The organism is Mediannikoviicoccus vaginalis, assembly GCF_928097925.1.
GTDB lineage: Bacteria > Bacillota > Clostridia > Tissierellales > Peptoniphilaceae > Mediannikoviicoccus > Mediannikoviicoccus vaginalis.
Map to the genome: position 1 here is coordinate 1153428 of NZ_CAKMRI010000001.1, position 57671 is coordinate 1211098.

49 protein-coding genes, 1 tRNA gene and 2 riboswitches (2 of these 52 cut by a window edge) are annotated in these 57671 nt (G+C 36.6%); of the genes, 23 read left to right on the plus strand and 27 right to left on the minus strand.

Translation table 11 applies throughout. The features are described 5' to 3' along the window. Both L6651_RS05385 and L6651_RS05390 read right to left on the minus strand, forming a co-directional pair. Window positions 1–880, minus strand: the 5' portion of a protein-coding gene (locus L6651_RS05385) for an NAD(P)/FAD-dependent oxidoreductase (RefSeq protein ID WP_237036971.1). The gene continues 686 nt to the left of window position 1, outside the view; 880 of the gene's 1566 nt are visible here — the first part of the coding sequence; the start codon lies at window positions 878–880; its stop codon lies beyond the left edge, outside the window. Beyond that, the gene (locus tag L6651_RS05390; RefSeq protein ID WP_237036972.1) at window positions 877–2094 is read right to left on the minus strand and encodes a CapA family protein; all 1218 of its coding nucleotides are present in this window, start codon (window positions 2092–2094) and stop codon (window positions 877–879) included. Before L6651_RS05390 ends, L6651_RS05385 begins: the two co-directional genes overlap by 4 nt. A gap of 66 nt (window positions 2095–2160) precedes the next feature. Here L6651_RS05390 and L6651_RS05395 point away from each other — a divergent pair, with 66 nt between their 5' ends. Next, on the plus strand, window positions 2161–5622 hold the full coding sequence (locus L6651_RS05395) for a pyruvate carboxylase (RefSeq protein WP_237036973.1): 3462 nt from the start codon (window positions 2161–2163) through the stop codon (window positions 5620–5622). Window positions 5623–5657: 35 nt separating this feature from the next. Here the strand turns inward: L6651_RS05395 and brnQ are convergent, their stop codons facing one another. Continuing rightward, window positions 5658–6944, minus strand: coding sequence for a branched-chain amino acid transport system II carrier protein (gene brnQ / locus L6651_RS05400; RefSeq protein ID WP_237036974.1), 1287 nt, complete (start codon window positions 6942–6944; stop codon window positions 5658–5660). Window positions 6945–7175: 231 nt separating this feature from the next. Between brnQ and L6651_RS05405 the strand changes: the two genes are divergently transcribed. The 3 genes from L6651_RS05405 (at window position 7176) to L6651_RS05415 (ending at window position 9610) form a co-directional block, all read left to right on the plus strand. Continuing rightward, the gene (locus L6651_RS05405) at window positions 7176–8426 is read left to right on the plus strand and encodes a cell wall-binding repeat-containing protein (protein ID WP_237036975.1); all 1251 of its coding nucleotides are present in this window, start codon (window positions 7176–7178) and stop codon (window positions 8424–8426) included. Window positions 8427–8549: 123 nt separating this feature from the next. Continuing rightward, window positions 8550–9227, plus strand: coding sequence for a YdjY domain-containing protein (locus tag L6651_RS05410; RefSeq protein ID WP_237036976.1), 678 nt, complete (start codon window positions 8550–8552; stop codon window positions 9225–9227). Window positions 9228–9322: 95 nt separating this feature from the next. Then, window positions 9323–9610: a hypothetical protein gene (locus L6651_RS05415; protein WP_237036977.1), complete on the plus strand. Its 288-nt coding sequence runs from the start codon at window positions 9323–9325 to the stop codon at window positions 9608–9610. Window positions 9611–9618: 8 nt separating this feature from the next. On the opposite strand, the gene L6651_RS05420 is transcribed toward L6651_RS05415, so the two are convergent. Beyond that, entirely contained in the window at window positions 9619–9906 is a 288-nt protein-coding gene (locus tag L6651_RS05420; protein ID WP_237036978.1) for a hypothetical protein, read from the minus strand. Window positions 9907–9929: 23 nt separating this feature from the next. Next, window positions 9930–10100 (minus strand): hypothetical protein, encoded by a 171-nt coding sequence (locus L6651_RS05425; RefSeq protein ID WP_237036979.1) that lies wholly within the window; start codon window positions 10098–10100, stop codon window positions 9930–9932. A 118-nt stretch (window positions 10101–10218) separates the two neighbouring features. After that, a riboswitch (M-box (ykoK) riboswitch) is annotated at window positions 10219–10374 on the plus strand. Window positions 10375–10429: 55 nt separating this feature from the next. On the opposite strand from L6651_RS05425, the gene mgtE reads away from it, so the two are divergent. After that, the gene (gene mgtE / locus L6651_RS05430; protein WP_237036980.1) at window positions 10430–11785 is read left to right on the plus strand and encodes a magnesium transporter; all 1356 of its coding nucleotides are present in this window, start codon (window positions 10430–10432) and stop codon (window positions 11783–11785) included. Window positions 11786–11797: 12 nt separating this feature from the next. After that, the gene (gene fumC / locus L6651_RS05435) at window positions 11798–13162 is read left to right on the plus strand and encodes a class II fumarate hydratase (protein ID WP_237036981.1); all 1365 of its coding nucleotides are present in this window, start codon (window positions 11798–11800) and stop codon (window positions 13160–13162) included. Between the two features lie 43 nt (window positions 13163–13205). Here the strand turns inward: fumC and L6651_RS05440 are convergent, their stop codons facing one another. From L6651_RS05440 to selA, 5 genes are all read right to left on the minus strand, one after another. Then, entirely contained in the window at window positions 13206–13979 is a 774-nt protein-coding gene (locus L6651_RS05440; RefSeq protein ID WP_255784633.1) for a ZIP family metal transporter, read from the minus strand. 128 nt (window positions 13980–14107) lie between these two features. Then, window positions 14108–15541, minus strand: a complete 1434-nt coding sequence (locus L6651_RS05445) for an alanine/glycine:cation symporter family protein (RefSeq protein ID WP_237036982.1) — start codon at window positions 15539–15541, stop codon at window positions 14108–14110. 96 nt (window positions 15542–15637) lie between these two features. Continuing rightward, window positions 15638–15734, minus strand: a tRNA-Sec gene (locus L6651_RS05450). Window positions 15735–15805: 71 nt separating this feature from the next. Continuing rightward, window positions 15806–17686: a selenocysteine-specific translation elongation factor gene (gene selB / locus L6651_RS05455; protein WP_237036983.1), complete on the minus strand. Its 1881-nt coding sequence runs from the start codon at window positions 17684–17686 to the stop codon at window positions 15806–15808. Window positions 17687–17688: 2 nt separating this feature from the next. Next, on the minus strand, window positions 17689–19098 hold the full coding sequence (gene selA, locus L6651_RS05460; protein ID WP_237036984.1) for an L-seryl-tRNA(Sec) selenium transferase: 1410 nt from the start codon (window positions 19096–19098) through the stop codon (window positions 17689–17691). 226 nt (window positions 19099–19324) lie between these two features. Next, window positions 19325–19419, plus strand: a riboswitch (glycine riboswitch). Between the two features lie 100 nt (window positions 19420–19519). On the opposite strand from selA, the gene L6651_RS05465 reads away from it, so the two are divergent. The 7 genes from L6651_RS05465 (at window position 19520) to grdD (ending at window position 26842) form a co-directional block, all read left to right on the plus strand. Next, complete coding sequence (locus L6651_RS05465) at window positions 19520–19888, plus strand: GrdX family protein (RefSeq protein WP_237036985.1); 369 nt, start codon at window positions 19520–19522, stop codon at window positions 19886–19888. Between the two features lie 11 nt (window positions 19889–19899). Further along, window positions 19900–20838: a thioredoxin-disulfide reductase gene (gene trxB, locus L6651_RS05470; protein ID WP_237036986.1), complete on the plus strand. Its 939-nt coding sequence runs from the start codon at window positions 19900–19902 to the stop codon at window positions 20836–20838. A gap of 57 nt (window positions 20839–20895) precedes the next feature. Beyond that, window positions 20896–22182, plus strand: a complete 1287-nt coding sequence (locus L6651_RS05475) for a glycine/sarcosine/betaine reductase component B subunit (RefSeq protein ID WP_237036987.1) — start codon at window positions 20896–20898, stop codon at window positions 22180–22182. 82 nt (window positions 22183–22264) lie between these two features. Next, a complete protein-coding gene (gene grdA / locus L6651_RS05480; RefSeq protein ID WP_237036988.1) occupies window positions 22265–22723 on the plus strand; it encodes a glycine/sarcosine/betaine reductase complex selenoprotein A in 459 nt (152 codons plus the stop codon). Between the two features lie 36 nt (window positions 22724–22759). Next, on the plus strand, window positions 22760–24070 hold the full coding sequence (gene grdB / locus L6651_RS05485) for a glycine reductase complex selenoprotein B (protein ID WP_237036989.1): 1311 nt from the start codon (window positions 22760–22762) through the stop codon (window positions 24068–24070). 80 nt (window positions 24071–24150) lie between these two features. Then, entirely contained in the window at window positions 24151–25686 is a 1536-nt protein-coding gene (gene grdC / locus L6651_RS05490) for a glycine/sarcosine/betaine reductase complex component C subunit beta (protein ID WP_237036990.1), read from the plus strand. 10 nt (window positions 25687–25696) lie between these two features. Beyond that, complete coding sequence (grdD, locus tag L6651_RS05495; RefSeq protein ID WP_237036991.1) at window positions 25697–26842, plus strand: glycine/sarcosine/betaine reductase complex component C subunit alpha; 1146 nt, start codon at window positions 25697–25699, stop codon at window positions 26840–26842. 42 nt (window positions 26843–26884) lie between these two features. Here the strand turns inward: grdD and trmB are convergent, their stop codons facing one another. From trmB to L6651_RS05535, 8 genes are all read right to left on the minus strand, one after another. Next, window positions 26885–27526 (minus strand): tRNA (guanosine(46)-N7)-methyltransferase TrmB, encoded by a 642-nt coding sequence (trmB, locus tag L6651_RS05500; RefSeq protein ID WP_237036992.1) that lies wholly within the window; start codon window positions 27524–27526, stop codon window positions 26885–26887. A 54-nt stretch (window positions 27527–27580) separates the two neighbouring features. Continuing rightward, window positions 27581–28990, minus strand: a complete 1410-nt coding sequence (locus L6651_RS05505) for a zinc ribbon domain-containing protein (protein WP_237036993.1) — start codon at window positions 28988–28990, stop codon at window positions 27581–27583. 9 nt (window positions 28991–28999) lie between these two features. After that, entirely contained in the window at window positions 29000–29884 is an 885-nt protein-coding gene (locus tag L6651_RS05510) for an ABC transporter permease (protein ID WP_237036994.1), read from the minus strand. Beyond that, entirely contained in the window at window positions 29877–31202 is a 1326-nt protein-coding gene (locus L6651_RS05515) for an ATP-binding cassette domain-containing protein (protein WP_237036995.1), read from the minus strand. Before L6651_RS05515 ends, L6651_RS05510 begins: the two co-directional genes overlap by 8 nt. A gap of 148 nt (window positions 31203–31350) precedes the next feature. Continuing rightward, window positions 31351–32631: a dicarboxylate/amino acid:cation symporter gene (locus L6651_RS05520; protein WP_237036996.1), complete on the minus strand. Its 1281-nt coding sequence runs from the start codon at window positions 32629–32631 to the stop codon at window positions 31351–31353. A 257-nt stretch (window positions 32632–32888) separates the two neighbouring features. After that, complete coding sequence (locus L6651_RS05525) at window positions 32889–33407, minus strand: hypothetical protein (protein WP_237036997.1); 519 nt, start codon at window positions 33405–33407, stop codon at window positions 32889–32891. Window positions 33408–33492: 85 nt separating this feature from the next. Next, window positions 33493–34605: an FAD:protein FMN transferase gene (locus L6651_RS05530; RefSeq protein WP_237036998.1), complete on the minus strand. Its 1113-nt coding sequence runs from the start codon at window positions 34603–34605 to the stop codon at window positions 33493–33495. A gap of 73 nt (window positions 34606–34678) precedes the next feature. Beyond that, on the minus strand, window positions 34679–35962 hold the full coding sequence (locus L6651_RS05535) for a S1C family serine protease (protein ID WP_237036999.1): 1284 nt from the start codon (window positions 35960–35962) through the stop codon (window positions 34679–34681). Window positions 35963–36106: 144 nt separating this feature from the next. Between L6651_RS05535 and pepD the strand changes: the two genes are divergently transcribed. Beyond that, window positions 36107–37537: a beta-Ala-His dipeptidase gene (gene pepD, locus L6651_RS05540; protein WP_237037000.1), complete on the plus strand. Its 1431-nt coding sequence runs from the start codon at window positions 36107–36109 to the stop codon at window positions 37535–37537. Window positions 37538–37567: 30 nt separating this feature from the next. Here pepD and L6651_RS05545 read toward each other — a convergent pair whose 3' ends face one another. From L6651_RS05545 to murA, 3 genes are read right to left on the minus strand one after another with little or no spacing between them, the layout of a single operon-like run. Then, entirely contained in the window at window positions 37568–38224 is a 657-nt protein-coding gene (locus L6651_RS05545; RefSeq protein ID WP_237037001.1) for a ComF family protein, read from the minus strand. 1 nt (window position 38225) lies between these two features. After that, window positions 38226–40448 carry an SF1B family DNA helicase RecD2 gene (recD2, locus tag L6651_RS05550; RefSeq protein WP_237037002.1) on the minus strand — a complete coding sequence of 741 codons (2223 nt, stop codon included), beginning with the start codon at window positions 40446–40448 and terminating at the stop codon, window positions 38226–38228. Between the two features lie 36 nt (window positions 40449–40484). After that, window positions 40485–41750, minus strand: coding sequence for a UDP-N-acetylglucosamine 1-carboxyvinyltransferase (gene murA / locus L6651_RS05555; RefSeq protein ID WP_237037003.1), 1266 nt, complete (start codon window positions 41748–41750; stop codon window positions 40485–40487). Window positions 41751–41945: 195 nt separating this feature from the next. On the opposite strand from murA, the gene L6651_RS05560 reads away from it, so the two are divergent. From L6651_RS05560 to L6651_RS05570, 3 genes are all read left to right on the plus strand, one after another. Further along, a complete protein-coding gene (locus L6651_RS05560; protein WP_237037004.1) occupies window positions 41946–42518 on the plus strand; it encodes an ECF transporter S component in 573 nt (190 codons plus the stop codon). Between the two features lie 103 nt (window positions 42519–42621). Further along, window positions 42622–43812 carry a cation:dicarboxylate symporter family transporter gene (locus L6651_RS05565; RefSeq protein ID WP_237037005.1) on the plus strand — a complete coding sequence of 397 codons (1191 nt, stop codon included), beginning with the start codon at window positions 42622–42624 and terminating at the stop codon, window positions 43810–43812. Then, the gene (locus L6651_RS05570; protein ID WP_237037006.1) at window positions 43799–44707 is read left to right on the plus strand and encodes an acetamidase/formamidase family protein; all 909 of its coding nucleotides are present in this window, start codon (window positions 43799–43801) and stop codon (window positions 44705–44707) included. Before L6651_RS05565 ends, L6651_RS05570 begins: the two co-directional genes overlap by 14 nt. 193 nt (window positions 44708–44900) lie before the next feature. Here L6651_RS05570 and L6651_RS05575 read toward each other — a convergent pair whose 3' ends face one another. The 3 genes from L6651_RS05575 to deoC form a co-directional block, all read right to left on the minus strand. Then, entirely contained in the window at window positions 44901–46025 is a 1125-nt protein-coding gene (locus tag L6651_RS05575) for an aldo/keto reductase (protein WP_237037007.1), read from the minus strand. 130 nt (window positions 46026–46155) lie between these two features. Next, window positions 46156–47082, minus strand: coding sequence for a ribokinase (gene rbsK, locus L6651_RS05580; protein WP_237037008.1), 927 nt, complete (start codon window positions 47080–47082; stop codon window positions 46156–46158). A 7-nt stretch (window positions 47083–47089) separates the two neighbouring features. Continuing rightward, entirely contained in the window at window positions 47090–47728 is a 639-nt protein-coding gene (deoC, locus tag L6651_RS05585) for a deoxyribose-phosphate aldolase (RefSeq protein ID WP_237037009.1), read from the minus strand. A 127-nt stretch (window positions 47729–47855) separates the two neighbouring features. On the opposite strand from deoC, the gene L6651_RS05590 reads away from it, so the two are divergent. Then, on the plus strand, window positions 47856–49016 hold the full coding sequence (locus L6651_RS05590) for an amidohydrolase (RefSeq protein WP_237037010.1): 1161 nt from the start codon (window positions 47856–47858) through the stop codon (window positions 49014–49016). A gap of 55 nt (window positions 49017–49071) precedes the next feature. On the opposite strand, the gene L6651_RS05595 is transcribed toward L6651_RS05590, so the two are convergent. The 3 genes from L6651_RS05595 to glpK form a co-directional block, all read right to left on the minus strand. Next, window positions 49072–49257 carry a hypothetical protein gene (locus L6651_RS05595; protein ID WP_237037011.1) on the minus strand — a complete coding sequence of 62 codons (186 nt, stop codon included), beginning with the start codon at window positions 49255–49257 and terminating at the stop codon, window positions 49072–49074. Between the two features lie 170 nt (window positions 49258–49427). After that, complete coding sequence (locus L6651_RS05600) at window positions 49428–49970, minus strand: TDE2712 family protein (RefSeq protein WP_237037012.1); 543 nt, start codon at window positions 49968–49970, stop codon at window positions 49428–49430. A gap of 59 nt (window positions 49971–50029) precedes the next feature. Next, window positions 50030–51523 (minus strand): glycerol kinase GlpK, encoded by a 1494-nt coding sequence (gene glpK / locus L6651_RS05605; RefSeq protein ID WP_237037013.1) that lies wholly within the window; start codon window positions 51521–51523, stop codon window positions 50030–50032. A 182-nt stretch (window positions 51524–51705) separates the two neighbouring features. On the opposite strand from glpK, the gene L6651_RS05610 reads away from it, so the two are divergent. The 5 genes in view from L6651_RS05610 to fdhF are tightly spaced (at most 9 nt apart) and all read left to right on the plus strand, a layout consistent with a single transcriptional unit that may run on beyond the window. Next, a complete protein-coding gene (locus L6651_RS05610; RefSeq protein WP_237037014.1) occupies window positions 51706–52212 on the plus strand; it encodes an NADH-quinone oxidoreductase subunit NuoE family protein in 507 nt (168 codons plus the stop codon). Next, the gene (gene nuoF / locus L6651_RS05615; RefSeq protein WP_237037015.1) at window positions 52212–54083 is read left to right on the plus strand and encodes an NADH-quinone oxidoreductase subunit NuoF; all 1872 of its coding nucleotides are present in this window, start codon (window positions 52212–52214) and stop codon (window positions 54081–54083) included. The genes L6651_RS05610 and nuoF overlap by 1 nt, the downstream gene beginning before the upstream one ends. 9 nt (window positions 54084–54092) lie before the next feature. Beyond that, complete coding sequence (locus L6651_RS05620) at window positions 54093–55058, plus strand: 2Fe-2S iron-sulfur cluster-binding protein (protein WP_237037016.1); 966 nt, start codon at window positions 54093–54095, stop codon at window positions 55056–55058. Beyond that, complete coding sequence (locus tag L6651_RS05625; protein WP_237037017.1) at window positions 55051–55506, plus strand: ferritin family protein; 456 nt, start codon at window positions 55051–55053, stop codon at window positions 55504–55506. Before L6651_RS05620 ends, L6651_RS05625 begins: the two co-directional genes overlap by 8 nt. Before the next feature lie 9 nt (window positions 55507–55515). After that, a protein-coding gene (gene fdhF / locus L6651_RS05630; protein WP_255784639.1) for a formate dehydrogenase subunit alpha crosses the window boundary here: on the plus strand, window positions 55516–57671 show its 5' portion. Its footprint extends 586 nt past the window's final position; only the first 2156 of its 2742 coding nucleotides appear in the window; its start codon is at window positions 55516–55518; its stop codon lies beyond the right edge, outside the window.

Sequence of the window (57671 nt, forward strand, 5' to 3'; positions counted from 1 at the left end):
GGGCCTTATTTATAAGGGTTTGTGGATGTTCAATTCTAAATCCAACTGCAAATGGTTTCGCCTCCATGGAAACGCCCTTTTCATGTAACATTCTAAAGCTGTCTCTGGAAGAGTGGCCCAGTGCTAAAAATACACTGTCCGTTTCAAACTCTCCCTTATCTGTAGCAACGCCTTTAACTTTTCCATCTTCAATTATTATATCCGTCATCTTCGTGTTAAAGTGAACCTCGCCACCAAGAGAAATTATTTCACCTCTAATGGACTTTATAACTTCTTTTAAAATGTCCGTACCAATGTGTGGCTTTTGTAAAATTTTTATCTCTTCCGGCGCACCATGTTTTACAAACACATCTAACACTTCTCTTATAAGAGGATCCTGTGACCTGCAAGTTAGTTTGCCATCGGAAAAAGTTCCTGCGCCCCCTTCTCCAAATTGAACATTGGATCTTGTATTAAGGGGCTTGCCCTTCCAAAAGCTCTCCACCGACTCTGTTCTTTCGTCAATAGATTCTCCCATTTCAATAACAATTGGATTAAAACCGTATCTTGCCAGTGTTAGGGCTGCAAATATTCCACAGGGACCAAAGCCTACAATCACAGGTCTTTGCCCCTTTGTTCTTTTTACATCTACTTTAAATTCTTCCTTCACATACTCCCTAACCTCTCCATGGTTAAACTTGGAGAGGTTCTTTTTAGAAAGGTCTATGTCAACAATAACGGAGTACACAAATTGTATTTTATTTCTTCTTGCATCAATGGAACGTCTATAGATTTCGTATTCAAATCCATCGTACTTTATTTTTAATTTATTCTTTATCTTATCCCTTAAATTATCTAAGGGTTCATCAATACCAAGCTTTAAATTGTTTACAAAAATCATATTTCTCCTTTAAGTCCTGTGTCGTATCCCATGGACTCTAAAATTTCCACAGATCTCTTTCCAATTCCTAAGACTCTATTTCTCACATCCGCTGACACCGCCGATTCTAGTTTACCACCAGGTAAATAATCTTTGATGAAAGTTACTTTTCCTTGAATGACTCCACTGGATCTATCCATCCACACCCATGTTGGATATAGGTCAATGCCTTCAAGGGTTGTCACCTCTTCGTCTAGGTCTTTCTTTATCTTTAGGTTTGCAATAAGACCTGCTTCCACTTTATTTAGTCCATTGTATTCAAGTCTTTGTCCTGAAATTGAGTTACCCATGGAGTAAAATATATATTTTTTCACTCCATTTACATCCACTTCTTCTATTGGTTGCAGCACATGCGGATGGCTTCCCATTACAATGTCTGCACCCCATTCAAGTAATTTATGTCCATTGGTCTTTTGAAAATCTGTGGGACTGAATACATATTCCTCGCCCCAATGTGGAAACACAATTAAAAAGTCAACTTGCTCTTTTAGTTCCTTAACATCTTTTTCCATGGTTTCTGGATTCATAGGATTAATCATAACCTTTTGTTCTTCTGTAAGGATTGGATCAAGACCATTAAATCTTTGGGTGTATGCTAAAATTCCTATTTTAATATCGTTCTTTTCAACGATTAGATATGGCCTTTCGCCTATTTTAAAGGTTCCTGTGTGATATATTCCATTTGAGTTTAAGGCGTCAATGGTGTCAATAATTCCATCTACCTTAGAGTCTAAGCAGTGATTGTTTGCAGTTGTTAATATGTCAAAGCCTGCCTCTTTTAAATCTGTAATGGCCTTAGGCGGCGTATTGAACATTGGATAGTCCTCTAGCTTTCTCTTTGGTGTGGAAGTTGTTTCGTAATTTCCCGCCATTAAGTCAAAACTATTTATTAAATCCCCCACTTCGCGATAGAAAAATGTAGTATCGTAGTTTCCGTCAGCGTCAATATTTCGATGAAATGTCCATGGATGGTACATTATATCTCCAGTGACTCCAAGGGATAGCTCTGTGGTGCCTTTTTTCGCCTCTGTTTCTTCAATCTTCTCTTCACTGGCTTCAGTAGAGATATTACTTACTTTTATCTCACTGGAAGACTTTTCTCCTTCTTTAGGCATACATGAACTAATGCCAAAAAGGATTAAAAAGCAGAATAAAAATTTGATTGCTCTTTTCATTTTCTTCCTCCATAAAATATGTTCCCCTATATCTTATCAAATTATTGAGTATTATGTGATATAATCATGAAAAAAGAACTATTTAAGGAAGAGATATCAGTGAAAATAAGAAAAATTTTAGTCGCTAATAGAGGCGAAATTGCTGTAAGAATCTTTAGAGCCTGTAGCGAACTTGGAATAAAGTCCGTTGCCATCTATTCAGAGCAAGATAAGACCGCTCTTTTTAGAACCAAGGCCGACGAGTCCTATGAAATAGGAATTGGTAAAAATCCTGTGGAAGCCTATTTGGACATGAACGAAATAATAAGCCTTGCAAAGAGAAAGGGTGTTGACGCAATCCATCCTGGATATGGATTTTTGTCAGAGAATAAAGAGTTTGCAAGAAGATGCGAGGAGAACGGAATAATATTTATAGGGCCTAGCTACGAAGTGCTTGACACCCTTGGAGATAAAATTAAATCAAAAATTGCTGCAAAGAAGGCAAATGTACCAACAATACCGGGAGTGGACAAGCCAATTAGAACTAAGCAAGATGCTTTGGAATTTGCAAAGGAAGCGGGATACCCTGTTATGATAAAGGCTGCTGCCGGTGGTGGTGGTCGTGGTATGCGAATCGTTAATAGCGAAGAGGAACTAATTCCTGCCTTTAAGTCTGCCCAGTCTGAGGCGAAAAAGGCCTTTGGCGTTGACGATATGTTTATTGAAAAATATTTGAGCAAACCTAAACACATCGAAGTGCAAATACTTGGAGACAAAGAGGGAAATATAGTTCATCTATACGAAAGGGATTGTTCAATTCAAAGACGCCATCAAAAGTTAATTGAATACACTCCTGCCTTTGCCCTTGATGAGAGCTTAAGGGAAAAAATATGTGCTGACGCTGTTAAAATTGCAAAGTCAGTAAACTATTACAATGCAGGTACTGTAGAGTTTCTTGTGGACGAAAAGGGAAACCACTATTTTATAGAAGTAAATCCAAGGGTTCAAGTTGAGCATACGGTAACGGAACTGGTTACTGGCGTGGACATTGTACAGGCACAAATATTAATTGCCCAAGGCCACAGTTTAACACATGAACTTATTGACATACATTCACAGGAAGATGTGTCTCTAAGGGGCTACGCAGTTCAGTGTCGTGTAACTACAGAAGATCCGACAAACAACTTCGCCCCAGACACTGGAGTAATTGACGTTTACCGTTCTGGTTCTGGGTTTGGAGTTCGTCTTGACGTTGGCAATGCCTATGTAGGGTCAGTCATTACACCATATTACGACAGTTTGCTAGTTAAGGTTACAACCACATCAAGGACATTTAAAGACACTGTGAACAAGGCCAAGAGGGCACTAGGCGAATTAAAAGTAAGCGGCGTTAAAACCAATATCGCATTTTTATTAAACGTACTAAACTCAGAGAGCTTTGTCTCTGGAAAGACCAACACAGGATTTATAGAACAAAATCCTCAGCTTTTTGATGTGGCTCCAAGAAACGACAAGGAGTTAAAGGTATTAAATTACATCGGCGACATTGTAGTTAATAATAAAAATAGAATAAATAAGAACTTTGACACTGTTAAAGACTATTCATATTTAGAAGGGGAGGATTTAACTCCTGGAACAAAACAGATTTTTGATAGAGAAGGTGCAGATGGTCTTGTAAATTGGATAAAGAATCAAAATGATACATTGCTTACAGACACCACCTTTAGAGACGCCCATCAGTCACTACTTGCAACTAGGGTGAGAACTGTGGACATGGAAAAGATAGCGCCGGCAGTTGCAAAGTATATGAATAACCTATTCTCCCTTGAAATGTGGGGCGGTGCAACATTTGACGTTTCATATAGATTTTTAAAGGAAGATCCTTGGGAAAGACTTAGAATCCTTAGGGAAAAAATTCCAAACATACTATTCCAAATGCTCGTTCGAGGAAACAACACCGTGGGATATAAAAACTATCCGGACAATGTGGTAAAGAAATTTATTTCCAAATCTGCACAGGAAGGAATTGATGTGTTTAGAGTGTTCGACTCACTAAACTGGATTCCTGGCATGAGATATGCCATGGACTGTGTTTTAGAAGAAGGGAAAATCCTCGAAGCCACCATGTGCTATACGGGAGACATTCTCGATGAAAAGAGAGACAAATATAGCCTTTCATACTATGTTAACATGGCCAAGGAGCTTGAGAGATGTGGCGCCCATATAATCGGCATAAAGGATATGTCGGGACTTTTAAAACCATATGCGGGAGAAAAACTTATAAGGGCTTTGAAAGATGAAGTGTCTGTGCCAATTCACCTTCACACCCACGACACCACTGGCAATGGCGTTGCAACAGTTCTTAGTGCAACGGAAGCAGGTGTGGACATTGTGGACACTGCATTTAACTCCATGAGTGGCCTAACAAGTCAACCGGCACTAAACTCAGTTGTGGCGGCGCTGGAAAACACCGAAAGAAAGACCAATATCAACTTGGATTATGCAGAAGATATCTCTAAGTACTGGGAAGTGGTTAGACCGATTTATCAAAACTTTGAATCGGATTTAAAATCTGGATCCACAGAGATATATAAATATGAAATCCCAGGAGGTCAATACTCAAACTTAAAGCCACAGGTAGAATCATTCGGCCTGGGTCATCGCTTCAAAGAAGTTAAAGACATGTATAGAGAAGTAAATCAAATGGTGGGAGATATCGTAAAGGTGACTCCATCATCAAAGATGGTCGGAGACTTTGCCATATTTATGGTTCAAAATGATTTAACCCCTGAAAATATCTACGAAAAGGGAAAGAACTTAGACTTCCCAGACTCTGTTGTTTCATTCTTTAAGGGAATGATGGGTCAACCTCTAGGGGGCTTCCCTGAAAAATTACAAAAATTAGTTTTAAAGGGCGATGAACCTATTACAGTAAGACCGGGAGAACTTCTAGATCCAGAAGACTTTGAAAAGGATAAAAAATATCTTGAAGACAAATTTGGCTTTGAGCCTTCAGAAGAGGATTTAATTGCATATGCCCTATACCCTAAAGTTTTTGAAGAGTATATTGAAAGCAAAAAAGATTTTGGCGAGCTTTCCAAAATGGAATCTAAAGTATTCTTCCATGGAATAAACCTGGGACAAACCAGGGAAGTTAAACTTGCTGAAGGAAAGAATTTAATTATAAAACTTGTGGACATTTCAGAAGCAGACGAAGAGGGCAATGTGTCACTGGCCTTTGAAGTAAATGGAAACAGAAGGGTTATAAAGGTATTCGACAAACATGCTGAAAAGCAATTTAAAGGTAACTTCGTACAAAAGGCAAACCCTGATGATAAAAGAGAAATCGGCGCAAGTATTCCTGGAACCATAGTAAAAGTTCTCGTTGAAGAGGGGCAGGATGTGAAAGAGGGACAACCTCTTATGGTCATTGAAGCAATGAAGATGGAAACAGATATTCTTGCACCAATGAGCGGAAAGATAGAGACGATTACAATAAAAGAAAAAGAAATGGTTGAGTCGGGACAACTGTTAATAAGATTTGAATAAATAGAAAGAGCATCTACGGAATGTAGATGCCTTTTTTATTTCTTGTCTCTAACTCTTGCAATGGCGCCAAATATAATTGCCGTGATTGCTGCTGGTATTATCCATTCAAAGCCAACGGAACCAAATGGTAGTAGCTTTATAGTTTTAACTGGCTTTTCTAAAATATGGAAAGTGTTATAAAGAGTCTCCATTAAACTTATAATAAAGGTTGCAAGAACCGCTCCCTTATATGTCATGTCGTATTTAATATGTTCATCAATCAAACCAAGTAATATAAGTACAATAATAATTGGATATACTATTGATAAAATAGGAACTGCCGCCTTAATAAGCCCTTCAACACCTGCCAGCGAAGATAATCCAGAGGCAATTACAGTAATTATTACTACCAGTTTATATCCAAGCTTTTCATTTGTAATTTCAGAAAAGAAGTTTCCCGCCACTGCGCTTAGTCCAACGGAGGTGGTTAAACATGCCAGGGACACTGCAATACCTATGGCAATCTTGCCCGCAGGTCCAAGAACATTTTGCACAGTACCAAGTAATATATCAACCCTTGTATTATCTGTGGTGTATAGCTTTGAAGCTGTTGATCCAACATAGATAAGCCCACCATATATAATTGCAAGAAGTATGAATGCAACAAAGCCCACCTTCTTAACTTGCTTATATCTTTCAGCTTCATCGTGGTATCCCTTTCTAATAAGATCCGATACCACTATGCCCGTCATAAGGGCTGCACCAAGTGCGTCCATGGTTTGGTATCCTTCTGCAAAACCCTTTAAGAAAACCCCTTCTGTCTCTGGAGGCTTCATATCTCCAATAGGATTTATAATACATTTGATTATGATTGCTAAAAGTATAATCACAAGCCCCGGTGTTAAATACTTTCCAATTTTGTCAATTACTCCCGATTCATTAAATACAAAGATAGCAGTTAATGTGAAAAATATGATTGCAGTTATCCAATGTGGTGCGCCTTGAAAAACTTTAGAAACAAATACCTCGTGGGTTGTTGCAGCAGTTCTTGGAATTGCGAACAATGGCCCAATGGTGAGTATGGTAACGGTACCAAGAATTTTGGAAAAAGTAGATCCAACCCTCTTACCAAGATCATCAGCTCCACCACCAAGCTTTGCAGTTACAATTACACCAAGTATAGGTAGCACAGGGTCAGTTAATAAAAATCCAAACATCGCTTTTTTGTATTCACTTCCCGATAGCACGCCAAGGTATGGAGGGAAGATTAAATTCCCTGCGCCGAAGAAGATTGCAAACAGTGCAAACCCTACGATTATTACATCTTTAAATTTTTTGTTCATAATATCCCTCATTTAATTTTAAATTTCTTTTGAGTATGTAAAATAATACTTAGTCTAATTCTAATTCTTAAATATTATACAGTCAAATTTATTTTTTATCACCATGGAGAATTGGATAATATTTTTTGTTAATTACAGCAAAAATCACAATTATTTTAATAATTTATTAGCTACTCTAAAAAAATATTTGTTTTCATGGTATAATTTAGGAAAATAAAGATGGAGGATAGTATGAAAAAGAAAATTTTTAGTGTATTATTAGGGACTTCTATAGTTCTAAGTAGTTTTAGTATTTCTGAGGCAGCTACTCAACCTGAAGTGAAAAGGTTATCTGGCACCAACAGATATTCTACTTCTGTTGCTGTGTCTAAGGCCTATTATGAAAACAGCAAGGAAGTTGTTGTGGCTTCTGGAGAGGGCTTTGCTGATGCATTAGTTGGTGGTACTCTTTCAGCTCAACTTGATGCTCCTCTACTTTTAACTTCTTCAAAGGCACTTCCTGAAGATGTGAAAAATGAGATAAGTAGACTTGGTGTAGAAAAGATTTATCTTTTAGGTGGAGCTGATACTGTGAAGCCTGAAGTTGAATCCAAACTTTCTGAAATAGCTTCTGTAAAGAGACTTTCTGGTAAAAACAGATTTGAAACTGCAAGGGAAATTGGTCGTGAACGTCTTGCTATTGCAAAAACTGAAGAACATCACATCGCCGCTGTTGATGGATTTGAATTTCCAGATGCACTAGCTTCTGCTCCTTTTGTTGGTAGATTCGGCTCTGAAAATTCAAAATTAACTTTATTACTTCCATTCTCAAGCGACTTAAAACCTGATTATATTGTTGGTGGAGGAAATTCTGTTAAGTATGATGGAGAAATTTTAAAGAGATTCAAAGGCAGCGACAGAGTTGATACATCTCTTGAAATAGCTAAAAATTATGAGGAATTTTTAGGAATCACTCCAAAAACACTAATAGTTGTAAATGGAGACGACTATCCTGACGCTCTTTCTGCAGTGTCTGCTTCTAAGGCTTTAGATGCACCTATAGTTCTTAATAGAGGTAAGGTTGTTTCTAAAAATCTAGCAAGTTATATAGAAAATAACGAGATAGAAAAAGTTATCGTTATCGGTGGAGAAGGCTCTGTCCCTAATTCAGTTTACCAAGAACTTGTTACAGGCAAGCCTTTTGAAGAACCTACTGAGCCTACTAAACCAGTTGAACCTACTGAGCCTACTGAACCTACCGAAAACCCTAATGATGTAGTAACAAATCCTTCTGGAGTTCCAATGGACTTAGATAAGTTATGGGTTGACTCAAATGGAAGAGGTTTAATAAAGGGCAATATAAATAGAAAGGGAGAAAAAATATACCACGTTCCAGGACAAGCTGCATATAACCGTACAGGAATAAACCCTAGAAGGGGAGAAAGATGGTTTAAAACAGAGAGGGAAGCACAAAAAGCTGGATGGAGAAGAGCTGAAAAGTAAATAATTAGATTAAGGAAGCCATTTGGTTTCCTTTTTAATTGTAAAAGATATATGTAGATTTATCGAAAATCTTTACATTAAATCTATAAGTAGTATAATATAATTATAAATGGAGGGATTTGAATGAAAAAATTTAGAAAACTATTACTATTTTTAGTTGTTGGATGTCTTTTAGTAACAGGATGTGCAAAAGACAATGGTAAGGCAACAGATTCTGCTGATAATACAAAGTCTGAAGCTTTACAAGGTGTAAGTGAAGAAAGTCCTTTAAAGGTTGATAAGGAAGGTAAGAGGGTTGTAATCTATGGAACTTTCAACGGAAAGTATTTAACTGAATCAACAAGGCATTTGGTTATTTATAATGAAGGTAAACTATCTGATATGCCAATATTACAAACATTAGTAAGCCCTACAGATTTCCATAAAGCACTTGAAGATATAGGTGCAGAACCTGGAGATAATATGACTCCTGATAACGCATCTACTACTTTATCTGAAGGTACTCCACTAAATGTGACAATTTATTGGGAAGGAAATGAAGACGGCACTGACTTAAACGACTTCTTAAAGGATTCTAATGGAAAGAAAATTGATATGAGATTTTCTGGAAATTTAAAGAATTCTCAAGATTTTAATACTGGTTGTGTATCTTGCCTTGATTCTTGCTTTGTAGGTATTACAAGTAACGCAACTTATCCTCTAGGGGCAATTGAAGAGTCAAAGGAAGTTGAATTTAGTGTAAATTCTGATAATCATCCAGAAGATAAACAAGCTGTTGCAATAGTTTACTCTATAGACTAATGCAAAAACTAATGAATTTCCTAAAGTACATCATCTTTTCAATAAGCTTATTCGCGGTAATTTCAAGCCTTATAAGTACAAGTATTTGGCTTGATATGAGGATTCATGAAAGCTATGTAGTGTATGCATCCTTTTTAATTATGGCTTTAGCTTTTATTGTAAAAAGATTTCAAAAGCTTAAGGAAATTAAATTTTTAATCACTATGGATATTTTATTTCTAATTGTGATTTTATTTGGAAAGTTAAATAGAATTTCTTATGAGCTAAGGGATTCTTTTGCAGTTCCAATTGGTATAAAGCCCTTTAAAGCTTTAATCTTAATAATTTTTTCAATTGGAAACATTTTAATATTCATTAACGAAAAAAATAATGGAGTGGACTAATCCACTCCTTATTTATTTCCTGGTTTTTCAATTGAGCTTGGGATTTGATTTTTATTTGTTACTCCCATGTTTAGCGAGTCTACTTTAGTTACTTCTCTCTTGTCCACATAGACGCCTTTGGACTTTTCTTCTTTTTCTTCTGAGTCTTTCTCTTCAACTAAGTGCTTGTTCTTTATCTTTTCTTCCTTGTCGGAAAACTTTCCTTCCAATGTGCTAGGAATTTGATTTTGACTATTTACTCCTAGGTTCATTGATTCAAAGTTATTTTTATTTTCATCTGGTTTAAATTTACTCATAGCATCCCCCTATCCTATGATGGTTATCTATTAAAATTTTGAGTAATATCTTGTGTGTCTCTTAAAATCTCCATTCTTGCTTTAGCTTTTTCCAGCTCTTCTCTACCTTTTTGTATATTTTCTTCATCTTCTTTTGTCGGAAGTGTCTTTTCTTCAAGTTCATCTTTTTCCTTGTTTAAATCTTTATTATCCATAACATCCTCCTATCTCTTATTAATTATAGTATACCCTTTTTATGAATTTAATCTCACGCCGCCTTATTTCATTTTTTCCTTTGTTGACAATTACAACTCTATAAGATACCATAAAAAATAGATGGTCCGATAGGTAAGGCTAACTTAGGGATATGGATTACTGCCGCAAAATGATGGAGACATCATGCGCTGGTTAACAAACTATATCGTACGGAAGGTATAGTTTATGTAATTTCAGCGCCCTATGAAGCTAAAGCTCACACGGTTTCTAATTACCCACAATGATCATTTCATCTGTGGGATTTTTTCATTTAAAAGGAGGTTGAATTATGGAAAAAACCTTAGAAATTCTAGAATTAAGACTTAAGGAATCTTTAGAGGAAAAAAATCTTAAAGAGGCCAAAACCATTTTGAATTCTCTTAATATCTACGATATTGCAGAATTTTTTAATGATCTTTCTCAAACTGATTTGACTATTTGTTTTAATCTATTATCCAAGGATACTGCGGCGCTAGTGTTTGCCGAAATGGATATTGAACAGCAAAAACTTCTTATTGAAGGTTTTTCTGATGAAGATTTAAAGGAGATTATCAACGGTTTAAGAACTGATGATAAGGTGGATATTATCGAGGAGCTACCTTCAAATCTCGTTAAAAAAGTCTTAAAGTTTACAAGTCCTGACCACAGAAAGGTAATTAACACCATGTTAAATTATCCTAAAGATTCTGCTGGTTCAATAATGACTATAGAGTATGCGGCAACAAAGGCCGGTCACACAGTTGCAGAAGTTATTCAACAACTTAAAAAGACAGGTGCCAACAAGGAAACCATTGATATTATTTACATCATTGATGATACTAGACACCTAATTGGTGAAGTGGCTCTTTCAGACTTAGTGCTTTCTGATTCAGATTCACCAATCTCTTCTGTTATGAACCACGATGTTATCTCTGTTAACACCACTGAAGACAGAGAAGATGTTGCAAGGCTATTTACAAAGTACGACTTTACCAACATGCCAGTAGTTGACAACGAAAACAGACTTGTTGGTATTATTACAGTTGACGACGTTCTTGATATTATAGAAGAAGAAATGACAGAAGATATGGATATCATGTCCGCGATAACTCCAACTGTTAAACCATATAAGCAGCTTTCTGTGATTGAGATTTGGAAAAACAGAATCCCTTGGCTTTTAATTTTACTTATCTCTTCAACTTTCACTTCATTAATTCTTATGAATTATGAAAAGACTTTGGAGAAATATGTAGTTCTTGCGGCATTTTTGCCAATGATTACAGATACTGGTGGTAACGCGGGAAGTCAGTCGGCTTCAACAATAATACGTTCTCTTTCTCTAAAGGAAATTGAACTTAAAGATTTGTTATATGTAGTTTGGAAAGAGGCAAGGGTTGCAGTACTTGCCGGTCTTACACTTGCATTTTTCAACTTTTTAAAGCTTATGTACTTTGATAAGGTAGGCTTACAAGTTTCCATTGTAGTTTCCCTTACCGTTTCAGTTACAGTACTACTAGCTAAAGTTACTGGATCCGTACTTCCAGTTGTTGCAGAAAGTCTTGGCGCTGACCCTGCCGTAATGGCAAGTCCGCTAATAACAACAATAGTCGACGCCCTTGCTATTCTCGTATACTTAAGAATAGCTATGACGCTTTTACCATTTTAAAAGGAGTTTAAATTGAAAACTAGAATTGAGCATGATAGTATTGGTGAATTAGAAGTTCCTGTAGATCACTACTGGGGAGCGCAAACGCAAAGATCTTTTCAAAACTTTAAAATAGGAACAGAGAAGATGCCCGTGGAGATAATACATTCTCTTGCAATTATTAAACGCTCCTGTGCAAAGGTGAACTGTGAACTTGGAATACTTTCTGAAGAAAAGAGAGATTTAATCGTAAAGGTATGCGATGAAATACTTGAAGGTAGTCTTAAGGAAGAGTTTCCCCTTGCCCTATGGCAAACGGGAAGCGGGACTCAAAGCAATATGAATGTAAATGAAGTTGTGGCCCACAGGGGAAACGAAATTTATGGAAGTGATATACTTCATCCAAATGACGACGTGAATAAGTCACAATCTTCCAACGACACCTTCCCTACGGCAATGCATATTGCAGCTTATAGAGAAGTTTATACAAAATTACTTCCTCAAATTAAAGAAACCCTTGATATACTCTATGGCCTTTCAATCGACTATGCAAACATAATAAAGGTTGGAAGAACTCACTTACAAGATGCAACACCACTATCACTAGGTCAAGAGATATCCGCATGGTCAAATATGCTTGAAAAATGCTATGACTATATTGAAGAGTCATCAAAGCATTTACTATCCCTAGCCATAGGTGGAACAGCTGTAGGAACTGGACTAAACGCACCAGAAGGGTATGACGAGAAGGTATGTAGGGAAATAAGTTCTTTTACAGGTTTTGAATTCGTCCCTGCTGAAAATAAATTCCACTCCCTTTCATCAAAGGATGAACTGGTAAATTGCCATGCAGCGCTTAACACCCTTGCAACAAATGTTTTAAAGATTGCAAATGATGTTAGATTTTTAGCATCGGGACCAAGATGTGGAATTGGCGAGCTACTAATACCTGCTAACGAACCAGGGTCTTCAATAATGCCTGGAAAGGTCAATCCAACACAGGCGGAGGCTATTACAATGGTAGCCCTTCAAGTTATGGGTAATAACACTACGGTTTCATTTGCTGGATCCCAAGGAAACTTCCAGCTAAATGTATATATGCCCGTAATTATTTATAATTTCCTACAGTCAGTAAGGCTTTTAACAGATGGACTTAAGTCTTTCACCGACAATTGTCTAAGGGGAATTAAGCCAAATGAAGAAAAGATAAAGGAATATTTAGACAACTCACTAATGCTTGTAACTGCACTTAATCCACATATTGGATATGAAAATGGTGCAAGGATTGCAAAGCATGCCCATGAAAAAAATATATCTTTAAGGGAAGCTGCCCTTGAATTAAAAATTCTTACAGAAGAAGAGTTTGATAAACTTATGAAACCTGAAGAGATGGTTTAAAAGAGAATTTAAAAAGCCTCAAGATTAATCTTGAGGTCTTTTTTTATCCTAGTAAAATATCTAATATCATCATTACAATAAATCCTATTATAATTCCATAGGTTGCCTGTCTTTCGTAGCCACCACTGTGGGTTTCTGGAATTATTTCATCGCTTATAACAAATAGCATAGCTCCTCCTGCAAGGGCCAATATAAATGGAAGTACTTGTGAAAATACATGTACCAGTCCATAGCCCATTAGAGCTCCTATGGGCTCTACCATACCAGTTAGTAATGCAATTAAAAAAGCTTCCTTTGTACTATAGTTCTCTCTTAAAAGTGCTAATGCCACTGCAAGGCCCTCTGGCATATTTTGAAGTCCTATACCTAAAGCTATGGTAATACCATTTGCTATATCATTTGTTCCAAATCCAACTCCTGTGGCAAGACCTTCTGGAAAGTTATGAATTGTTATGGCAATTATAAATAACCATATCCTTTTTAAACTCTCTGAAGATGTTCCCTCTTTTCGCTTGTCCAACAGATGCTCATGTGGTGCATACTTATCTATTAAGTCAAGCATCAAAGCTCCAGCAAATATTCCTAAGCTCGTAACAAGTACGGCCTTTACTCCTCCTCCACCATATTCAATACTTGGAAGTATTAGCGAAAAGCAACTTGCCGCAAGCATGACTCCCGCTGCAAATCCAAGAAGAATATCAAGTGAAGATCTTTTTATTTCTTTTGTGAAAAATATCGGTATGGCTCCTAGTCCCGTCATAAGACCAGGTAAAAACAAACCAAGACCGATAACAAGTCTTTGATCTATGTTACCCATTATTACCCCCTATCTATTGATTTGATACCATATAATGCCGCTTTTATAATAGCAAAATTTAATTTAGCACAAAACAAAGATAGCAAGGACTAAGCCTTGCTACCTAATAATGAAAGGAGATTCTATTATTATTTCTTTTCCCATTCGTAAACATATGAGATTTTACCAAGTTGTTTTAATTGGTCGTAATCTTTTGCAAGTTCTTTTACATGTTTATGAAGGAATAATAAACCTATTAAGTTAGGGAATACCATTAAACCATTGAAGAAGTCTGATAGTAACCATACGAATTCAATTTCAAACATTGAACCTAATACTATACAAATTACAACTATGATTCTGTAAGGCATAAGTCCCTTACTACCAAATAGATATTTAATGTTGGTTTCACCGAAGTAGTACCAACCGATTACTGTAGTGAATGCAAATGCTGTTAGACATATTGCAAGTACTGCTTTTCCAAGTGGACCGAAAGCAATATGGAATGCTTCTTGAGTCATAAGTGGGCCAGCAAGTCCTGAGTCAAAAGCTCCAGTTAAAATAATTACAAGTGCTGTTGCAGTACATACGATACCTGTATCTATAAGTACACCAAGCATAGCTGTTAAACCTTGTTCAACTGGGTGATTAACCTTTGCTGTAGCGTGAGCATGTGGTGTAGAACCCATACCAGCTTCGTTAGAGAACAATCCTCTTGCAACCCCAAATCTTACTGCAAGTTTAACTGTGATACCAGCTCCTGCACCAAGTGCTGCTTGTGGATCAAATGCACCTTTGAAAATAAGTCCAAATGCATGTCCAATACTAGTTCTAAACTTAACTAATACTACAATTGCAAGTACTACATATACTAATGCCATTACAGGAACTACCATTTCTGCGAAGTTTGCAATTCTCTTAATACCACCAATAAATACAAGTGCTGCAACTGCTGCTATAATGATACCAATAATTAATTGATTAACTCCAAATGCTGCGTGAATTGCAGATGCCATTGAGTTTGATTGAACCATATTACCGATAAATCCTAGTGCTAAAATAATGGCAATTGAGAAAAATCCAGCTAGTCCTTTACCTAGTTTCTTGTTCTTTAAACCTTCACTGATGTAGTAAGCAGGTCCCCCTACTGTATCACCTTTTTCATCAAGTGTTCTGTACTTTTGAGCAAGTACTGCTTCCGCAAATATTGTACCCATTCCGAATAAAGCTGCTATCCACATCCAGAATATAGCTCCAGGACCACCTGATAGTATAGCTGTAGCAACTCCTGCTACGTTACCTGTACCAATTTGTGCTGCGATAGCTACTGCTAGCGCTTGGAATGATGAGATTTCTCCAGCTGCTTTTCTTCTTGCGTTTTCTTCTTTGTCAAAAAGACCGCCGAAAGTTTGTTTAAATGCAGCGCCCATTCTTCTGAATTGAGGAAATCCTAAATAAAGTGTAAAAAATAATCCAACAACTGGTAATAAGAATATAAGCACCTTATTCCAAACTACGCTATTACCGGCATTAACAATTTTAGTAGCCGTATCAACAGCAGCACCAAATAACAAAACGTTCATACTATCCTCCTTATTATGCTTAAACGTTTTCCTGGTGTGAGTAGTAATTAGAACCACTCACACCCTTCTTCCCCTTTCATGCCACTTTAATAATAGTGGCGGGAATGCGTGGGAATCGAACCCACCCAAGAAGCTCCTAACCCCTCATACTGGTTTTGAAGACCAGAGAGCACACCAGCACTCATTCACTCCCATGGTACTATTATTTTAACACATTTCCGAGATAAAAGAAAACTTATTTTTTATATTTATATTGTTGCCTTTTTATAACATAACTCTATAGTCGTCCACTCTTTTTGTCAACTTAATACTGTCGAAGTATTCTAGTATTAAAAGCACGTTTTTTCTACTTGATTTTAAAATGTCCCTAGCTTCTGAAACTGTTATCCTCTCATTTTCTTTTAAATGATTTAGAATACCTTCTTTAGCTTTTTCAAAGTCCTCTTTTAATAAGACATTATTTTCAGCTCCAAAGACTAAGATCTCTTTGCCAATCATAAAATCTAAAACATGTCTTCTCTCTTTGTCGTTACGAGATAGAGATTTTATATTTTCGATTTTTTCAAGCCCATTTGATCTAATCTCATTTATTAATTCTTGTTTTATTTTTTCCTGTTTAGGATTTAAAACTATTTTATGGCTTTCTAGACCAAAGTACTCTCCCGACTCAGTAATAATATTTCTGTCTTGCATAATCTTTAATATATGTTCCAACTCTCTAAGATTTGGTTCATAAAGACTTTGTGTTAAGATTTCGTTTTTAGTCATTCCAAGAGAAAGTGGATTTTTATCATGGAACTTTTCAAGAATATCTTTTATATTTTCAATTATCCTTAATAGCACTTCTTCACTAACATATCGGTCCACAATTTTAATTATCTTTTCGTCTTCCAGTAGCGCTTCAACTTCCTCTTTAACGATGTCCTTGTTTTCTCCTGTATAAGAAACTATTTCTTTTAGTGATAACAACTCGTCTTCAGAGTTTGCAAATTGAACGATTATGTCTTTAAGTTCACCTTGTTCTTTTAGTTGAAGCTCTTTAACTAGCTCTTCATCAATATTATGTTTTTTTGCAAGAGGTTCAATAATCACTCCACCACCAATGGTTTCCACCGGTGAGTATGAACGAAGTACAAATCTATCTCTATTTCTACAAACTAGAGGCTCTTCCAGGCGAAGCTGAACAAATCCCTCTTCTCCCTGTGATATCTCTTCGCTGTCAAGGGGAACAGCTCTACAGAATATTTCCCTTGTTCCAATGCCAAGTCTAAGTCTCATCCAGTGGTGAATTGGAAAGTCGGAGGTCTTTGAAACTATAACCTTACAATCAATGATATTTGTTGTTATCATTGAACCTTCCTGCGCTATAATATCTCCCCTTTCAATTTCTCCAGACTTTATTCCCGAAAGATTTATTGCAGTTCTCTGTCCCGCATATGCAGTGTCTTCGTCTTCTCCATGAACTTGGATGGATCTTACCTTGCAAGCTCTTTCTCCAGGGTATATTACTAAATCTTCTCCCTTGGAAATCTTACCTTCCATTAGAGTTCCAGTAACTACAATTCCTATTCCCTTTACAGGAAAGGCTCTGTCAATATTCATTCTAAAAGGTGTGTCGCTCTTCTTTTCTTCTACCTTTTCACTTTCGTTTTCTATTACATTTTTAAGCTCTTCAATTCCCCTTCCAGAGATAGAGTCTACTTCTATAATAGGGGCGTCTTCTAAAAATGTTCCCTTTGAAAAATCTTTTAGCTCCTCTTCAATTAGCATAAGGTAGTCGTCTTCAACCATGTCACATTTTGTAACTACAATAATTCCCCTATGCACATTCATGTATGAAAGGATGTCTAAATGTTCACGGCTTTGAGGCATAACACCTTCATCCGCCGCAATTATGAATAGTACCAAGTCTATTCCTGTTGCCCCTGCCATCATGTTCTTAATAAATTTTTCATGGCCAGGCACATCCACTATTCCAACTCTATTTCCATTTGGTAGGTCTAGGTAGGTAAATCCTAGGTTAATTGATATACCTCTTTTTCTCTCTTCGTCTAATGTGTCAGTCTCCCTACCGGTTAGTGCCTTTACTAAAGTTGTCTTGCCATGGTCAATATGACCCGCTGTACCAATTATAATATTTTTCATCATTATCTCCTTGGAAAACAGTTCTCTATTTCTTCAGCTATTCTATCAAAATCTTTATCATTTAAAGTTCTTAAGTCAAGCATATACTTGTCATCTTTTATTCTTCCAATAATATGTGAAGAAGAAAGTCTTAAAGTCTCTTCGATTTTATCCGCAGTTAATCCATCGCCAGTAAGCACGATTACCTTGGAGTCAAACTCCTCTCCCGGCATTGATCCTCCACCTACTGTGGACTTTCCATCTTCTATATATACATTAATTCTAGTGTCTCTACCATCAATTTTTTCTTTAAGCACCTCTGCTCTTTCAAAAAGTTCTTCTGGAGTAAGTGTTATCATCCTAATGGTTGGAATATGTTTTTTCGCCTTTTCTTCGTCAAAGTACATCCTGATTGTACATTCCAGTGCCGCCAGTGTGAACTTGTCCACCCTTAAGGCCCTAAGAATTTGATTTTTTTTCATCTTGTCGATATACTCTTTCTTTCCAACTATGATTCCCGCTTGAGGTCCTCCAAGTAATTTGTCACCACTGAAGGTTATTAAATCAATTCCAGATTTAATTGACTCTGATATGGTTGGCTCGTGGGGAAGTCCATACTCTTCCATGTTGAAATATACTCCACTGCCCAAGTCCTCCATTACTGGAATGTCGTATTTGTCCCCTAGTTCTTTTAACTCTTTATTTGAAACGGCATCGGTAAAGCCAATTAGCTTGTAGTTCGAAGTGTGGACCTTCATTAAAACAGCAGTCTCTTCTGTGATAGCTTCTTCGTAGTCCTCTACCCTCGTCTTATTAGTTGATCCAACTTCCACAAGATTTGCTCCACTCATGGCCATTACAGAAGGTATTCTAAAGGCACCTCCAACTTCCACAAGCTCACCTCTTGAAACTATGGCCTCTTTGTCCTTCGCAAAAGTATTTAGCACTAAGAACACCGCCGCCGCGTTATTATTTACAATAAGGGCGTCTTCCACTCCAAAAAGAAGTTTTATCATTTTAGTTACATGGGAATATCTAGATCCTCTTTTGCCTTCTGCAATATCATACTCAAGATTTGAGTAACTTGAAATTATATTCCAAATATCTTCCTTTATAGAGTCATCCAGTAATGACCTCCCTAAATTTGTATGAAGGATGGTTCCAGTTCCATTTATTACCTTTAATAAAGAAGGAGAAAATTCTCTGTAAAGTCTTTCCTCTACCTTTATAATAATATTTTCATCATTAATCTCTGTAGAAAGTTTTTCCACTTCATCTTCATTACAATGAATAATTTTATTTCTTATGTCCTCTAGCACTTCTCTAGTTGCTTTTGTTTTTAAAGTTCTAGAGTAGTCTAGTTCTTCTATTCTAGAATTTTTTAAAATCTCTTCAACTTGAGGTATCTTTTTAAACAGATCTTTCTTTTGCATTTCTATCTCCCATCTTTAAATATAATCTAACTTCATGTATTAAGTGTAATGTAAATCGCAAAAACATTAAAGGTTTAAATTTATTTATTGTTAATTTTTTCTATTTTTGACTTTTTTGTAATATTTTAAATAAATATTAGCGTATTTCATCAAATTTCGTTGACTTTTTTAATTTCTGATGATATTATTATAATGCAAGTTAAGGAAATAACTAAATATTATCGGTATGAACATCACAGGAGAGACTTCGGCACCGAAGGGACAAGGAAACTTTCGCCAATAGTTTTCGAAATTCTCAGGTAAAAGGACTGTGATGGGACTGAGTTCTGAAGTACGCGACAGAGGATAAGGCAAATTCTATTGTCGTTTTTTTATTTTTCCTTAACTAATTAAAAAATGATTAATCTTATAAGGAGTGTCTATGCTAATTATTACAAATAATCCTAAATTCTTAGGATTCGAAAAAGAAGGATATGTAGTGAGATACTTGGAAGAAGATTATCTGTCAGTATTAAGGGCGACAAGAGATCTTGTTCACCAAGGTTATGAAGTCCTAACTCACCCTCTATACGGTTCGGTTAAACCATATGAAACAGTTTATAGAACCATTGTATTAAAAGAAGGGAATAAACTTAACTACGACTCAGTCAATCTTTTAGAAAATGCAATTGAAACTGCAGAGAAGTTTTACAAGACCAATAAGGACTGGAAATGGACTGCAGATATCTTAGATGACTTTCAAGTTATTGACAAGGATCTAATCGACAATGCATTGGATAGAATTGGATAGTTGGAGGTAACGTGGATAATATTTACGATATTATTGTAATTGGTGGAGGACCAGCTGGACTTAGCTGTGCACTATACTCCTCAAGAGCAAATCTAAAAACTCTAGTTATCGAAAAAGAAAGTTTGGGAGGACAGATGTTTTCTACTGGTAGCATTGAAAACTATCCAGGCTCAATAGAAAATCCAACAGGCCTATCCCTTACTAATAGATTCAAAGAGCAAGCTGAAAGCTTTGGTACAGAATTTGTAACAGATACGGTTGTTAAAATTGATTTTAATGAAAAAATCAAGTCTGTAGAATGTGAAAAGAACACTTTTAAAACAAAGACAATCGTAGTTGCAACTGGAGCAAAACCAAGAAAGCTAAATGTGCCAGGCGAAGAGGAATTTTCTGGAAAGGGAGTTTCTTACTGTGCAACTTGTGACGGAGCTTTCTTCAAAGACTTGGACATAGTGGTTATAGGAAGTGGAAATTCTGCTTTTGAAGAAGCCATGGAACTTACTAAGTTTGGAAGAAAGGTATATCTTGCTCACAGAAAAAATCTTTCAAAGGTAACTCCAGTTATCTTAGAGAGAGCTAGGAAGAATGAAAAAATTCACTTCCTACCTGAAGAAGAGATTCAAGAAATCAAAGGAGAAAACTTTGTTGACTCGGTGGTTTTTAAAAATTCTTCTACGGGAGAGATTACTGAAATCTCAAAAACAGATGGCGATTCTGTCATGGGAGTCTTCGTATTCATCGGTGCTACACCAAATTCAATGCTTGTAGATGGGTTTACAAGTCTTGAAAATGGGTATATAGTTACTGATGGAGATATGAAAACTGATATCCCTGGAGTATTTGTTGCAGGAGATGTTAGAGTAACTCCAATAAGACAAATTGTCACTGCTGCTGCTGACGGTGCAATAGCATCAATAAGCGCAGAAAAATATATAAATGAAAACTTTTAATTGAATAAATCACCAATTGTGGTGTTTTATATAAAAAAATTTAGTCGGAGGTGTGGTATGAAATTAGAATTAGGTAAAATCTTTATTAAAGATGTACAATTTTCTGATTCATCAAAAATCGAAGACGGTGTCCTTTATGTAAATAAGGATGAGTTATTAGAAGCTGTAGGCGGAGATGAGCATGTTAAGTCAATTGACTTCGACATTGCAAAACCTGGCGAAAGCGTAAGAATAACACCTGTTAAGGATGTTCTTGAACCAAGAGTTAAGGTTGAAGGACCTGGAGAAATTTTCCCTGGAATCCTTAATAAAGTTGATACCGTTGGTCAAGGTAGAACACATGCTCTTAAGGGAATGGCTGTTGTTACTACTGGTAAGATAGTTGGTTTCCAAGAAGGTATCATTGACATGGTTGGAGAAGGTGCAAAATACACTCCTTTCTCAAAGACTATAAACTTAGTTATTATAGCTGAGCCTATCGATGGTATTAAGCAACATGTTCACGAAAATGCTATAAGAATGATTGGTCTTAAGGCTGCTGATTACATTGGAAGACTTGCAAAAGATCTTACTCCAGATGAAGTAGTAACTTATGAAACTAAACCATTATTAGAGCAAATTAACGAATATCCTGATCTTCCAAAGGTAGCTTATGTATACATGCTACAAACTCAAGGTTTGCTACATGACACATATGTTTACGGTGTAGATGCTAAACAAATAGTACCTACAATCCTATACCCAACAGAAGTTATGGATGGTGCAATCGTAAGTGGTAACTGTGTATCCGCATGCGATAAGAACCCAACATACGTTCACTTAAACAATGGAGTTATAGAAGACCTTTATGCAAGACATGGTAAAGACTACAACTTCCTAGGTGTAATAATCACTAACGAGAACGTATATCTAATGGATAAGGAAAGATCTTCAAACTGGACTTCAAAGTTAGTTGAATACCTTGGAGTAGATGCAGTTATCGTATCTCAAGAAGGTTTCGGTAACCCAGATACAGACTTAATCATGAACTGCAAGAAGATCGAAATGAAGGGTGTTAAGACTGTAATCGTAACTGACGAATATGCTGGTAGAGACGGTGCTTCTCAATCATTAGCTGACGCTGACGAAAGAGCAAACGCAGTAGTTACTGGTGGAAATGCTAACCAAGTGGTTATACTTCCTAAGTTAGACAAGATTATTGGTCATGTAGAATTTGTTGACATCATAGCTGGTGGAGCTAAGGGTTCCCTAAGAGAAGATGGAACTATATTAGTAGAAATTCAAGCTATAACTGGTGCAACTAACGAAACAGGTTTCAATTATTTAACTGCTAAAGGTTATTAATTCTAAACTGTACAACTTAAACAACTAAACTAAAAAAAACTAAACAACTAAACTAAACAAATAAATTAAACAGGAGGATGTCATGAGTATATTAGAAAACAAAAAAATCATAATCGTTGGCGACCGTGATGGAATCCCTGCTCCTGCTATTGAAGAGTGTGTAAACACTGTTGCAAATACAGAAGTAATATTCGCATCTACTGAGTGCTTTGTCTGAACTAGTGCCGGAGCCATGGACTTAGAAAACCAAAAGAGAATTAAGGAAGCTGCTGAAGAGTATGGTCCTGAAAATCTTTGTGTAATTCTAGGTGCTGGTGAGGCAGGAGCTGCAGGTTTAGCAGCTGAAACTGTAACAACTGGTGACCCTACATTTGCTGGTCCACTAGCTGGTGTAGAACTTAACTTAGCATGTTACCATGTAATCGAAGAAGCTATGAAAGAAGAGTTCGATCCAGAAGTTTATGACGATCAAATCGGTATGATGGAAATGGTACTTGACGTTGACGAAATCACTTCTGAAATGGAAGATATCAGAGGATAATATTTATAAAATTCTTATATAAAGGAGGATGTATCAATGGCGAACATTAAAGTCGTGCATTATATAAACCAATTCTTTGCTGGTATTGGTGGCGAAGAAAAGGCCGACATTGCGCCTTTCATTGCTGAAGAGTTACCTCCAGTTAGTAAACAATTAAGTGCAAAACTTGGAGAAGGATTCGAAGTAGTTGGTGCTGTTGTTTGTGGTGACAGTTACTTCGGAGAAAACATGGAATCAGCAAGTAAAGAGGTTTTAGATATGATAAAATCTTTTGAACCTGATTTATTTATCGCAGGACCAGCTTTCAACGCCGGACGTTACGGAGTTGCAGCAGGAACTGTAACTAAAATGGTTAAAGATGAATTAAACATCCCTTCAATTACAGGTATGTATCCTGAAAACCCAGGTGCAGACATGTTCAAGAAGGAAGTATATATAATCTCAACAGCTAACTCAGCTGCAGGTATGAGAAAGGCTCTTCCAGCTATAGCAAACCTTGCTAAAAAGCTTGCTAAGGGCGAAGAAGTTCTTGGACCTGAAGAAGAAGGTTATATTGAAAGAGGAGTCAGAGTTAACTACTTTGCTGAAAAAAGAGGTTCTGCAAGAGCAGTTGATATGCTTGTTAAGAAGATTAATGGCGAAGAATTCGTTACAGAATATCCAATGCCATCTTTCGACAGAGTTGAACCTGGTGAAGCAATAAAAGACCTATCAAAAGCTACTATCGCTTTAGTAACTTCTGGTGGTATTGTTCCAAAGGGAAACCCTGACAGAATCGAATCTTCATCAGCTTCTAAGTATGGTGAATACTCAATCGCTGGAGTTGATGACCTTGATGAATCAACTTATGAAACAGCTCATGGTGGTTATGACCCAACTTATGCAAATGAAGACTCTGATAGAGTTCTTCCAGTTGACGTTCTTAGAGAAATGGAAAAAGAAGGTAAAATTGGAAAGATATATGACTATTTCTACACAACAGTAGGAAATGGTACAGCAGTAGCATCTGCAAAGAAATTCGCTGAAGAAATTGGCGAAAAATTAAAAGCAGATGGCGTAGATGCAGTTATCTTAACATCTACGTGAGGTACTTGTACACGTTGCGGTGCAACAATGGTAAAAGGTATCGAAGCTACAGGTATTCCTGTAGTACACATGTGTACAGTAGTTCCTATCTCATTAACAGTAGGAGCTAATAGAATAGTACCAACAATAGCTATCCCTCACCCATTAGGAAACCCAGCATTGGATCCTAAGGAAGAAAAGGGATTAAGAAGACACTTAGTTGAAAAAGCTCTTAAGGCTTTAACAACTCCAGTGGATGGTCAAACAGTTTTTGAAGATTAATTTTTAATCTTTTAAATAACAAATAAAAATGCTTCTGCTCCGTAAGGGGCAGAAGCTATAATTACAATGGAGGTTTTTTTATGACACTACCTGTTTTTAAGAGTGCCGGATATGTACTAATTCATACACCAGATATGATTATACAAAACGGTTCTACAACTTCAACTGAAAGAGTTACTAACCCAGATTCAGAATTCTTGAAGGTTGTTGGAGATCACATTAGAAGTTACGAAGAAGTTGTAAATTATTTACCAAACCAAGTTTATATTGGTAATATGAGACCAGAAGAACTTAACAATTATGAATTACCTTGGTTTGATAAAGAATGCAAAGGTGAAAGAAAAGGTAAGTTTGGTGAAATCGTTCCACAAGACGAATTTATCGCTGCCATTAAGATTTGTGACTCTTTTGAATTAGTTGAATTATCTGAAGAGTTTATCGAATCTGTAAAAACTAAATTTGAAGAAAACTATCCACATCTAGCTGAGTCTTTCGCTAATGTTAAACCTTCTAATATAGAAGAACACAAACATCTTATTGACGAACATAAGGCAGAAGGACTTTACATGGACGGAAAACTAGTTGGACTTGTTAAACAAGCTCACGACGTTGACGTTAACTTAAGTGCACATACAATGTTTGAAAACCTTGTTTCTAAGGCTTCAGCTGTACTATGTGCTGATTACATGTTCCAAACACATGATAATATTACTAAAGATGAGATAGATTATGTTATAGAATGTTCAGAAGAAGCCTGCGGGGATGTTAACCAAAGAGGTGGTGGAAACTTCGCAAAAGCTATCGCTGAAAAAGTTGGATTAAACAACGCATCAGGTTCAGATACAAGAGGATTCTGTGCTGCACCTATCCACTCATTTATTCAAGCTGCTGCATTAGTTGAAGCTGGTGTATATGACAACGTATTAGTTGTTGCTGGTGGATCTACTGCAAAACTTGGTATGAACGCTAAAGACCACGTTAAGAAGGACTACCCTGTTCTTGAAGACGTTGTAGGAACTTTCGCAGTTGTTATTTCTAAGAACGACGGCGTTTCTCCTATCATCAAGACTCATGTTACAGGTAAGCATACTGTAGGTACTGGTTCATCACCACAAGCTGTTATGACTTCTCTAGTTACTAACTGCTTAAATAAAGATAACCTAAAGATTACTGATGTAGATACTTACTCAGTAGAAATGCAAAACCCTGACATTACAGTTCCAGCAGGAGCAGGTAATGTACCAGAAGCTAACTACAAGATGATTGCTGCTCTTGGAGTTAAGGGTGGAGACTTACAAAGAACTGATATCCCAACATTTGCTACAACTTATGGACTACCTGGTTGGGCTCCAACTCAAGGACATATTCCATCAGGAGCACCTTATGTAGGATTCTGTATAGAAGACCTTACAACAGGTGACAAGAACAGAGCAATGTTCATAGGTAAGGGATCTCTATTCTTAGGAAGACTTACAAATCTATTTGACGGTGTTTCATTCATCGCTGAAAGAAACCCTGGCGAAGAAGCTGAAGAATCAGGAGTATCAAGAGAAGAAATCAAGAAATTAATTGGAGAATCCTTAAAAGAATTAGCAACTAATATGCTTGCAGAATAGGAGTGGTTATATGCCTAAGAATATTATTGCAGAAGCTCTTTTAGAAATCGCTGAAGGTATTGAAAGCGGTTCATTTGCTAAGAAACCTAAAATAGGTCTTACTATATTAGGAAGTGAACATGGTGTAGAAAACATGTTAGAAGCTGCAAGACTTGCTAAGTCTCCAGCTTACGACATTGTTCTAATTGGACCTAAACAAGAAGGATGCGATTTAGAAACTTATGAAGTTTCTTCTGAAGAAGAAGCTCACAAGAAAATGGAAGAGTTACTTGATAAAAAAGTTATAGATGGTTGTGTAACATTACACTACACATTCCCTATTGGAGTATCTACAATCGGTAGAGTTGTTGCTCCAAGCACAGGAAGAGAAATGCTTATTGCTACAACAACTGGTACTTCATCTCTAAACAGAGTTGAAGGAATGCTTAGAAATGCTATTGCTGGTGTTTCAGTTGCTAAGAGTTTAGGAATTGAAAAACCAACTGTTGGTGTTTTAAACGTTGACGGTGCAAAACAAGTTGAAAGAGCATTAGAAACATTAATCGAAAATGGATATGACTTAGAATTAGCTGAATCAGTAAGAGCTGATGGCGGTGCTGTACTAAGAGGTAATGATATCTTAAGAGGCGTTCCAGATGTTTGTGTTACTGACTCATTAACAGGAAATATCCTAATGAAAGTATTCTCAGCTTTCTCAACAGGCGGAAGCTACGAAGCAACTGGATTTGGATACGGTCCAGGAGTTGGCAAAGACTTTGATAGAAATATTTGTATAGTTTCAAGAGCATCAGGAGCTCCAGTAGTTGCTCATGCTATTAAATATGCTGCAGACCTAGTAATGGGTAACTTTAATAAAGTTAAAGCTGACGAATATAAAGCTGTTGAAGGTGCATCTTTCGACAAAGTTATAGAAACATTACAACCTAAGAAGGAAGCTGCTGAAGAAACTGAAACAGTAGAAGCTCCTCCAAAAGAAATTGTAACTGACTCTATTTCAGGAATCGAAATTCTTGACCTAGAAGATGCAGTACAAGCTCTTTGGAAAGAAGGAATCTACGCTGAAAGTGGTATGGGATGTACAGGTCCAATCGTAATGATTACTGAAGCAAACCATGCAAAAGCAGAAGAAATCCTTAAAGACAAAGGTTTCATTTAAATAAAAAAATTAAGGCAGGTTATCCTGCCTTAATTTTTTTATTTACTCTTTTTCCTTATTGTATCTAACTTTTAAATATTTTATTTTAATTCCTTGCTCCCTCCATTTACTTTCGTAATATGAAATAGCTTCGTCTTCATTTACATCTTTGTCCCTATCTAAAACTTCAATATCAAAGCCTTCCTTTTCAAAGTAATCTATACTATCTTCAAATAACTCGTCATTGTCGGTTTTAAACTCTATTTCGCCATTATCTTTTAATATCTTCTTATACACCTCTAGAAATATTGGGTGGGTGAGTCTTCTCTTCTTATGTCTATTCTTTGGCCATGGGTTGCAGAAGTTAATATATATTTTTGAAATTTCCGATTCTCCAAAGATATCTAAAAGATGGTCCGCATCTCCTAGTATTCCAATTATGTTTGGAAGATCTACCTCTTTTATTTTCTCCCCCGCTTCCACAAATGCATTTGCCTCTCTGTCCATGGCAATATAATTTATATTTGGAGTTTGCCTCGCCTTTTCAACTAAAAAGTCTCCTCTCCCCGCACCTATTTCCAAGTGAATAGGCTGTGTTTTAGCAAACTTTTCCTGCCACTTCCCATTTTCACCCTTTGGCTTCATATATATGTATGAATTTTCCGTTAACATAGGTATGGCCCAGTGTTTTTTTCTCATTCTCATATTATTACCTCTTATTTCTTAAAGAAAGATCGCCAAAATGACGATCTCTCCAATTTATTTTACTCCATCATAAGCTTCATAGCTATAGTCTTTTAGTTTTGATTCTACCAAATCAAGCTTTAATTCATCCAATGTCTTATAGCTTCCATAAACCTTCTTAATATTTTCATAGTCGATAATCTGTTCAGGTTTTTGATCATTTGATGAAACTTCACTTTTTATTTTTTCCTTTTCATCTGTCTCGTTTTCATCTGTTTCTTCATCTTCTAATGAGTTATCCTCTATCTTATCCTCTAAGAATTTTATGACCTCTACGGCAGTGTATTCCTTTACGGTTTCGTCTGACTTTTCAACATTGTAAGAGTATACCAAGTACATAACAGGAATATTGTAGTTTTCAAATAGTCCACTTGAGCTCCATCCACTTTCCTTTGGCATTAGAAAGTAAAAACCTTCGTAGTTTGGATTGTCGGAATTATTTCTTGATGCAAGGTCTGACTTAACTATGGACTGGGCCTGGTCTTTTATTTTATTGAAAAAATCAGTATCAAGCTCTTCCTTTGATAAAATGTAAGCCCTTGCGTCCTTATTGGTAACTTTATATTCCTTCTCCAAAACACTTGGCTTATATGCATTTTCATGAAGCCTGTCAATACCATCTTGATTAAATTTAAATGTAATCTTGTCTCCAATTTTAACATCTTCGTCTTCATTCAAAAGTTTTCCGTCCCTATAAACATCGTAGTAGCCACTGGCTGAGCCAAGCGCCTGTTCAAGTTTACTTCCAACCTTTAGTTTTGTATTGGTTATTTTAATCTCTAACTTTGGAGAGATGCCTGTAAATTTCGGTTTGAATCCATCAAATGGATCCAATGAAAATAGGTCTTTTAAGCCAATTACTTTAAATTCTCTACTAGGGTTTGTGAACCTAATCCCCAAATGGTCTTGAATATTTTCTTTATTTCTCATCTCTACCATTACTGTTACAGTGTCACCATTTGTTAATTTTTCAATTGGGTCCGCTGACAGCGTGAAGTTATCGATTATCTCCGATACATTAATGTCTTTATCTTCCCCAAGCTTTTCCCTAAGTTTATCTTCCAACATATCACGATTAATTTTTAAACTGTCTTGGTCCAGGGTTCCCTCTTCGTCATTGCCTTCAAATATGGGCTCTTCAATAAAGTCCGATATACTTATGGTCTTTACCATTGGATTTGAGTCGGAGTTTTTTACTTTGATTATAATAAAAATTGCTATTAACGCTAATGCAATGCCAAGAATAAGCCATAATTTTGGTTTTGAATTTTTTTGATTAAAGCTCTTTCCCCTTTTTTCAAAGTCGTCGTAATCCTCGATTATAATTCTTTGATTTTCTCTATTATCCTCTACCTTGGTTCCACAAACTCCACAAAATTTATTTCCCTCTGGTACGTTGTTTCCACATTTTTTACATTTATACATAATACTCCTCTATCTTTCGTCCTTGTCAATTCGTCCCAGCGCAAGCCTTGATATCCACGCTTGGATAACAATAAAAATAATAAGCACCAATAATACTTTTAATATATTAAAGAATACAGGCTTATAATCTGGAAGATACTTTTGTCTAGTTAATGCCAAAAACCTATTGATTACTTCCAAACTCTGTACATCATATCCCTTTGCATCTGCCTCTGCCAATGCGGTGGACATGGTGTTAAAATCTATTGAAATTCCCAAGGCCCTAAACCCCCATTTGGCAATTGTAAGGTTTGATAAATATCTCTTCCAGCCCTCCAGTTCAAATATAAAGTCTGAAAGAACCAGTTGAAAGATTAACGCAAAGGGCATTATGGTCATGGCCATCTTGTTGTTTTTAACAATTGACGATATCATCAGCCCAAGCATATCCGCTGCATATATGATTAAAAACACCGACAATGTCAGGTTTATTACCCTTGCCAAGTCCAAGGTCTGTCCAACTTCAAGCCTCTTGCCATGAACAAATAATACCATTGCCGATATGATTAGAGCTTCAACAAAACATAATATTAACTCCACCAGCATATGGGCAAATAAAAATACCGAATAGCTAACATTCCCCGATTTATGTTCCTGCTTTATAGAGTTTCTCTCAGAACATATAATTTCTATGGAGTTAAATAACCCCGTCCATATACAGGCACAGACTATTGCAAATGCCGTCATTCTCGTTTCATCATAGCGTATAAAGGCAAGTTCGCTAGTTGCAGAAAGCACAATGGCTGTGATGATAAATGTGGAAAGTATTTTTAAAAGGCCATTGGAGTTAAAAAACACACGCATGTACTTTTTAAAATACACTTTTAATTGCAAGAAGTAAACATCTCTATCCATTTAAATCACCACTCTTAAATTTATTTATAAAATAATCCGCCTTTTCTTGATTATTTATTAGCTTAACTATGTCTTCTAAGTGATTTACACCAAAAAATTCTAACGACTCGTCAATACTTCCATAAAACGCCATCTGCCCACAGTTATCCACAGAGTCCTTGGCAATGACTAAGATTTTGTCATATAAATCCCTAAGTCTGTCCGGCGAGTGGGATATGACTATGGCAATTTTATCCTCATCAACAATATTTCTAACCTGTTTCATAACCATCTCTGCAGATCCGGCGTCAAGTCCAGAGTCAGGTTCGTCTAAGAAAAATATTTCCGGTTCAGAAAGGTATTCCACAGCGATGCTAAGTCTCTTTCTCTGCCCACCACTGAGCTTACTGACAAAATTATTTCTTTCCTTTTCCATACCAAAAATATTTAAAATATTTTCTAATTTTGCCTTTAGCTTTTCTTTATTCTTCACAACTTCCATGGGAAGCTGTATCATTGCAGCGTCCTTTAATGTGTGGTACACTGTGTCCTTGTCACGAAGAGTATCAAATTGTGGCACCAGTCTTACAAGTTTTCTAACCCTTGCAGAGTCTTCGTATAGGTCAATTCCCTTATAATGTATTTCAGCATTTGCCTTTTCATATCCCGACACCGCGTTTACAAAGGTAGTCTTTCCTGCCCCAGAGCCACCAATTACGAGGACCATCTCCCTAGGTTCTATATCAAGGTTAACGTCTTTTAAAAGTTTTCTACTTTTTCCCTTTTCACTTCCAAGTCTCTCTTTTATTCTAATGGACAGATTTTCATCATAGTTAATCTTATTCACTTTTTCATTTGAATCAATCTTTTGATAAATGCAAAAGTTATTATGCTTTATATAAATTTCATCGCCATTAATAATGCATTCGCCAAGTTTCATACTTTTTGCTATTTTGTTGGACTTAATTTGCTTTTGATTTAAAACCTTCCAAGGATTGTTACATCTTTCTTTATCTCCAGTATAAAAAATAGAAATCATGTCCTTTTTATCATCTGTAAATAGTATATGGGTATTGTCCTTTAAAAGGATCCCAACATTTTTATCAAGATGATTTAAATTAATCCAGGTGTCCATTCTTTCACTTAGATTTGTATAAATATAACCCTTTTCACTAAGCTCAAATGTCCCTATAACTTCACTTTCACCTTCTTTTTTTATAATTACATCTGCTATTGACTCGTCACTTCCAACTCCAATGGTAAGGCCATTTTTAGAGTTAAAACTCCTAACGCCATTTGAGTCAAAGACAAATATAAATTTTTCACTAGAGTTTGGCATCTTCTTCTCCTTGATTTCTAGAATTTATAATATTTTTTTATTCTTTAAAAATATTTCTTTAATAATAATTATAGCCCAATTGGTGCTATTTTTCTATTAAGGTAAAAAAAAAGAGATGAGACTTTTCGTCCCATCCCTTCAGCCTAGTTTAAGCGTTGTACTTTGTCATATCTAGTTCTTTTTGAACTGCCGCTACCATAAGACCTGTTGATCCTGCAGCATGAACGTTTGTTGAAGTACGTCCCATATCAGCAACTCCCGCTATTGGGCTTAGTACTAAAATCATTTCCACAGGAAGTCCCATTGAAGCAAATAGTGCTGTTGCTTGGATTGTTCCTGTTCCTGGAACTCCTACTGTTCCAAGTGATGCAACCAATGCTGAACCTATCATTACAATATATTTTGTTGTTGAGAAAGGTATATTAAGTGCATTGATTGTAAAGATTGCAAGTAGTACTGGCCATATTGCGGCACAGCCTGGCATACCGAAAGTTGTTCCGATGGATCCTGCAAAGGATGCAGTTTCTGTTGGAACGCCCATGTTTTCTTGTTCTCTAATATTAGCAGGTAATGTGCCTAGTGAACTTTGAGTTGTAAATGCAATTAACCATGCTGGGAAGAACTTCTTTTGGAACTTGAATGGATTTACCCTTCCAATTAAACTTACCATAGCTGTTGTAGTTATGAATGTGTGGAATAAGCATGCAGCATAAACCATTAGTAATAGGAATAATAAATCTTTTACAAATGATAAATCTAATGTTGCAACTTGGTTTGCAAGTAGTGATAGAACTGCATATGGAGTAAATTCTATAATATCTCCAATTATTGTGTTCATAACTTTACTTCCTGCACGAACAAAGTCAACAAATGGTTTTATCTCTTCCTTCTTGTTGTATTTTAGTACAACTATTCCGATTATAGTTGCAAATATTACTATTGGAACAATCTTGTTGTTCACCATGCTGTCAATAATATTTCTTGGGAAGAAGGATACAAAAACTTCTGCAAAGGAAGGAACTTCCTTAACTTCTTCCGCAACTTCCATCTTGATTGTGGAGTTTAGTCCAAGTCCCACTAACTTACCAAGTAATAGGGCAAGTAAGGAACCTAAAATATTGTGTAATGCTAAAATTCCTATTGTATTCTTACCAAGGGATCTTAACTTTTCTGTACTTTCCAGTGAAGCAACTGTAGTTATAATAGAGAATAATAACAGTGGAATTACAAATGCTTGTAGAAGACTGGCAAATACATGACCGAATATTGCAACATATTCTGTGTGGCCTTTAAAAATAATACCAACTAATGCGCCTAGCGCTGTAGCTAATAGGATTCTAATCATAAAAGAAACTTTTCTCTTCTTTAATTCATTGATTCCTAAGCAAAGCGCAAATGCAACAACTAAAGCTAATATGCTTTTAATCATTAAATAAACACTCCTTTTATTAAATATTTTTATCATACTTACAATATCATATTTGTAGGATATACTCAATGATTTATTTAAATTCTAAACGATTTCCTAAATTTAGCTATATAATTTAATTAACGATTTTTTGCATATTTCCATTATATTATTGAATAATAAAAAAAGAATTCCTATTCTAGCTAGTTTAATAGAATAGAAATTCATTTAATTTGATAAATAAACTTTTAATTCCCCCCCCATAAAATTTATTACATTTATTTAACAAACCACGCTGTTGGTACTAAAAATAAATATGGTGCCGTAATAAGTGCCATGTTTCTTGCAAGTATATACTTTTCACATTCTGTTAAGTCCATGTCCTTGTAGATGAATTTTTTATTGAAATAGTATATTAAAAATCCTCCAAGGATAACGCAAATTAAAAGTATTATAACTGCTATTATGGATTTATATGGCATATAGTTCATCGGGTCTATATTCTTTTGCCACCACTTTCCAAGGTCTGTGTCATATTCCGGAGAGAAGACTATATTTAGTAAGATAGGTGGAATTGACGCAATTATATCTGCTAAAAATCCAATTATTACAGTCTTTGCTAACACGCCATAAAGTACTTGCTTTTTATTTTCCACTTTAAGGTATTCTAATGTTCCATTTAAAACCAAGTAATCTATTATAATATTTGCTGGAATGACCACAAGCCAAACCGGTGGAAGCATCCAAAGCATCCAAATTGGAAATATAACATTCCTAAGTTTAATATCTTTTTTCATAACTCCTCCTAGTTATTAGATTGTGTATATTATATAAGCATTTTAAGGTTTTGGCAAATTCTCCACAAAAAAAGAGGCTAAGCCTCTAATTTTTTGTATATTCTATAAAACCTTCTGTTTCTTTTGTAGTTCCATCTTTATAAACCCACATTGCCTCAGCTCCATCAAACTTTTCTAAAAGTTTCTGTCCCTCTTCTTGGTCCAAGATGAACAGTGTAGTTGAAAGATAGTCTGCAATGCCACTGTCCTTTGCAATTATGGTTACAGATTTAAATTTGTCCGCCGGCTGTAGTGTATCAGGGTTAATTATATGGGCGTATCTCTTTCCATCAACGGTGTAAAATCTTTGGTAGTCGCCACTGGTTACAACGGAAATGTTATTTCCTCTAATAACTTCGATAGGCTCTTTGTCCTCTTCTCCATCAATATCTGGATCTTGAACTCCTATGGCCCAAATGTCTCTGCCTTCAATCATTGGACGGTCCAATGCAATGATGTTTCCTCCCGCTGAAAGGATGGCATATTTACATCCTGCTTCCTTTACTTTGTCCATGACAATTTGTGATGCAAAGCCCTTTGATGTGGCACCAAGGTCTAAGGACATTCCCTTTTCTTCTAAAAACACTGTAGAATCTTCTTCGTTTAAGATTACTTTGTTGATATCAATATGTTCCTTTGCCTTTTCAAGCTCTTCCATGGTTGGCACCTTTGCGCTATCTGGGTTCTTTAGTCCATCTTCCCTATATTTATGCCACACATCTAAAACCGGTCCAAAGGCCATGTCTGTTTTATCAGAATAGTTTTCGGTCAAATCCTTTGAAAACTTTATAAGGTCAAATAGATCCTTATCAACCTTTACAGGTTCTATTCCTGCGTTATCATTAATGGTCTTAATATTGTTTATGCCTTCATAGTCGTCAAAGTGGGTGTAGAGTTTGTGAAGTCTTTCAAACTCAGACTTAACAAGGTCGTAATACTTGTTATACTCCTCTTCACTCTCTGTATATGCAGCAAAGTCTATTACAGTATCAAATACATCAAAGAAGGTATTTGAATGTTTCTCTAGCTCTTCTGGAGCACTTTCTTCTGTTGCCACAGTGCATCTCACTTCACTATCTTTAATATTATCTTGCTTGCTTCCACAAGCTGTTAATGCAATTGTAAAAATTAATAATAATGGTATTATTTTCCTTTTCATAAATTCACCTCCCTTTTATTATAGCTTAAAATCATAAAAAATCATAAAAAAGAGCGTATCTCTACGCCCTTTTCTAATTTTCAGTTTGCATAAATTCTTCAAATTTTAATTTTACTTTTTCTTTATTTCCATTTCTCAAAATTTCAAGTTCAACTTCGTCGCCAATTCTATAATCTAAAAGTGCCTTTCTAATGTCATTCATTCCACTTATGTCCTTGTCGCCAATTTTAAGGATTATATCATTTGCTTGAAGGCCTGCTTTTCCTGCTGGAGATGCTGGTTCTACTTTTATTATTACAGCTCCATTTTCTGCTCCGGTATTTACTTGGAAGTACTTTTCATAGATTTTTAAATCTACGCCTTGAATACCAAGTTTTACGCTTTCAAAATTACCTTTTTCTTTGATTTCATTTACAATTGACTTTGCAATATTAATTGGAATGGCAAATCCTATACCTTCTCCACCACTGGCCTTGGCAGTGTTTATTCCTATTAGTTGTCCCTTGGCATTTAGTAATGCACCACCGGAGTTTCCTCCATTTATTGCGGCGTCTGTTTGGATTAGTCCGTCCATTGACGAGCCGTTTTCCATATTTATGGTTCTATTAAGTCCAGAGATATAACCTGACGTTAGTGTAGATTGTAGATCTAGACCAAGTGGGTTTCCTATGGCAACAGCCTTGTCCCCTACTGAAACCTTGTCAGAGTCACCAATGTCCATTACAGGAAGGCCTGTCTTTTCAACCTTTATTACAGCAAGGTCTAGGCTTTCGTCCTGCCAAATAAGTTTTCCAGGAGTCTTTTCTCCATCGCTGAAAACTACAGTCATCTCCTTTGCTCTTCCATTACCAACAACATGGGAGTTTGTAAGGATGTATCCATCAGAGCTTACAATTACTCCAGATCCTACCCCTTCAACATATTTATTCATGTTAAATATATCGTTTGATTGGGTTATGGTAGTAATTCCCACAACTGAAGGGATTGCCTTTTTTGCAATGGCATTTTCAACATTTTCATCGCCCTTTACATTTATGGTAGTCTTTGTAGCTTCTCCACTTTGACTTGTCCTTCCATATTCCGCTTCAACAATTTCCTTTACCTTTACAGCTGTGCCCATGGAGGACAACACTGAAAATAATAGCGTAATAATAATTATTCTAAGCCATGGAGTCTTCTTTTTAGGAACTCTCTTTACTTCTTCTCTTACAACTTTTCTAATATCATCCATAGTAGGAGAGGGGTCTCCATAATTTCCATTGTAATATTCAGACTCTCCCGTATTATAATAATATCTGTTTTCATCTCTTTCGTTATTGAAATCATATTCGTCATTTCCGAATCTATCATCATTCATTCTTATCACCTCATTGACTTTAGTTTATATTAGTTTCCTTTAACTTGTCTTAAACATTTATACCCATTGATTCTGATTTTAGTTTTAACATATGTATTAAATTGATGTACAATAATATTAAGAAATAAAATTATAGGAGATAATATGTTAGAAGGTATAGAACCTGAGGATGTGCTTCACTGGTTCGAAGAGATAAGTAATATTCCCAGGGGATCAAAAAACGAAAAAGAAATAAGCGAGTATATGTTGAACTTTGCAAAAAAGAGAGGCCTTTATGCAAAGAGGGACGATGTGTACAATGTAATAATTAAAAAGCCTGCAACAAAGGGGCTTGAAGATGGCCCCACAATAATACTTCAAGGCCATATGGACATGGTCTGTGTAAAGACTGAGGACTCAAAGCATGACTTTTTAAAGGACCCTCTTAAGTTAAAGGTTAAGGATGGATGGCTTTCTGCAGATAACACCACCCTTGGCGCAGATAACGGCATTGCCGTTGCCTATTGCCTTGCTATTTTAGATAGCGACATTCCCCACTCAAACCTAGAGATACTTCTCACCACCATGGAGGAACTTGGTATGGGTGGAGCATCAAAGGTTAAGGGTGAAGACCTTGACGGAAAGTATCTTATTAATATGGACGGCGAGCTTGAAGGGGATTTATTTGTTGGTTGTGCCGGCGCCTATACAATGACTTCCACTAAGGAACTAAAATTTAAAGAGCCAACTCTAAAAGACCTGTACACCATGCATATATACGGATTAAAGGGCGGCCACTCTGGAATGCAAATAGAAAACTTTAGGGGAAATTCTATTAAATTTTTTGCAAGGCTATTTCATGGCGTTGAGGGTGTAGAAATTGCCCATGTTAAGGCGGGATATAAGAGAAATGCCATTCCTTCATATGGAAAGGTATATTTTTATGCTTCTCCTGACGCGGTTAATGAAATAGAAAAAAGGGCGAGGACCCTTGTCTTTGAACATAGAAACACAGACCCACTTACAAAGATAGATATTGAAAGGTCTGAAGAAGTTTTTGAAAAGGTATGGACTGTTGAATGTCAGAAAGATATCTTAAACTGCCTAATGGCGGTTCCAGAGCAAGTAATCTACATGGACCCAGAATTTAAGGGCCGTGTCCAAACGAGCATCTCCAATGGGGTTTTAACGCAGGATGGAAATTCCATATCCCTTGTGGCGCTCCTTCGTTCCACAGTGACTTCTTCCCTTTATGAATATAGAAAAACCTACGAAATCATTGTAAATGCCTTTGGTTTTACACTTACGGATGACGGAGGCTACCCTGTTTGGGAACATGACGAAAACTCGAAATTAAAAAACATTGCCATTGATGTATATAAGAAAATTTATTATAAAAATCCTACCATCCATACAATACACTGTGGTCTAGAATGTGGCATTTTGAAAAAACATCTTCCAGATGTGGATATGATAAGTTTTGGACCAACCATGCATGACGTGCATACTCCAAAGGAAAGGGTGGATATAAGTTCCGTAAATAGAGTGTGGAAATTTTTAAAGGAACTGGTAACAACTTTAAGTTATGCAAAATAAAGAAACTGTTGGGGAATACCTCAACAGTTTTTATCTTCCACTTTTAAAAATACTTTCCGGTTTTGCCTTACCAATTACCATTGCATCAATATTTTTATAACCTGCTTTTTTAAGTGTAACTATGGCCTCTTGCAGTGTATAGCCAGATGTTAGTAAGTCGTCTACAATTAAAATTTTCTTATTTAGTAATTCTTCTATTGTCCTTGCTTCAAAGGCGGAATTTAAATTCCTGCTTCTCTCTGACTTTGAAAGGAGATGTTGGTCCTTGGTGTCTTTTACCTTAAATAAAATCTCTTTATTTACAGGAACTGATATACGTTTTGACATGAAGTCACAGATTAACTCACATTGATTAAAGCCTCTTTTTAAATACTTCTCCCTAGATAATGGCAGTGGAACTAATATGTCATAGTCTAAATTCTTGGAAATATAAAAGTCAGCAAGAAGCTTTGCAAATAATTTTCCATAATATTTTTGCTCCTTAAATTTATAGGCCTTCAACATTGTCTCAATATGGCCTGCATAGAGGTAGGGGCTGTAGCAAGTGGAGCCTTCAATCGTCTTAAAGTCTTCTACTTTCTCCAATGTCTTTATGCAGTCATGGCAAATATAGTCGTTAGTTTCTTCCTCTTTACAACAATAACAGGTGTTTTTTGGAAGAAATAAAAGGTCGATTAAGTTAAACATATTATTTTCCTATCCCCGCATAAACACTGTAATACTCTTCAATCCTCTTTTTTAGTGTGGAGTTTCTATTGACCACATATTCGTTTTGTATCATTGCGCCTAAGTATCTCCTGTCTCCCACCATTACAACAAGTTTTTTTGCCCTTGTTATGGCTGTGTAGATTAAATTTCTCGTCATTAGCATATATGGCCCTGGACCAACTGGAATAACAACCACTGGAAACTCGCAGCCCTGGGACTTGTGTATGGTTATGGCGTAAGCTAAGGAAAGCTGATCCACTTCGTTGTAGCTATAGGAAACTGTTCTGTCGTTGTCGAATAGGACTTCTATTTTGTCATAGTAGCTGTCTATGTGTTTTATCATTCCAAAATCGCCGTTAAACACTCCCTGGGTGACCTGGCCCTGCAAATTTTTACATTCTTTTTCGTAGTTGTTCTTTATTTGCATAACCTTGTCCCCTTCACGAAATATCCTATCTCCCTTAACAAACTCTTCTTTGTCGGGAGTCTTTGGATTTAGCACTTCTTGAAGGCTGTTGTTGAGTTCCACTGTCCCTATGTTAGTCTTTTTCATTGGCGTAAGCACCTGTATGTCTTCAATACTCTCAATATTGTAAAAGTCGGGAAGCCTTTTTGATACCAGTTTCAGTAGGGATTTTTTTATATTTAGCTGATTATTTTCTTCAATAAAATAAAAATCCTTTCCCTTTTCATTTAAGATTGGAAATTCTCCCTTATTTATCTTGTGTGCGTTAAGAACTATATTACTCTCTTGTCCCTGTCTGAAAATCTTTTTTAATTTTACCGTCTTTATTAAATTTGAGTCGATTATATCCTTTAAAACATTACCTGCTCCAACGGATGGCAGCTGGTCAATGTCACCTACAAATATTAATTTTGTCTCTGATGAAATTCCCTTTAATAAATTTTCCAAAAGGATTAAGTCTATCATGGAAGCTTCGTCAATTATAAGTATGTCCCCTTCTAAAGGATTTTCCTGATTATGTTCAAATATCATTCCTCTGCCGGAATCCACTGGAGTGTAACCAAGTAATCTATGGATTGTCTTTGCCTCCACGCCAGAAGTCTCTTCCATTCTCTTTGCCGCCCGACCCGTTGGTGCTGCAAGTAAAACCTTTAACTTGTGCTCGTTGTAGATGTCCACAATACGCTTTACAATGGTGGTCTTTCCAGTTCCCGGCCCTCCTGTAATTACAAGAATATTTTCAGTGCAGGCATATTTAATTGCATTTATCTGCTCTTCATCATAGGTAATGGATTTGTCTTTTAAAATCTTTTTCTCTTCCTTCTCCCAGTCTATTCCCGTAAAGATGTCTTCGTTCGTCAAAAGCCTTCCGAAGGATTCTCCCACCTTTAGCTCCGACTCGTAGAGATGTGGGGTGTAAAGTATCTTTTCCCCATTGTATTCGTCTAAAACCATTGTTCCATCAAAGACAGCCGGTGCAATATGTTCTTCCACTTCCTCCCTTGGAAGGTCAAGTAGGGCACATACTTTTGAAAGGGTAAATTCATAGGGCATGTAGCAGTGGCCATTTGAATTAGCCTCGTTATTTAAAAAGTACGAAAGGCAGGCCTTTACCCTAAATGGAGAATCTTTTTTAATATCCGTCTTTAGGGCAATCTCGTCTGCCCTTTTAAATCCAATTCCCCAAACATCATTAATCAGTGCATAGGGATTTGTCTTAATCTGCGTAGTAGTGTCATCGCCATATTCCTTTATGATCCTTTGGGCCTGTGTTGGTGTAATTCCCAGTCCCTGCAAAAACATAATGGTCTCTTGGCTCTTTGCTTGCTCATTTATGGCACGCTCAATATCTTCAAACTTCTTCTTGCCTATCCCTTCAATTTCAAGAAGTCTTGACGGCGTTTCGTTGATTATGTTTAGCGTTTCCTTGCCAAATCTATTTACGATTCGCTTTGCCATAACGGGGCCAATGTGAGGAAAGGCGCCGGAGGATAGATATTTTATAATTGAAACTTTGGAAGATCCTTCCGTAACATGACAACTATTTACACTTATTTGCTCACCATATTTGTCGTGGTAAATTAGTTCTCCTTCCACTTCAAGGCTGTCTCCAACCTTAATATTTTCTATATACCCAACGGCAACTATTTCTCCATCGTCGGTCTTCATCCTTAAAACCGTATAGTTATTCATTTGATTTTTGAATATAATATTTTCTACTATGCCTTCAAATTCCATAATAATCCCATCTTAAAAAAGCGGGGTTTCCCCCGCCTATTCATTAATTCTTTCTATTTTTGCTCCAAGATTTTTTAACTTGCCTTCAATGTCTTCATATCCTCTGTCGATGTGTTCAACACCAGATACATAGGTCTTTCCCTCTGCATAAAGCCCTGCAAGTATTAGCGCCGCACCAGCTCTTAGGTCGGTAGCTTTAACTTCAGCTCCCTTAAGGGTTGGAACACCTGCAATTCTGGCTTCTCTAGCGTCTGTTGCAATAATTGCGCCCATCTTTAGAAGCTCATCCACATGCATAAATCTATTTTCAAACACGGTTTCAGTAACCATGGACTGGCCCTTAGCTGTGGTTAGAAGTGCCATAAACTGTGCCTGTGCGTCGGTAGGGAAGCCTGGATATGGCAGAGTTTTTATATCTGTACCAACTAGGTCTTCAGTTCCTATTATCCTAATAACTCCCATGTCCTCATTTACATATACCTTACATCCAACTTCTTTAAGCTTTGCCACAATTGGCATAACATGGCTTGGAATACAGTTTTCCACCGTAACGTCGCCCCTTGTCATAGCCGCCGCAATCATATAGGTTGCCGCTTCTATCCTGTCAGGTATGATGGCATGTTGCCCGCCACCGAGCTTTTCAACACCTCTTATTCTAATCGCTGAAGTACCTGCGCCCTTTATATTTGCACCAAGTTTATTTAAAAAGTTTGCAAGGTCAACTATCTCTGGCTCTTTAGCAGCGTTTTCGATAATTGTTTCGCCCTTTGCCAAAGTCGCCGCCATCATTATGTTTTGTGTTGCCCCAACTGAAGGGAAGTCGATATAGATAACATCTCCCTTAAGTCCATCTTCTGCAACGGCTTCTATTCTGTCTATGCTATCATTTATTTTTGCACCTAGTGCCTTAAAGCCCTTAAGGTGTAGATCTATAGGTCTTTTACCTATGGCACATCCGCCAGGTAGATAGGTCATTGACTCTCCTCTTCTTGCTAGTAATGGTCCCATTACTAAGAATGACGCTCTCATTCTATTCATAAGTTCCATAGGTGCCTCGTGGCTTATTAAGTTTGAAGAGTCTATTTCAACGGTGTTTTCATCTAAATATTTAACTTTAGAACCTAATGATTCTAATACTTTTAAAATTACTCCAATATCACTTAATTTTGGTACATTTTCCAAAATAATTGGCTCTGTTCCTAAAAGCGATGCCGCAATAATAGGTAGTGCAGCATTCTTCGCTCCAGAGGCCTTTACGCTTCCGGATAATGGACCACTATTACTTACTACTATTCTTTCCACTTTTCCTCCAAAAATTATCTAATTAACTTCTAATATTATACCACATAGACTAAATAATAACACATTAGCCCTTGTTTATCCTTTAAATATCATTATATTTATGTTAATTTTTCATCCAATTAAATGTTTTTAAATTTTTTTCAAAGGATATCTGCTATAATATTTTATGAAATTATTTCTATTATAGGAGGCAAAATGAAAAAATTATCCACAAAAGACTTAACAATACTGGGACTTCTTTCAGCAATAACAATTTTATTTGGACTAACTCCACTGGGCTATATTCCATTTGGGGTGATTAGAGTAACCACATTACATATACCAACCATAATCGGCGCCATAGTTTGTGGCCCTCTCATAGGTGGCTTGGTGGGCCTTGTATTTGGACTATTTTCACTCTTCACAAACCTTACGGCTCCTTCATCCATTCTCTACTTCATGTTTATAAATCCACTGGTATCGGTTTTACCAAGGATTTTAATTGGAGTGATTACTGGATTTGCATTTAGAGGTTTAAATGCAAAGTTTAAGGAAAAATTCTTTGTTCCCTTTATAGTTGGAGGCCTTGGTGCCATTGTAAACACTGTGTTTGTCCTTGGCATGGGCTATATTTTATATGCTCCAAAAATCGCAAAGGCCTTTAACTCCGCAAGCGCAGGCAAGGTATTACTTGGCGTTGCAGCTTCAAATCTACCTCTGGAAATACTTGCCACATCGGTAATAGTTGGTTTTATAGTTCCACCATTAAAAAAATCTTTAATAAAATAAAGTTGGTATGGCTATCCATGCCAACTTTTTATTTGTTTGTAACAGAATATTATGTTATAGTAAAGTAAAGCAATGTGCTTAAATTATTATAAAGAGGTGTGTTATGAAAGAGAAAAAATTTCAGCTGGGTTTATTACCTAAACTCATTATTGGTGTAATTGCAGGAATTATAATTGGAACATTTGCTCCAGAAGTGCTTATGCGAGGCATTATAACAGTTATAGATATCTTCGGTAACTATCTTAACTTTATAGTTCCTCTTATTATTCTTGCATTCGTGGTTACAGGTATTTCTGACCTTGGTAGCGGATCAGGAAAAATACTTGGCTTTTCAGTATTTATGTCCTATGGTTCCACAGTGCTCTGGGGAGTTGTGGCATATATAGTGTCTAAACTACTATTCCCTAAGATGTTAAATCTTTCTGGAACTTCAGCTATCTCAGAGATGGGAGACCTTTTACCATTCTTTGAAATAGAGATGCCACCCCTTGCAAATATAACTTCCATCCTTATTCTTGCATTCGTTTTAGGAATTGGAATTTCTGTATTAAAGGCGGAAAAGATAAAGGGTATCTTCAATGAATTTCACGAAATTATAAATATGATACTTGAAAAATCCATTATCCCATTTCTACCTTGGTATATAGCAGGAATATTTGCTCACTTGACTTTCAGTGGCAATATAGGAGAGATTTTAAAGTCATATGGAACTGTATTTATTGCAGTAATAGTATTCCAAATAGTCGCTAACATACTTGAGTATATTATTGCAAAGGCGTATAACAAAGAAGCTCCAACCCTTGCACAGTTTATTAAAAATCAAATTCCGTCATGGGTAACAGCCATTGGAACACAGTCATCATCGGCAACAATCCCAATTACACTACAAACTGCAGAGGCAAATGGTACTTCAAAGGACATTAGAGATTTCTTTATACCACTATCTGCAACTATTCACTTCCCTGGAAGTTCAATTGCAATTACAATGTTTGCAACGGCAGTTATGTTAATGGATAACATGACTCCAAGTATTGGATCCATCGCAATCTTCATATTGCTAATGGGTGTAACCATGGTTGCGGCGCCGGGAGTTCCTGGAGGTGCCATAATGGCGGCCCTTGGACTATTAAGCGTTCACCTTGGCTTTAACGACACTCAAAGTACACTTATGATTGCCCTTTATCTAGCACAAGACAGTTTTGGAACGGCATGTTCAGTTGCAGGTAACTGTGCAATAGTAACTATAATAGACAAAAAGGCTAAAAAAATGGAGGCAAATAATGCAAAGAATTAGTTCAGAAAATGTAATTTATAAATTTACAAATGACCTTAAAGAGGTTGCAAAGGTTAAACAAAATGAAGAGTTTATAGTTGAAACAAACGACTGCTTCTATCAACAAATTACAAATAGTAATCAAGTTCTTGATGAAATAAATCACGACAACTTAAACCCGGCAACGGGGCCTATCTATATTGAAGGCGCTGAAAAAGGTGATTTGTTAAAAGTAAAGATTAAAAAAATCGACGTTTCAAACAAGGGCTGTTCCTTGGCAATTCCTGGCTTTGGCGTACTTGGAGGCAAGGTTAAAAACCCAGCTACAAAGATTATCGAAGTGAAAGATGAATATGCGTACTTTACTGAAGATATAAAAATTCCAATAAAGCCAATGATTGGTGTTATTGGTGTTGCAACACATAAGGAAGACGGCGAGTGGACCACCGACACTCCATATAGACATGGAGGAAACATGGACACAGCTGAAATAGTTGAAGGTTCTACATTGTATTTTCCAGTGGCAGTAGAAGGCGCAATGCTTGCCCTAGGAGACTTACATGCTGTAATGGGAGATGGAGAGGTTAGTGGAACAGGGCTAGAAATTCCTGGAGAAGTTACTTTAGAAGTTGAAGTTATAAAAAACAAGAGCTTTAACTGGCCAATCCTTGAAACGGAAAGTGAAGTAATGGTTCTTGCAAGCGAGGAAAATATAAACGAAGCAAACGAACAGGCCCTTGAAGGAATAATGACAATTATGGAAAAGTCACTTGGACTTTCATGGGAAGATGCGCTAATCCTTTCCAGTCTAGCTGTGGATATGAGAATATCTCAACTAGTTGATCCTAAGATAACAATAAGGGCGGCTATTTCAAAGGAAATTCTTTCAATGGAAAGAGTTTTAGAAAATCTATAATAATAAAAAGGTAGTAGGGTTATTCTTACTACCTTTTATTAATCTCTATTCTAATTTTTTTGTTATTTCAGTAAGTCAATTTTAATTGAAATAAGGAGCCATTTTTTTAATTCTTATTTCAATTACTTGGCTCTAATTGAAATAACACTCTCTAATCTCCGTTCTTATTTCATTAAAAAAAGCCCCTATGGGCTTATTTTAAATATTCATGGGCATCCTTTAATCCCTTAATAATTTCAAGATGTTGTGGGCAGATGTCTTCACACTTTCCACATTCTATACACTCCTCTGGACTAACTCCATCTTTTAAATACTCTTTATAGTCCTTCTTACTCTTATCCTCTTCGTCATATAAAAAGGCCTTGTTCCACAGGCTAAACACCTTAGGTATATTTATTTCCACGGTGCATGGCATACAGTATTCACAGGCAGTGCAGCCTATTCTTTCCCTATCTTTGTAGACTTTTCTTGAAACCTTGTAAAATTCTTTTTCTTCGTCAGTCAGGCTATTATATTCTACACTGTCCGCCATTTCACAGTTTTCTTCAACTTGCTTATGGCTATTCATTCCGCTTAAAACCGTCATTACATTTTGAAGGCTTAGTGGAAATTTTAATGCAACTTGTGAATATGAAAGTGGTTCAAACTTTTTAGACATTTCTTTTATCTCTTCCGGTGGGTTTGAAAGTCTACCTCCCTTAAGTGGCTCCATAATAATTACTGGAACATTATTTTTTGTTGCCAGTTCGTAGCCTTTCATCCCCGCTTGGTAGTCAATATCTAGATAGTTTAACTGAATTTGACAAAAGTCCCAGTCATAGGCATTAAAAATCTCCTCAAATGCAGGGTATTCGTCATGGAAACTAAAACCAATATGCTTTACAATTCCCTTCTCCTTAATCTTTTTACAAAAGTCTAAAACTCCAAGATCCACAATTTTTCTAAATCTCTTTATATCAAGAGAATGTAGTAAATAAAAGTCGATATAATCTGTTTGAAGTTTTTCCAGTTGTAAATTTAAAAGCCTTTCAAAGTCCTCTTCCTTTTTCACTAGCCAGCATGGTAGTTTTGTGGCAAGTTGTACCCTATTACGAAGATTATGTTTTTGTAAAAATTCCCCTATAAAATCTTCAGAGGTCTCCTCGTGATATGGATAGGCTGTGTCTATGTAGTTAAGTCCTCTTTCAATGGCGTCTAAAAGTAGCTTCTCCGACTCTTCCTTATTAATCTTTCCATTATCACCATCAATTACTGGAAATCTCATGCAACCAAATCCAAGTCTTGAAACTTCCACTTCTCCTATGTCAAAATATTTCATAATAATCCCCCTTCATTATTTTGAAAATTCATATCCCCCTATAAACCATTATACATGAGTTTCATTTTTTAATAATTGGCAAATTAAAAGCGACATTTTCATGCCGCCTTATATTCCAATAAAATTTCAACTACTTTCTAGAATTTATAAATTCATCAATCTCTTCTCTTGTAGGCATTGACACTGTGGTTCCAACTTTTTGTACCGAAAGGGCACCTACTGCATTTCCAAACTTAGAGGCTTCCCAAATATCCATACCTTGGCTAAGTCCTGCTAGAAGTCCTCCATTGAAGGCATCACCAGCTCCAGTTGTGTCTATGGCTTCCACTTTAAAGGCCGGGATAATGTCGGATTTTTCTCCGTCATTTACATAGACTCCATTTCGTCCAAGGGTTATAATGACTTTTTTTACGCCTCTATCGAAAAACCATTTTGATGCTTCATCTGCAGAGTTTAAGTCTGTGACCTTTACTCCAGTAAGACTTTGTGCCTCAACTTCATTTGGAGTAACCATGTAAATGTGCTTCAACATATTTTCGTCAATTTTTTGAATTGGCGCTGTATTAAGTATAACTTTGGCATTTGCATCCTTTGAAATTTCCACCAATTTTTCAACGGCTGAAATATTTGTCTCCAATTGTGTTAAGACATATTCCACATCTTCCAAGGTCTCTTTTAAACCTTCAACCTCTTTATCTGTAATTTTTTCACAGGCTCCTGGAACCACAAGAATTTGATTTTCTGCGGTGTTTTCGTCCACCATTATAAGCGCAGTTCCCGTTGAGCTCTCCTCTGTTATTATTACATGTCTTTTATCCATTTTAAGTGAGTCCATAATATTAAGACATACTTTTGAAAACTCATCCTCACCGAGCTTTGTCATCATAGTTACATCAGCACCAGCCTTATGGGCTGCCACACATTGATTAAAACCCTTTCCTCCAGGGCCCATTGTAAAACTCGTTCCCTTTACAGTTTCTCCAGGACTTGGCAAGTGTGGTCCCCTGGACATTAAATCAACTACAAAACTTCCAAATACGACTGCCTTTTTACCCATTTCGCACCTACTTTACTATATTTATTCCAGAGCTTGCTCCAATTCTTGAAGCTCCTGCATCTATCATATTCACGGCGTCTTCCTTAGTTCTAACTCCACCGGAAGCCTTTACTTTAAGTTCCTCACCAACAACGGACTTCATCAATCTAATATCTTCCACCTTTGCTCCCCCTGTTGAAAATCCTGTTGAAGTCTTTACAAAGTGAGCCTTTGCTTCCTTTGCGATTTCACATGCTTTTTTCTTCTCGTCTTCATCAAGTAGACATGTTTCTATAATCACTTTTACAACTTTGCCATTTGCAGCCTTTACAACCTCTTCAATATCACTTTTCACATAATCATAGTTTTTATCTTTTAACGCACCAATATTTATTACCATATCGACTTCATCTGCGCCATTTTCCACACAGTGCTTTGTTTCAAAGGACTTTGCCTCAGTTGCCATGGCACCTAGAGGAAAACCAACTACACAGCACACCTTTACATCGGAACCTTCTAGCTCTTTTTTTACAGTTTTAACATGGCAGCTGTTTACACAAACTGACATAAAGTCATATTCCCTTGCTTCCTTGCAATATCTTACAACATCTTCCTTTTTTGCATCTGCCTTTAAAATTGTATGGTCAATGTATTTGTTAAGTTTCATCTTCTCTCTCCTTTTAAATTTCAATAACTTATCTCTATTTTAACATTAATTTTATACCCTGTCTTTCTTGTGTTTATCACAAGAGTGTAATAAACTGGTTTTAACGAAGTATAGAAAGGAAGATAAAATGTTACTTATAAAAAATATAAATATTCATACAATGGCAGAAAAAGATTCTAAAGAGGGATTTTTAGGTTCTATTGTAGTTGAAGAAGGTAAGATTAAAGATATTATTAAAGGCGATTTCAAAAAGGAATTCTCCGGAGAAGTCATTGATGGAAATGGCCTTGAAGTCTATCCCGGATTTATTGACTGCCACAGCCACCTTGGCCTTGACGGCTCTGGCATTGGCTATGAAGGGCAGGACTATAATGAACTTAATAAGTTTTTAACTCCAGAACTAAGGGGACTTGATGGACTAAACCCAATGGATCCATCTTTGAGAAAAGCATATGAAGGCGGTGTTACAACTGTCGGTACTGGCCCTGGCTCTGCAAATATAATTGGTGGAACTTTTGTGGCTATAAAAACTTATGGCAAACGAATAGATGATATGGTTGTTAAGGATCCCGTTGCAATGAAATGTGCATTTGGAGAAAATCCAAAGAGAGTATACCGTGAAAAGGGAATTAGCACAAGAATGTCCACCGCTGCAAACTTTAGAGATATTTTAAATAAGGCAAAGGAATATATGGAAAAGAAAGAGAACGCTTCTGATAATAGTAAAAAACCTGAGTTTAATTCAAAATACGAAGCCCTTATTCCAGTTTTGAAAAAGGAAATTCCTCTAAAGGCCCATGCACATCAAGCAAATGACATCTTTACCGCCCTTAGAATTGCAAGGGAATTTGATTTGAATATAACTTTAGAACATGTTACTGAGGGCCATTTAATTTCTGAGGAACTGGCAAAGGAAAATGTAAGGTTAGCAGTGGGACCGTCTCTAAGTCACCCTGTTAAGTTTGAAATGCAACATGTTACCTTTGAAACTCCTGGAGTTTTATCAAAGGCAGGATGTGACGTTTCCATAATCACCGATGCGCCTGTAATTCCACAAGAATATCTTCCACTTTGTGCAGGTCTTGCAGTTAAGTGGGGCATGGACGAATACGAAGCCTTAAAGGCAATAACTATAAACCCTGCTAAGCATCTTGGTATTGAAGACAGAGTTGGTTCAATTGAAATTGGAAAAGACTCAGACCTTGTAATTACAAATGGAAATCCAATGAAGCTTGAAACGGAAGTAAAGTATGTATTAATTGATGGGGAAGTGGTTTTTAATCGTTAGACTCAAAAATAAAAGCACCAGGCGTGATGGCTTGGTGCTTTTTAGTGACCAATATTTAAGGAATAAAAATTCCTATGCTTGATGCAAAACCTATAAGGCCTATCCCCAATAGTATTAAGTTCAATAAAAATATTATATTGTCCTCTGGAGTTTTCATATCTCTGTTTTTAAATAAGTGGGATCCTCCAAGGCCTATGGCTATTAGGGAATAAATAAGTATAAACACTATTAAAATTTCCATATTATCCTCCTTCTAATCAAAACATACTCCCTTATCTCTGCTTCCAACTTAGACTTATCCAAATTATCTACCTTGTTTATATTTATTATAATCCCCTGTGTTTTTTTGTCAACATAAATACAACTTAATTTATCATATTAAAAAGCACTGGATATCCCAGTGCTTTTTTCTTATTTTTCTAGTAATTCAATTAATTTTTCTTCAATATAGTCGTCCATTGGTTTTCCTGCAATTGTAATCTTTTCGTTATCGAAAATATCAACCATTATCTTGAAGAAGTTTATAATTAGACGGTTTTCGTCAATATAGTACTCATCTAAATGTCCTGGTACAAATACAATTTCTATTTTTTCGTATCTGTCTTTATTAGGATGGTTATTTACAACTTCTAGGAATTTGTCTGAGTGAAGTTGCTTTACAGGTGTTACCATAAGATCTGTAAATCCTAAGTCTTCCATCATCCACATATTGTTGTTCCAGAATTTTCTTTCTGGCTTTGTAGTGTCTGATAAAAGTTCTCTGTTTGAAATTGAAGAAAGAACTCTTCTAGCTTCTTCTTCAGTAAACTCATCGTTGTAAACATATTTCATGTCATCCATAGAAGCTACTGATCTAATGTAGTCTTCTCCTGTCTTTTCTCCTTCACTACTTGCTTGCCAAAAATATAATAGTGATTCTATTATATCTAAGTTTGTCTTAATACTCTTTGCCATTTTTTCCTCTCCTTATCAAATCAAATATTACTTCACTTTATATTATACTACTAATTTTCTTATTTTTTAGCCCAAGATAGAGAATATGTCACGGCTTTTCTCCATCTTTCTATTTTTTCCATTCTAATTTCATCACTCATATTCGGTTTAAATGAAACTTCTTTAATGTCCGCCTGCTTTATCTCTTCAAGATTTTTATAATATCCCTTGCCAAGAGCTGATATTAAAGCTGCTCCCAGTGCTGTAGTTTCCGTAAGATTTGGCCTAATTACATCGACTCCCAAAATATCCGCTTGAAACTGCATTAATAAATTATTGTTGCTGGCTCCTCCATCTACCTTTAATATATGGAGTTTGTCATTTAAATCTTTTTCCATTACTTCAATAACATCCCTTGAAAGGTACGCCATTGATTCAAGGGTTGCACGGATAATGTGATATTTATTTACGCCTCTGGTTATTCCAACTATTGCGCCCCTTGCATATTGATCCCAATACGGCGCTCCAAGTCCTGTAAATGCAGGAACCACATAGCAGTCATTGGTGTCTTCTACTTTTGACGCCATGTACTCCGAGTCTTCTGATGTATCAATAATTCTAAGTTCGTCCCTAAGCCACTGTATGGCTGACCCCGCAACGAAAATGGAACCCTCTAAGGCATAGTCCACCCTGTCTTCAAGTCCCCATGCAATTGTGGTAACCAGTCCATGGTCTGAGTACACTGGAGTATCTCCAGTATTCATAAGTAAAAAGGCACCTGTTCCATAGGTGTTTTTACAATCTCCCTTTTGGAAACAGTTTTGTCCAAATAGGGAAGCCTGTTGGTCGCCAAGAACTCCAGTTATTGGAATCTCCCCTCCCATATATGACTTGTCAGAGTATCCAAAGTCTCCGGCGGATGTTCCAACCTCTGGAAGAATTGCCCTTGGTATGTCCAGTAGCTCCAATATTTCGTCGTCCCATTTAAGTTCTTTTATATTGTATAGCATAGTCCTTGATGCATTTGACTTCTCCGTCTTGTGAACCCTTCCTCCCGTAAGTTTCCAAACAAGATAGCAGTCCACTGTTCCAAATAAAATGTCCCCACTCTCCGCCTTTTTTCTTGCACCTGGAACATTATCAAGAATCCATTTTATCTTTGTTGCAGAAAAGTATGCATCGGGAACAAGTCCAGTCTTTTCTTTAATCATCTGAGCATGGCCCTGTCTTTTTAATTCATCGCAGTAGTCGGCGGTACGTCTACACTGCCAAACTATGGCATTATACACTGGCTCTCCCGTATTTTTATCCCATAGTATTGTAGTCTCCCTTTGGTTTGATACGCCAATGGATATAATATCTCTCCAAGTTATTCCAAGTTTCGACATGGCTTCCACGCAACAACCTACCTGGGTGGACCATATGTCCGTAGGGTCTTGTTCCACATATCCAGGACGAGGAAAAATCTGTCTTATCTCCCTTTGAGAAACCGACTTTACCTCTCCACTTTCGTTAAATAATATGCATCTGCTGCTAGTAGTTCCAGCATCTATCGCCATAAAATACTTTTCCATATTTCACCTCTATTTATATTATACAGGATTTGCAATTTAATTTATATCCAAGGTCCTTTATTGACGTAAAGGTAGTTGATAAATATCGCAATTTGTGAAATAATATAAGTAGTGAGTAGAGGCTAAACGAGGCATGAATACGTTTACTTTGAAAACATTTTCACAATCTAGGAGGGGTGTATATGAGCTTTGCGTTTGATTTTGAAGCAAATGCCGATAAGTTGGTAGAGTTTGAGAGCTTTATCGACGAACAAAAGAAACAAAAAGGTTCTCTTATGACCATATTACATAAGGGCCAACATCTATTTGGATACTTGCCTATAGAAATTCAACAGATAATTTCAAAAAAGACAGGTGTTCCAATTGCAGAAATATATGGTGTAGTAACTTTCTACTCCCAATTTTCTTTAATTCCAAAGGGTAAACACGACATAGGAGTTTGCCTAGGTACAGCATGTTACGTTAGAGGTGCTCAAAATATATTAGATGAAGTTTGTGACCATCTAGGTATTGGAGTAGGAGGAACAACTCCTGACTTAAACTTCTCTATCCAAGCTACAAGATGTATAGGGGCTTGTGGACTTGCACCTGTTATGACCATAAGCGGTGACGTTTACGGTAAATTAAAAAGTTCTGACGTAAAAAAGATTTTGGATTCATATAAAGAAAAAGAAGAGGTGAACAGTTAATGAACTTAAAAGAATTATTAGAAATTAAGGATAGGACATTACCTCAAATGGCTTTAAGGTCCAATCTTTTTGAAGATGTTAACAGTATCTATGAAAAACAAGTTCTTGTTTGTGGTGATACAGGATGTAGATCTTCCCATTCAGAAGTGATTGAAAAAGAAATAAGAGAAGCTATTAAAAAAGCTGGCAAAGAAAAGTCCATAGACGTTGTAAGAGTTGGATGTTTCGGTCTTTGTGAAGCTGGTCCAATTGCAATAGTTTATCCTGGTGGAAAATTCTATGCATACCTTAAAGAAGGAGACGGAACAAGAATAGCTGAAGAGGACTTAATTGGTGGAAATACCATAGAGGAACTAATCTATAAGGAAACTTTAACCGACGATATTTTAAAGTCAATATATGAAACCTCATTTTATAAAAAGCAAAAGAAAATCGCCCATAAAAACTGTGGTTTAGTAAATCCTAACTCTCTAGAAGAGTACATAGCTTTAGACGGTTACAGAGGTTTAGAAAAGGCTTTAAATAATATGACTCCTCAAGAAGTTATAGACGAAATCAAGGAAAGTGGACTTAGAGGACGTGGAGGCGGTGGATTCCCTACTGGATTAAAATGGCAATTCACTCGTGATGCACAAAATGATACAAAATATGTTATCTGTAACGCCGACGAAGGTGACCCAGGTGCATTTATGGACAGATCCATCCTTGAAGGTGACCCATATTCAGTTATAGAAGCAATGACAATTGCAGCTTATGCTATTGGTGCGCACCAAGGTTATATCTATATTAGAGCAGAATATCCATCTGCAGTAGCTCTACTTGAAAAGAGTATTGAAAAGGCAAAAGAGCTTAACTTAATGGGAAAAAATATAATGGGAACAGAATTCTCCTTCGACCTTGAACTTAGACTAGGTGCCGGAGCTTTCGTATGTGGTGAAGAAATGGCCCTTATCGAATCTATTGAAGGTAAGAGAGGTATTCCTAGAAATAAACCACCTTTCCCTGCAAATGAAGGACTTTGGGGTAAACCAACCCTTATTAACAACGTTGAAACCTATGCCAATGTGGCTCAAATCATATTTAGAGGCGCAGACTGGTTCAACAAGATTGGTACTGAAAAGTCTAAGGGTACAAAAGTATTTACTCTAGGTGGAAAGATTAAGAGAACTGGTATTATCGAAGTTCCTATGGGAACAACTTTAAGAGAGATAATCTACGATATCGGTGGCGGTATTATAGATGACAAAGAGTTCAAGGCTGTTCAAACCGGTGGACCTTCTGGTGGATGTATCACTAAGGACTATCTTGACACTCCAATTGACTACGATAACCTAACAGCTCTAGGTTCCATGATGGGTTCTGGTGGAATGATCGTAATGGACGAAGACACTTGTATGGTGGATATTGCAAGATTCTTCCTTGAATTTACCGTTGATGAATCATGTGGTAAATGTACTCCATGTAGAGAAGGTACTAAGAGAATGCTTGAAATCTTAGAGAAGATTACTGAAGGAAATGGAACTTTAGAAGACATTGACAGACTGGAAGAACTTGGAAATATAATTAAAGTTTCTTCACTTTGCGGTCTTGGTCAATCAGCTCCAAACCCTGTTCTATCTACTTTAAGATACTTTATAGACGAGTATGAAGCCCATGTTGTTGACCACACATGTCCGGCTCATCACTGTAAAAACCTATTAAACTACTTCATCACCGATGCATGTATAGGATGTACTAGATGTAAGAGAGAATGTCCTGTTGACTGTATAGAGGGAGAAGTTAAAAAACTTCATGTTATAGACCAAGAAAAATGTATTAAGTGTGGCAATTGTATGGAAGTTTGCCCTAAACACGCAGTTGTTTTTAAATAGGTGATAAATATGAAATTTATTAGTTTAACTATTGATGATAAACCTGTAAGAGTCTTAGAGGGAACTAATTTGGTAGAAGCCGCAAAAAAGGCTGGAATAAAGATACCTACCCTTTGCTATAGCAAAAATCTTCCAGTAGTTTCTTCATGTCGTATGTGCCTGGTTGAAATTGAAGGTTTCAACAAACTTGTAACTGCATGTTCAACCGCCGCAACTGAAGGTATGGTTGTTCATACTGAAACTGAAGAGATTGTACAAATTAGAAAGAACCTATTAAGACTATACTTAGACAATCACCCTTCTGACTGTTTAACCTGTTCAAGAAATGGTAATTGTGAACTCCAAGACCTTGCATATAGATATGATGTTAAGTTTAGAGTTCATGACGGGGCCAGAAGAGGTAGTGAAAAGGCAGGTTTCACCGACACTTCCAGTCCATATATACTAAGGGACGAATCAAAATGTATTCTATGTGGAAGATGCGTGAGAACTTGTGCTGTGGTTCCTGACAGAAATATTCTACAGTTTGGAAACAGAGGTTTTGATACAAAGATAATTGCAGACTATGACACCAGCCTAGAAAAATCTGGTTGTGTATCTTGTAATAGATGTGTTGTAGAATGTCCTGTTGGTGCTCTCGTTGACAGAAGAGCTTACCGCAAGGGAAGAACTTGGGAAAGAACTATTAAAGAAGTTAAATGTAAATCATGTGACTATGGTTGCAATATGAAACTTATCATAGACAAGGATAAGGTTGTTGCCGTTGAAGCTGCAAACCCTCAAAATGGTAGACCTCTTTGCTTAAGGGGAAGACTTTTAACAGAACTTGAATATGTTGACCTTCCTGAAAAGCCATATAAGAAGATCTATCACGAAGATGGTAACGAATTCGAACAAGTTACTTGGGCAAAGGCTTTAAATTTAGACAATGTTTATGAAAAGATGAATAGACTTGATGAGGTAGAAAATGAATAAAGAAGATTTTAAAAAAGTAATAGATTTTGCAATCGGCGAAGAAGAAAATTCTTATGAATTCTACATGAAAGCCGCCGAAAAAATAGAAGATAAACTCCTTCATAAAACTTTTGTAGACTTGGCAAATGAAGAACTTGAACACAAAAAGTTTTTAGAAGCCTACAGAGACAATGAAGGCGAGTCCATGAGTTTAAGTGAACCTGTCGATTATGAAATTGCAGAAACACTTGACGCACCAGAGCTAAGCGTCGACATGAGTTTCCCTGATGCAATAGCCCTTGCTATAAAGAGGGAAGAAGATGCAATGATAATGTACGGAGCTTTGTCCGATTCTGCTCATGAACCGGAAAAGAAGGAAGTCTTTACAAATTTAAAGAATATGGAAAAACTTCATAAGACAAGACTTGAAGAAATGTATATAAACGTAGGTTATAGAGAGATTTGGTAAGGTGAGAATATGATAAAACTCAATATTGATGGAGTGGATATCCAGGTTAAGGAAGGCACTTTACTGCTTGATGCCTGTAGACAAGCCGGTGCGAGAATTCCTACTCTATGCCACGACGACAACCTTTCCCACTTCGGTGGTTGTAGAATGTGTGTCGTTGAAGTAGAGGGCTTTAGAAATCTCGTAGCCACATGTTGTACTACAGCAACTGACGGAATGGTAGTTAGAACAAATACAGACCTTGTAAATAAAACAAGAAGAACCGTACTTGACTTACTACTTTCAAACCATCCAGTTGAAGACTGCCTAACCTGTGATAAGACAGGCCACTGTGAACTTCAAAACTTGGCTTATGAATTTGATGTAAGACCAACTTTTGAAGGCGAAAAGAAACATTACGAAGTAGAGGCGAGAAACCCTGTACTTTTAAGAGATCAATCAAAATGTATACTATGTGGTAAATGTGTAAGAGTATGTAAAGAAGTACAAGTTACCACTGCAATAGACTTTGTTTCAAGAGGCTTTAACTCAAAGATAGCAGCAGGTTTCGACCTACCGCTTTCAGACGACAACTGTAGACTATGCGGTCAATGTATATCCGTATGTCCTACTGGAGCCATTGTAAACAAGCACTTTATAGGAACAAGACCTTGGGAAATTGACAAAAAGGTTAGAACAACCTGTCCTTTCTGTGGTACAGGATGCACTTTTGACTTAAATGTTAAAGATGGTAAGGTAATTGGCGTAACTCCAGCAGCTGACGCAGTTGTTAATGGCACTTCACTATGTGTTAAAGGACGAAGCCATATTGACCTAATAAATAGTCCCGACAGATTAAAGACACCTCTTAAAAAAGTTGATGGAGAATTTGTGCCAATATCTTGGGATGAAGCAATAAATACAATAGCAGATAAATTCTTAGACATAAAAGAAGAATTCGGTGGCGACGCATTTGCAGGACTTTCATCTGCAAGAACTACCAACGAAGACAACTACGCTTTCCAAAAGTTTATGAGAGTTGCCCTTGGTACCAATAACGTTGACCACTGTGCAAGGACCTGACATGCTCCTACAGTTGCAGGTCTTGCAACAACACTTGGTAGTGGAGCCATGACTAACTCCATTGAAGAAATCGAAAACGCCGATGTGCTTTTCGTAATAGGTTCTAACGCAACAGAAGCCCATCCTATTATTGGTAATAAGATGAAAAGAGCCGTTAAATACAATGGCTGTAAGCTTATTGTAGTAGACCCTAGAAGAACCGAACTTGCCTCCATGGCAGATGTTTGGCTACCTTTAAACTCAGGCTCTGACGTAGCTTTAATCAATGGTCTTATGAAGATTATCATTGACGAGGACCTAATTGACCATAAATATATCGAAGAGAGAGTTGAAGGCTTTGAAGAACTAAAAGAAGTAGTTTCAAAATACGATAAAGAAAAAGTAGAAAAGATAACTGGCATAGACTATGACAAGCTAGTAGAAGCTGCCCATATCTATACATCATCTAAAAAAGCTGGAATCTTCTATACATTAGGTATTACAGAACATACAAATGGTACAGAAAATGTTATGTCCCTTTCAAACCTTGCCCTTATTACAGGCCATGTAGGATTTGAATCAGCAGGAGTTAACCCTATAAGAGGACAAAATAACGTACAAGGTGCCTGCGATATGGCTGCACTTCCTAATAACTTCCCAGGATACGCCAATGCATACGATGAAGATACCATCCAAAAATATGAAAAGATTTGGAATGCAAAATTAACTAGAAATAGAGGATATAGAATACCTGAGATGTTTGAAAATGCCCATGAAGGCAATGTTAAGGCAATGTATATCATGGGAGAAGATCCAGTGTTATCAGACCCTAATGCAAACCATGTAAAAGCGGCCCTTGACAGTCTAGACTTCTTAGTTGTACAAGATATCTTTATGACACCTACAGCAACACATGCTGACATCGTCCTTCCTGCAACTTGCTATGCAGAAAAGGATGGAACCTTCACCAACACAGAAAGAAGAGTTCAAAGAGTTAGAAAAGCTGTAAATCCTCCTGGACAAGCAAGACTTGACTGGAAGATTATTAGTGACATTGCAAAAGCCATGGGAGTAAACGGATTTGACTTTAAGACATCAGAAGATGTATTCAATGACCTAAGAAA

Excerpts from the sequence above, each read along its gene's own strand:
- L6651_RS05390 (WP_237036972.1), bottom strand. The coding sequence starts at position 2,094 with ATGAAAAGAGCAATCAAATTTTTATTCTGCTTTTTAATCCTTTTTGGC.
- L6651_RS05395 (WP_237036973.1), top strand. The coding sequence starts at position 2,161 with ATGAAAAAAGAACTATTTAAGGAAGAGATATCAGTGAAAATAAGAAAA.
- brnQ (WP_237036974.1), bottom strand. The coding sequence starts at position 6,944 with ATGAACAAAAAATTTAAAGATGTAATAATCGTAGGGTTTGCACTGTTT.
- L6651_RS05405 (WP_237036975.1), top strand. The coding sequence starts at position 7,176 with ATGAAAAAGAAAATTTTTAGTGTATTATTAGGGACTTCTATAGTTCTA.
- L6651_RS05410 (WP_237036976.1), top strand. The coding sequence starts at position 8,550 with ATGAAAAAATTTAGAAAACTATTACTATTTTTAGTTGTTGGATGTCTT.
- L6651_RS05415 (WP_237036977.1), top strand. The coding sequence starts at position 9,323 with ATGAGGATTCATGAAAGCTATGTAGTGTATGCATCCTTTTTAATTATG.
- L6651_RS05420 (WP_237036978.1), bottom strand. The coding sequence starts at position 9,906 with ATGAGTAAATTTAAACCAGATGAAAATAAAAATAACTTTGAATCAATG.
- L6651_RS05425 (WP_237036979.1), bottom strand. The coding sequence starts at position 10,100 with ATGGATAATAAAGATTTAAACAAGGAAAAAGATGAACTTGAAGAAAAG.
- mgtE (WP_237036980.1), top strand. The coding sequence starts at position 10,430 with ATGGAAAAAACCTTAGAAATTCTAGAATTAAGACTTAAGGAATCTTTA.
- L6651_RS05440 (WP_255784633.1), bottom strand. The coding sequence starts at position 13,979 with ATGGGTAACATAGATCAAAGACTTGTTATCGGTCTTGGTTTGTTTTTA.
- L6651_RS05445 (WP_237036982.1), bottom strand. The coding sequence starts at position 15,541 with ATGAACGTTTTGTTATTTGGTGCTGCTGTTGATACGGCTACTAAAATT.
- selB (WP_237036983.1), bottom strand. The coding sequence starts at position 17,686 with ATGAAAAATATTATAATTGGTACAGCGGGTCATATTGACCATGGCAAG.
- selA (WP_237036984.1), bottom strand. The coding sequence starts at position 19,098 with ATGCAAAAGAAAGATCTGTTTAAAAAGATACCTCAAGTTGAAGAGATT.
- L6651_RS05465 (WP_237036985.1), top strand. The coding sequence starts at position 19,520 with ATGCTAATTATTACAAATAATCCTAAATTCTTAGGATTCGAAAAAGAA.
- L6651_RS05475 (WP_237036987.1), top strand. The coding sequence starts at position 20,896 with ATGAAATTAGAATTAGGTAAAATCTTTATTAAAGATGTACAATTTTCT.
- grdC (WP_237036990.1), top strand. The coding sequence starts at position 24,151 with ATGACACTACCTGTTTTTAAGAGTGCCGGATATGTACTAATTCATACA.
- grdD (WP_237036991.1), top strand. The coding sequence starts at position 25,697 with ATGCCTAAGAATATTATTGCAGAAGCTCTTTTAGAAATCGCTGAAGGT.
- trmB (WP_237036992.1), bottom strand. The coding sequence starts at position 27,526 with ATGAGAATGAGAAAAAAACACTGGGCCATACCTATGTTAACGGAAAAT.
- L6651_RS05505 (WP_237036993.1), bottom strand. The coding sequence starts at position 28,990 with ATGTATAAATGTAAAAAATGTGGAAACAACGTACCAGAGGGAAATAAA.
- L6651_RS05510 (WP_237036994.1), bottom strand. The coding sequence starts at position 29,884 with ATGGATAGAGATGTTTACTTCTTGCAATTAAAAGTGTATTTTAAAAAG.
- L6651_RS05515 (WP_237036995.1), bottom strand. The coding sequence starts at position 31,202 with ATGCCAAACTCTAGTGAAAAATTTATATTTGTCTTTGACTCAAATGGC.
- L6651_RS05520 (WP_237036996.1), bottom strand. The coding sequence starts at position 32,631 with ATGATTAAAAGCATATTAGCTTTAGTTGTTGCATTTGCGCTTTGCTTA.
- L6651_RS05525 (WP_237036997.1), bottom strand. The coding sequence starts at position 33,407 with ATGAAAAAAGATATTAAACTTAGGAATGTTATATTTCCAATTTGGATG.
- L6651_RS05530 (WP_237036998.1), bottom strand. The coding sequence starts at position 34,605 with ATGAAAAGGAAAATAATACCATTATTATTAATTTTTACAATTGCATTA.
- L6651_RS05535 (WP_237036999.1), bottom strand. The coding sequence starts at position 35,962 with ATGAATGATGATAGATTCGGAAATGACGAATATGATTTCAATAACGAA.
- pepD (WP_237037000.1), top strand. The coding sequence starts at position 36,107 with ATGTTAGAAGGTATAGAACCTGAGGATGTGCTTCACTGGTTCGAAGAG.
- L6651_RS05545 (WP_237037001.1), bottom strand. The coding sequence starts at position 38,224 with ATGTTTAACTTAATCGACCTTTTATTTCTTCCAAAAAACACCTGTTAT.
- recD2 (WP_237037002.1), bottom strand. The coding sequence starts at position 40,448 with ATGGAATTTGAAGGCATAGTAGAAAATATTATATTCAAAAATCAAATG.
- L6651_RS05560 (WP_237037004.1), top strand. The coding sequence starts at position 41,946 with ATGAAAAAATTATCCACAAAAGACTTAACAATACTGGGACTTCTTTCA.
- L6651_RS05565 (WP_237037005.1), top strand. The coding sequence starts at position 42,622 with ATGAAAGAGAAAAAATTTCAGCTGGGTTTATTACCTAAACTCATTATT.
- L6651_RS05570 (WP_237037006.1), top strand. The coding sequence starts at position 43,799 with ATGCAAAGAATTAGTTCAGAAAATGTAATTTATAAATTTACAAATGAC.
- L6651_RS05575 (WP_237037007.1), bottom strand. The coding sequence starts at position 46,025 with ATGAAATATTTTGACATAGGAGAAGTGGAAGTTTCAAGACTTGGATTT.
- rbsK (WP_237037008.1), bottom strand. The coding sequence starts at position 47,082 with ATGGGTAAAAAGGCAGTCGTATTTGGAAGTTTTGTAGTTGATTTAATG.
- deoC (WP_237037009.1), bottom strand. The coding sequence starts at position 47,728 with ATGAAACTTAACAAATACATTGACCATACAATTTTAAAGGCAGATGCA.
- L6651_RS05590 (WP_237037010.1), top strand. The coding sequence starts at position 47,856 with ATGTTACTTATAAAAAATATAAATATTCATACAATGGCAGAAAAAGAT.
- L6651_RS05595 (WP_237037011.1), bottom strand. The coding sequence starts at position 49,257 with ATGGAAATTTTAATAGTGTTTATACTTATTTATTCCCTAATAGCCATA.
- L6651_RS05600 (WP_237037012.1), bottom strand. The coding sequence starts at position 49,970 with ATGGCAAAGAGTATTAAGACAAACTTAGATATAATAGAATCACTATTA.
- glpK (WP_237037013.1), bottom strand. The coding sequence starts at position 51,523 with ATGGAAAAGTATTTTATGGCGATAGATGCTGGAACTACTAGCAGCAGA.
- L6651_RS05610 (WP_237037014.1), top strand. The coding sequence starts at position 51,706 with ATGAGCTTTGCGTTTGATTTTGAAGCAAATGCCGATAAGTTGGTAGAG.
- nuoF (WP_237037015.1), top strand. The coding sequence starts at position 52,212 with ATGAACTTAAAAGAATTATTAGAAATTAAGGATAGGACATTACCTCAA.
- L6651_RS05620 (WP_237037016.1), top strand. The coding sequence starts at position 54,093 with ATGAAATTTATTAGTTTAACTATTGATGATAAACCTGTAAGAGTCTTA.
- L6651_RS05625 (WP_237037017.1), top strand. The coding sequence starts at position 55,051 with ATGAATAAAGAAGATTTTAAAAAAGTAATAGATTTTGCAATCGGCGAA.